The following is a 56,093-nucleotide window of genomic DNA, read 5'->3' on the forward strand; positions in this document are numbered from 1 at the left end:
CCCCTCAGGGCCGCCACCGCAAGCCGTCCGGCCAGTCGGCCACGGCGGTCTGACGGACCTCACGACAGCCGAAACCGGCGTACGGCCCCGCTCGCACCATGGCGAGCGGGGCCGTCTCCGTGTGGGGCTCCCCCCGGCCGGTGGGGCTGCCCCACCCCGGCCGACAGCCGACCACGGCCCGCCGACGGCCGTCCGCTCAGCGAGGCGACCCCTCCGCTCGACGAGGCGAGCCCTCAGCGAGGAGAACCCTCCCGTTTGAGCCCCAGCACCTCCATCGCCGCGAAGGTCTCGCCGCTCGGCCGGTCCGCGTAGTACGGGGTGAGCAGCGCGTCGAGTTCATCGTGGCTGAAGGTGTCCTGCTTGCTGTCGAACTTCGCCGCCACCCGCGGCCGTTCGACGACCGCGACCATTCCGCCGTGCACGACGAGGAGCTGCCCGTTGACGTGCGCGGCGGCGGGTGAGGCCAAGTAGCCGACGAGCGGGGCGACATGCTCGGGGGCGAGCGGGTCGAGGCCCTCGTCCGGCTGTCCGAATCCGGCGAAGACGTCCTCCGTCATACGGGTGCGGGCGCGTGGGCAGATGACGTTGGCCGTGACGCCGTACTTGGCGAGTGCCAGCGCCGTCGAGGTGGTCAGGCCGACGATTCCGCCCTTCGCCGCCGCATAGTTGGGCTGTCCGGCGGAGCCGGCGAGGAACGCCTCGGAGGAGGTGTTCACGATCCGCCCGTAGACGGGCCCGTCGGCCGTCTTGGAGCGGGCCCGCCAGTGCGCGGAGGCGAAGTGGGTGGTGTTGAAATGGCCTTTGAGGTGGACCCTGATGACCGAGTCCCACTCGTCCTCGGACATCGAGAAGACCATCCGGTCGCGCAGGATGCCCGCGTTGTTGACGAGGATGTCCAGTCTCCCGAACGCGGTGACGGCCGACTCGACCAGTTCGCGGGCCTGTTCGTGATCGGCGACGTCCCCGGTGTGGGCGACGGCCCGGCCGCCGGCGTCGCGGATCTCGGCGGCGACCTCTTCGGCCGGGGTGGCCGAGGCCGCGCCCGATCCGTCCCGTCCGGACTGCCCGTAGTCGTTGACGACGACGGCGGCGCCCAGCCGGCCGAGTTCCAGCGCCTCGGCCCGGCCGAGCCCGCGCCCCGCGCCGGTGACGATCGCGGTGAGCCCTTCAAGTGGCAGTGACATCAGGGTCCTTAGCGGTTGGGGTGGAGGTCCGCACCGGCGGCCGCCCGGGTCAGATCTCGATGCACGTCCGCAGGGCGGTGCCCGAACGCATCTGGTCCAGCGCCTCGTTGATCCCGGCCAGCGGCACCCGGTGGGTGATCAGGCCTTCGAGGTCGATGCGGCCCGCCCGCCACAGGGCGATCGTGCGCTCGTAGGAACGCAGGACGTCCCCGCCGCCGTACATGGAGGGCAGGATGCGCTTCTCGTCGAAGAACAGCTCGAACATGTTGAGCTGGAGGACGTCGTCCATGGCGCCGGCGCCGACGACGACGAGGGTGCCGCCGCGACGGGTGTGGTCGTAGGCGGTGCGGGCGGTGGCGGACTTGCCGACGACCTCGAAGACGTAGTCGAAGCCCTCGCCCGCGGTCACCGACTGCTTGGCGTCGGCGAGTTCGTCGGGCGAGACGGCCTTGGTGGCGCCGAAGCCGAGGGCGGCCTCGCGGCGGGAGGCGACCGGGTCGACGGCGACGATCTCCGCGGCTCCCTTGAGCCGGGCGCCCTGGATGGCGGAGATGCCGACGCCTCCGCAGCCGATGACGGCGACCGACGAACCGGCCTCCACGTCGGCGGTGTTGAGGGCCGCGCCGAGTCCGGTGGTGACGCCGCAGCCGATCAGGGCGGCTATGTCGAAGGGCACGTCGTCGGGGATCGGGACCGCGCAGCCGGCGGCGACGACGACCTCCTCGGCGAAGGTGCCGGTACCGGCGAAGCCGAAGACGTCGCCGCCGGGGCGCTTGAAGTTGGGGGTGCCCGCGTTCATGAAGCCGGCCAGGCACAGTTCGGTCTGGCCCCGCTTGCAGGAGGGACAGGCGCCGCAGGCGGGCAGCCAGCAGATGACGACACGGTCGCCGGGCTTCACATGGGTGACGCCCTCGCCCACCTCGGTGATCTCACCGGCGCCCTCGTGCCCGGGCACGAACGGCGCGGGCTGCGGCAGGACGCCGTTCATGGCGGACAGGTCCGAGTGGCACAGTCCCGTGGCCCGCACGCGGATGCGCACCTTGCCGGGCCCGAAGCCCACCGCCTCGACGTCGTCGAGGACCTCGAGCTTGTCCTGGCCTGTCTCGTGCAGTACGGCTGCGCGCATGGTGCGGCTCCCCTCGGGACGGTTCGTACGGGTGTCAGACGTGTTCGACGACGGTGTCGGCGAGGACCGGCGCGTCGTCCCGCTCGACCGCGCTCACCGCCACCCGGACCGTGCCGTCGCCCGGCCACATCCGGATGCGCAGGGTCTCGCCGGGGAAGACGACTCCGGCGAAGCGGGTGGTGTAGGCGCGGACGCGGGTCACATCGCCGCCGAGCAGGGTGTCGACGACGGCCTTGAGCGTCATGCCGTACGTGCACAGCCCGTGCAGGATGGGCCGGTCGAAGCCGGCGAGCTTGGCGAACTCGGGGTCGGCGTGCAGCGGGTTCCAGTCCCCGGAGAGCCGGTAGAGCAGGGCCTGTTCCTCGCGGATCGGGCGTTCGACGGTCCGGTCCGGTGGGCCGGAGGGGGCTTCGAGGCGGGCACTGGGTCCACGGTCGCCGCCCCAGCCGCCTTCGCCGCGTACGAAGATCTGGGCGTCGTTGGTCCACAACGGGCCCTCGGCGTCGGTCACTTCGGTGCGCATGACGAGGACGGCGGCGGTGCCCTTGTCGTAGACGGCGGCGATGCGGCCGGTGGCGGTGGCCTTGCCCTCGGCGGGGATCGGCCGGTGCAGCCGGACGCTCTGGCCGCCGTGCAGGACGCGGGCGAGGTCGACGTCGATGCCGGGCATGGACAGTGAGCTGATCACGCCCGGTGAGCCGGCGCCCGCGACGGTGGCGAAGCTCGGCAGGACGTGCAGCCGGGATTCGAGGGTGTAGCGCAGTTCGTCGGGGTCGGTCGCGGGGACGCCCGCGCCGAGGCCGAGGTGGTAGAGCTGGACGTCCTTGTGACTCCAGGCGATCTCGCCGGTCCGCGGCTGGGCTGCGACGGCCTTGGCGGCGTCAATGGGCATGGGGCTCCTTGCTCGACTGCGCGAAAGACCTCGGTGCGGCCGTCCGCACCGTCGGCCGCACCGAGGTCGACTCCGGGCCGTGGAACCCGCTCGTTCTAGAACGCGTTCCAGTACGGCGAACCCTTGTATAGCCGAGCGCCCAGCACTTGTGAAGACTACTGACGCCATGTCAGATCGAGTCGCCGCCCGCCCGCGGCGGGTCGCGTCGCGGTCGGCGGCCGTGACATTTGTCCCGGCCGATCGCCGACAAGTGCATCTGCCGGGGCACCGCCCCGGACCTCTAGCGTCGTCCTCATGACACGGACAACGGGGACGACGGCGGGAAAGCCGGCGGGAACGTGCGCGCCGCCGGTGACGGGGACGGCGCCCGCGGTGCGCTTCAGGGGTGCGGTCAAGACCTTCGGCGACGTGCGCGCCGTGGACGGTCTCGACCTCGACGTGGCGAGCGGCGAGACGGTGGCGCTGCTGGGACGCAACGGCGCGGGGAAGTCGACGACGATCTCCCTGCTCCTCGGCCTGGACGAGCCGGACGAGGGCTCGGTCGCCCTCTTCGGCGGCCGCCCGCAGGCGTCGGTGCGCGCCGGGCGGGTCGGCGCGATGCTCCAGGACACGCGGCCGGTGCCGCGGGTCACCGTGCGGGAGCTGGTCTCCTTCGTGGCGGGACGCTATCCGGCGCCCCTGCCGGTGGCCGAGGCGCTGCGGCTCGCGGGCATCACGGAACTGGCCGGGCGGCGCGTCGACCGGCTGTCCGGAGGGCAGGCGCAGCGGGTGCGGTTCGCGGTGGCGCTCGCCGGGAACCCCGCGCTGATCGTGCTCGACGAACCCACCGCGGCACTCGACGTGGAGGCACGGCACGCGTTCTGGGAGTCGATGCGGGCCTACGCCCGGCGCGGCCACACCGTGCTGTTCTCCACGCACTACCTGGAGGAGGCCGACGCGCACGCCGACCGGATCGTCGTCGTCGACCGGGGGCGGATCGTCGCGAACGGGACCGGGGCGGAGCTTCGGCGGGCGGCGGGCGGCAATCTGGTCTCCTTCGACCTGGCGGGGCTCGACCCGGACGGTCTGGCGCTGCTGCCGGGTGTGGTCGCCGTGGAGGTGCGCGAGGGGCGGGCCCGGCTGCGCACGGACGACTCGGACGCGACGGTGGTCGCGCTGGCCGAACGGGGTGCGGTCCGCGGCCTGGAGGTCGTCCCCGCGTCCCTGGACGACGCTTTCATGGCCCTCACCTCGCGCGACCGGGAGACGGTGTGATGTTCGACTATCTGCGGCTCGAAGTGCGCCGGACGCTGCGCGACACCGGCTTCGTGATCGGCGGTGTCGCGATGCCGGTGATGATGTATCTGCTGTTCACCAATCTCGGCGGTGGCGACGACGGCGCGTGGAAGACGGCCTCGATGGTCGGCATGGCCGCCTACGGGGCGGTCGGCTCGGCGCTGAACACGGGCGGCGGGGTCGCCGAGGACAAGGTGAGCGGCTGGCTGCGGCAGCTCCGGGTGACCCCGATGACCTCGCGCCAGGTGGTGCTGGGGCGGGCGCTGACCGGTTCGGTGACCGTGCTGCCCGCGATCGTCGCGGTGCTCGCGGCCGGCGGTCTGGTCAACGGCGTACGGCTGGACGTCTGGCAGTGGGCCGCGACGGCCCTGCTGCTGTGGCTCGGCTCGGTCCCGTTCACCCTGCTGGGCCTCGGCAACGGCTACCGGATGACCGCGCAGACGACGGGTGTCGCGAACATGGTGTGCAATCTGGGGCTGGCGCTGGTGGGCGGCCTGTGGTTCCCCATCGCCCTCTTCCCCGGCTGGCTGCGCTCGGTCTCCGCGTACACGCCCACGAACCGGTTCGCGCAGCTCGGTGTATCGGTCACCGAGGGCCGGGCACCCGGCCTCACGGCGGTGGCGGTACTGGTGGCCTGGCTGCTGGCGTTCGGTTCGTACGCCGTGGTCTCGTACCGTCGATCCGCACGAACCGTCTGAACGGGGAGCGGGACATGTCCTGGATGAGAGGGATCGGCTGCCAGGTCCGCGCGTTGCGGGCCGAACGGAGTCGCTGGAAGGCCGACATGGAGCGGTTCAAGGAGGAACAGCGGGCCGCGCGCAGGAGCGGCGGCGCGATGCCGGAGAACCCGGGGCCGCCGCCGACCGGCTTCGCGCTGCTGCCGTGGCTGCTGCTGGGGATGGGCGCGTTCTCCAACCTCTTCCAGGGCAGGACACCGCAGCCCTGGGTCGGCGCGGTGGGCCTGCTGGCCTTCAACTCGCTGTACATCTACGTGACGTTCCGGGCATTCACGAAGCCGACACGGGAGGCCCGATCGACCCGGGTGGCGCTCGTCCTGATGGGCGTGGTCACCTGCGCGCTGGCCATCGGGTACGGCGGAACCTGGCTCTACTTCTTCCCGCTGCTCGGGCTGGCCACCGGGGCGGTGGTGCGCGGCCCCTGGCTCGGGAAGATCGGGTTCGGTCTGACGGTGCTGGCCGCGTCGGTGTCCGTCTTCCGGGCGGGCTGGGACGCGGTGAACGTGGCCTACGGCACCTTCCTGTCCACGATGGTGACGGCCGCGATCCTCTCCCTGTCCGAGGCCGTGCGGGAACTGCGGGCGGCCCGCGAGGAGTTGGCGCGCCGGGCCGTGGAGAAGGAGCGGATGCGCTTCTCCCGCGACCTGCACGACCTGCTCGGGCACACGCTCTCCGTCATCGTGGTGAAGTCGGAGGCGGCCCGCAGGCTGGCTCCCCGGGATCTGGACGCGGCGCTCGTGCAGGTCACGGACATCGAGTCGGTCGGCCGGCAGGCGTTGACGGAGATCCGCGAGGCGGTCACCGGCTATCGCGAGGGCAGCCTCGCCACGGAGTTGGACCGGGCCCGCTCGGCGCTGTCCGCGGCGCGGGTGGAGCCGGTCGTCCGGCAGTCGGGGCCGCCGCTGGTCCCGCAGACCGAGGCCCTGCTCGGCTGGGTGCTCCGCGAGGCCGTCACCAACGTCGTGCGCCACAGCGACGCGACGCGGTGCGAGATCACCGTCGACGGCACCGCGGACCTGGTCCGGCTGACCGTCTCGGACAACGGCACCGACGCCTCCCCGGCGGACCCCGAACCGGGCATCGGCGGAACCGGCCTCAAGGGCCTCACCGAACGCCTCGCGACGGCCGGCGGCTCCCTGCGGGCGGGCCGGACGGCGCGCGGCGGTTTCGAGGTGAGGGCCGAACTCCCGGTGGAGGTGACGGATTTGACGGAGGCGTCGGTCTGAGGGACGGAACACCGCGCGGCGGCGGGCGGGCCCGGTGGGCCGGCCCGCCGCCGGGCGGCCGGGGCTACGGTGCCCAGGGTGACGTGACGGCCCAGCTCACGTCGTCCGTCCACGAGGTGGCGGTGTCGAAGGCGTTCGTGCCGCCGTTGCTCGCTATGTAGACGTTGTAGTTGTAGTGCCGGAGGTATCTCGTCGGGTAGTTGTACGACGCGAACGAGGTCCCCGTACCGCTCTTGCCGGTCTGGGCGCAGAACGTGGCGTCCTGCCTGAACTGCGTGGTGCCGGTCATGGGTTGCCGGGTGAGCCGGTAGTCGAAGTGCCGCAGGAAGTCGCCCGGGTAGTTCCGTGATTCGAAGGAGTAGCAGGAGCTGTCGGCGAGCCCCCGGCGGACGATCCAGGTGGCGTCGCTCTTGTCGAGTGCCGAACTGCTCGACGTGATCGTCGAGACGACCGCCGCGTTGTTCTGGTGGCGGATGTAGCCGGTCGTGCAGCACGAGGTGGTCGCGCGCAGCGAGATCTCGGACCCGGCCGTCAGCGAGCCCGTGCTGCCGGTCGAGCCGCCGTAGCCGACGGAGACGATGTTCGACTGCACCTGGTTGTCCGCGGCGTCCGTCGGGATGCCCGAGGTCATGACGCCCTCGAAGAAGGACCCGATGGAACCGTTGCTGTTGTCGCCGCCGGTGCCGAGGACGATCGCGCCTTCCTGGTGCATGGGCGAGTAGCCTCCGGCGGTGGGTTCACCGCCGGAATAGGTGGTCGTGAGACCGCCCGATTGGGCGTTGCCGTATTTCAGCGCGAAATGGTCCTGACCGTTGTTCTTCAGCAAAGCGGTCACGAACGGCATCGCACCGGTGCCGGTGTTCGACGTGTTCCTGCTGTATCCGGCGTCCGACTGGAAGAGCCCGTTCTCCAGGTCGGCCTGCACCCACGGGCCCTGGCCGTAGCAGGGCGAGAACCAGCACTCGGTGCCGAAGTTGATCGCGTCCATGTGGCCGTTGCCGGTGTCGAGGTTGTTGGTCTCGGCGTTGCCGTAGTCGAAACAGCAGCTCCCGTTGACGTGGGTGCCGGAGGTCACCATGTACATCCCCTCGGCGGCACCGTTCGTGGCGACTCCCGAGGTGGAGTTGTCCCGGTAGCCCATGCCGGCGGAGATCTCCAGACCGTAGACCTGATGGCCGCCGGCGGTCACCGGCAGGGCGTCCGCGGGCGCCCCGACATCGGCGGCTCCCGCCCCGCCGGCACCCTCGATCGTGAGGTCGTTGTGGCGCGACGACTGGTCGTAGATCTTCGTGACGATGCAGGTGGTGCCGCCGCAGAAGGTGTCCTGCGCGGCCGCGTTCGCGTACCCGCCGGCCGCGAGGAGACCGATGTTCGCGGTGCCGCCGTCGGAGGCGCGCTGCACCTGGTAGAGCGAGCCGTTGTACGAGGAGTAGAGCGCCCTGACGAGGCTGTGCGCGGCGACGCAGGGGGTGCCGGCGGCGGCGTAGACGTCGCACGGGAGCGACCCCGCGGCGATGGCCCGCGGCGCCCCGACGGCGAACGCGACGACGGCCGCCATCACCGACAGCACGGCCAGGACTGTGTTCCTCAGGCGCCGTAAGCGCACGAAGGATGACAACACGGTGCACCTCTTCCGTTCCTGGTAGGACAGTGCGGGTGCCCGGTCGAAATACCGGACATCGTTCGATCGATATGCCGAACCAATTCCCGGTCGAAATTCCGAACGTTTGCAGAAAACTGCCCGGCTCGGGAATGGCCAAGGGGAGCGCTGAATTCCGAGGCGATTATTTGCCCGTGGCCGGGGGCCGTCAAGACGCGCGGACGGGGACGGCGACGATTCCCGGGGTCCGCCGTAACGCGCGGGGCGATCCGCGGGACACGCCTCTCGCCTTACGCTTGGCCGCGTGAACGAGATGCCCCGGGACCACCGGCCCGCCAAGTCCGTCCGTGTCCTGCTCGCCGAGGACCAGCAGATGATGCGTGGGGCGCTCGCTCTGCTGCTCGGGATGGAGCCGGACATCGAGGTGGTCGCGCAGGTGTCCGCGGGCGACCAGATCGTGGACGCGGTGCTGGTCGGCCGGCCCGACGTGGCCCTGCTGGACATCGAGTTGCCGGGGATGAGCGGGCTGGACGCCGCCGCCGAACTGCGTGAGCAGGCGCCCGACTGCCGGGTGCTGATCCTCACCACCTTCGGGCGCCCCGGCTATCTGCGCCGGGCCATGGAGGCGGGCGCCGCCGGGTTCCTGGTCAAGGACGGACCCGTGGAGGAACTGGCCGAGGCGATCCGGCGCGTGCTGACCGGGGAGACCGTCATCGATCCGGCGCTCGCCGCCGCCGCGCTGAGCGCCGGCCCCAATCCGCTCACGGCCCGCGAGTGCGACGTGCTGAAGGCCTCGGTGGACGGTGCCACCGTCGCCGACATCGCCGGGAAGCTGCACCTCTCCGAATCGACCGTCCGCAACTACCTCTCGTCCGCGATCGGCAAGACGGGCACCCGCAACCGCATGGAGGCGATGCGGGAGGCCCGCCAACAGGGCTGGCTGTAGGGCCTGTTCACCCGGATCGCGGCGAGGGCCGGTTCGCCCCCGGTCATGGCGGTGGCCGCCGCCGGGTGTCCTGCGGTGGCCACCGCCTCGTCCTTCAGCGGCTGCCCCCGCTACTTGGTCACCTTCGCCGTCCCCGGCCCGCGGCCCTTGCCCTCCGGAGCCACACACACGAACCAGTCGGGCAGGGAACCGGGCACCCGCCAGATCAGGTTCGGAACGCCATAGGGAAGCATGGTGCCCCGGTGGGGGACCCTCCGGGCCTCGACCGTCGTGCCGTCATCCCAGGTGCAGGTGACCTCCTTGGCGGTCTGGGCGACCTTGCCGATCACGAGCCCCTGAGGAGGCTTCTTCATCTCCTTGGCCGCCTCGGCGTCGAGCGGCAGCGAGAAGGCCTCGATGTCCTTGCCCGAGAACGGATCCTTCCTCTGGGCTCCGTCGATCGTGTCCCTCGAGGGCCCTACTCCCACCCGGACAACGCTGACGAAGGCCCACTTCTTGTCCGCGACGTCCGGAGCGTCCCTGGCACCCGTCGGCGTGACGCCGTACTGGGTCATCATCGTGCGCTGCTTCCGGGCCTCCGCCTCGTCCTTCGGCGCCGGCCACATATCCACGAGGACAGTCCATGTCTTGTCGTCGGGGTTGGTCCACTGCGACACGAAGGTGCCCCGTGGCCCGAGGGTCCGCCACTCCTCCGGAAGGCCGCCCGGTCCGGTCCCGGGGCTGATCGACGGGCGAAGGGGGCCGGCCGGCACGACCCCCTTGGCGTCGTCGCCGCTGCCGCCGGTCAGCGCCAGCGTCCCCGTGGACCCGGCCACGACCAGGGCGACCGCCGCCGCCGTCGCCCAGCGGCGCGCCCTGCGGCGCCGGCCGCCGCGCAGCACCGCCTGGTAGGGGGCCGTACCGATCTCGACCTCGTCCGCCGCCTCGGCCAGCAGGAAGGAGATGTCCGCGTCCGTCGCCGCCATGTCGTGATTCGTCTCCCGGTCCGCGCTCATCGGATCCGCCCTCCCTGCGCCATCGTGTCCGCCAGTCCCGGTACGGCACGGAGCTTCGCTATGCCCTTGGCCGCGTTGCTCTTCACCGCGCCCACCGAGCAGCCCATCGCCTCGGCCGCCTGGCTCTCGCTCAGGTCCTCCCAATAGCGCAGGACCACCGCCTCGCGCTGGCGCGGGGGCAGCCCGGCCAGCGCGGTGATCAGGGCGCCGCGGTCGTCGGCGCGGGCGATCGGGTCGTCGCTGTCGGGTACCTCGCCCCCGATCCCCGAGTCGTCCTTCGGCGCGAGGAACTCCTTGAGTTTTCTGCGGTGTCTTCGAGCGTGGGCGTTGATCATCATGCGCCGCACATACGCGTCCGGCTCGTCGGCCGAGCCGACCCGGCGCCATGCCACGTACACCTGCTCCAGTGTCGTCTGGACCAGGTCCTCGGCGGCGTGCTGCTCCCCCGTCAGGAGAAACGCCGTACGCATCAGCCGCGGCCAGCGGCCGACGACGAAGCTCTGGAACTCCTCGTCCCGAGCCTGTTTCCGAACCCCCATGGGAACCTCCTAGTGACTGAAGGAGTCCACGGGCACCTGATTTCGTTGCCTCACCGCCGAGACGTCGTCCGCGGCAGCCACGAGAGCATCAGGACGGCCCCGGCCAGCAGCATCACGCCGCTGACGCGGAACGCCAGCGCGTACCCGGCGGTCAGCGCCTCCCCGGAGACGCTTCCCCCGGTACGGGCCGCCGCGATCGTGGACATGACCGCGAGTCCCAGGGAACCGCCCATCACCCGCGAGGTGTTGACGAGGCCCGAGACGACTCCCGCGTCCTCCGGCACCGCGCCCGAGGTCGCGATCGCGGCCAGCGGTGTCGCGGCCAGACCTGCGCCCGCCATCATCAGGACGCCGGGGAGCATGATGGCCGTGAGGTACGGGCCGTCCGCCGTCATGGTCGACTGCCAGCCGAAGCCCGCCGCGGCCAGGAGCGTGCCGAGGACCGCCACGTTGCGCGCCCCGACGACCGGCATGAGGCGGGGCGCCGACTTCGAGCCGACGACCACGGCGAGCGAGCTCGGCACCAGGGCGAGGCCCGCGCCGAGCGGCGAGTAGCCGAGCACGTTCTGCGCGTACAGCGTCATGAAGAACCACATGCAGAACATCGCCGAGCCGGAGACGAACATGGCCGCGTTCGCCGACGACACCGAGCGCAGCCGCAGCAGCTTCAGCGGCATCAACGGCGCCTTGGTCCGGGCCTCGACGGCCAGGAAGACCCCGATGAGGGCCGCTCCCGCGCACAGCGGTACGAGTGTCGCCGCCGCGGTCCAGCCCTCGGCCTCCGTCTGCACGATCCCGTACGCCAGGGTCGCGAGTCCCGCCGTCACCAGGAGCGCGCCCGGCAGGTCGAGCCGCCGCCCGTCCCCGGCCCGGCTCTCCACCAGCCGGTACGCCGCGCCGGCCAGCACGATGGCGCCGACCGGCACGTTGATGAGGAGCACCCAGCGCCACGACAGCCCGTCGACCAGCAGTCCGCCGACGAGCCCGCCCGCCGCGCCGCCACCGGCGCCCACGGCGGTCCAGGTCGCGATGGCCCGCGCGCGTGCCGCGCCCTCGGGGACGGCCGACGTCAGGATCGTCAGGGTCGAGGGGGCGAGCACCGCGGCTCCCAGTCCCTGCGCGGCGCGCGCCAGGAGCAGTTGGGTGCCCTCCTGGGCGAGGCCGCCGGCGGCCGAGGCGAGCGTGAAGAGCGCGAGACCCACCAGGAACATCCGCTTGCGCCCGTACAGGTCACCGGCCCGCCCGCCGAGGAGCATGAATCCGGCGAAGGCGATGGAGTAGGCGTTCACCACCCACTGCAGTCCAGGGGCGCTCAGCCCCAGGTCGGTGCGCATGGACGGCAGGGCCACGTTGACGACGGACACGTCCAGGACGACCAGGAACTGTCCGGCACACGCGAGCGCGATCACCACCCAGGTGGGCGGGGCGGTACGGGCGGTCGTCCGGATGTCTTCAGCGGCTCGGAGCATGGCTGTCATGCTCTCAACCCACTGACGCTCCTTGCATCGGTATTTCGGCGCAGCGGGACGTAGGACACCGGACCTAGGTCGGTGTCCGCGGCGCCGCGTGCGCCCGGCGACGCCCGGCGGGCCCTACGGTCTGCGCAGCAGCGTGACCACCGCCGCGCCGCCCAGTCCGATGTTGTGGGCCAGCCCGACCCGTGCCCCCCGGACCTGGCGCGCCTCGGCCTGTCCTCGCAGCTGCCAGACCAGTTCGGCCACTTGCGCGATCCCGGTGGCCCCCAGGGGGTGGCCCTTGGAGATCAGCCCGCCGGAGGGGTTCACCACCCAGCGTCCGCCGTACGTCGTCGCCCCGGACTCGACGAGTTCGCCCGACTCCCCCTCCGCGCACATGCCGAGCGCCTCGTAGGTCAGCAGTTCGTTGACGGAGAAGCAGTCGTGGAGCTCCACGACGTCCACGTCCTCGATGCCGAGCCCGGAGCGCTCGTAGACCCGGCGCGCGGCCTCCCGCGACATCGGCCGGCCGACGACGTCGATGCAGGAGCCGGAGGCGAAGGACTCCTCGGTGTCGGTGGCCATCGCCTGCGCGACGATTTCGACCGCCTTGTCCTCCAGCGCGTGCCGCTCGGCGAACCGTTCGGACACGACGACGGCCGCGGCGGCTCCGTCCGAGGTGGGCGAGCACTGGAGTCTGGTCAGCGGCCGGTGCACGGCCTTGGCGGCGAGGATCTCGTCGACGGAGTACACGTCCTGGAACTGGGCGTAGGGGTTGTGCGCCGAGTGGCGGTGGTTCTTGGCGCCGACGGCGGCGAGCTGGGCCTCGGTCGTGCCGTACCGCTCCATGTGCTCGCGGGCCGCGTCGCCGAAGATCTGCGCGGTGGGCGGGGACATCTCGAAGCCGTGCCGGGCGGCCATGATCCCGTAGTGGCGGGCGACGGGCGAGGTGGAGAAGTCGCCGCCGTCGGCGCCCGACCCGAGCGATCCCCGCTTCATCTTCTCGAAGCCCAGCGCCAGGACGCAGTCGCTGACGCCGCCCTCCACGAACTGCCGGGCCAGCATCAACGCGCTCGCCCCGGTGGCACAGTTGTTGTTCACGTTGTAGACGGGCACGCCGGTCAGGCCGAGTTCGTAGGCGGCGCGCTGACCGGCGGTGGACGGCTGGAAGCAGTAGCCGACGGGGACCTGTTCCACGTCCGTGTAGGAGATCCCCGCGTCCGCCAGGGCGTTGGAGCCGGCCTCGCGGACCATGTCCCAGTACTGCCACCCCCTGGTCTCGGGCTTCTCGAACCTGGTCATACCGACACCGACGACGTACGTCCTCATGGCACGCTCCTAGTCCCGTGGCAGGCCGAGCAGGCGCTCGGCGACGACGTTGAGCTGGACCTGGGTGGTGCCGCCCGCGATGGTCAGGCACCGGGAGAGCAGGAACCCGTGCACGGCCCGCTCGCCGGGGCCCTCGCACAACGCGCCTTCGGGGCCGAGGAGTTCGAGCGCGAGCTCGGCGACCTTCTGCTGGTGCGCGGTCTGCACCAGTTTGCGGACGGAGGCGCCCGCGCCCGGCTCCACGCCGGAGACCCGGCGCAGGGTGGTGCGCAGCGTGACGCAGGCCAGGGCGTGCGCCTCGGCCAGCAACGCCCCCAGCCGGGGACCGTCGACGTCGGCCGGTATCAGCGCCTCCAGGCCGGTGTCGAAGGTCAACTGGTCGGCCATGTGGACGCGTTCGTTGCCGAGCGTGTTGCGGGCGACCCGCCAGCCGTCGTCGACCTCGCCGACGACCGCGTCCGCGGGCAGCAGCACGTCGTCGAACCAGACCTCGTTGAAGAGGGAGTCCCCGGTGATCTCCTTCAGGGGACGGATGTCGATGCCCTCCGTGGTCTTCATGTCGACGACGAAGTAGGTGAGCCCCTTGTGCTTGGGCGCGGCCGGGTTCGTCCGGGCGAGGAGGATCCCGTGGTCGGCCCACTGCGCCGCGCTCGTCCACACCTTCTGGCCGTTGATGCGCCATCGCCCGTCGGCGGTGCGCTCGGCGCTGGTGCGCAGCGAGGCGAGGTCGGATCCGGCGCCGGGCTCCGAGAAGAGCTGGCACCACAGGACATCGCCGCGCAGGGTGGGCAGCAGATAGCGCTCCTGCTGTCGCCGGGTGCCGTGCGCGATGAGGGAGGGCACGACCCAGGTCGCGATCCCCAGGTCGCTGATCCGCACTCCGGCCGCGGTCAGCTCCTGCTGCACGGCGAGCTGCTGGACCGGGCCCGCGCCGAGGCCGTACGGCGGGGGCAGATGCGGGGCGGCGTAGCCGGTGGGCGCCAGCGCCCGGCGGACCTCCGCCGGTGCGAGCCCGCGCACCCGGTCGGCCGTCGCACGGGCCTCGGCCCGGTACGCGGAGGCCTCCGGTGGCAGCTCCAGGCGCAGTTCGCGCCGTACGCCGTCTCGCGCGAGCCGTACGGCCCGCCGCAGGTGTCCGCTCCCGGGGCCGAGCAACTGCCGTGCCACCAGGGCCCGGCGCAGATACAGATGGGCGTCGTGCTCCCAGGTGAACCCGATGCCGCCGAGGATCTGGACGCAGTCCTTGGCGCAGGAACCGGCGGCGTCGAGGGCGGTACCGGCGGCGAGCGCGGCCACCAGCTCCCGTACACCGGGCGGCTCCTGCGCGGCGCGTGCCGCGTCCCAGGTGAGGGCTCTCGCCTGCTCCAGCCGCAGCAGCATGTCGGCGCACAGGTGCTTGACGCCCTGGAAGTGTCCGATCGGGCGGCCGAACTGCTCGCGGACCCTGGCGTGCCCGGCGGCCGTCTCCAGCGACCAGGCGGCGGTGCCGCAGGCGTCGGCGGCGAGGACGACGGCGGCGAGGTCCCGGACCAGCGACGGGTCGACCGCAAGGACGCGGTCGGCGGGGACCCGTAACCCCTGGGCCCGGACCTCGGCGGTCGCCCGGGTCGGATCGGCACTCCCGTGCGGCCGGACGGCCAGGCCGGCGGCGTCCACCACCAGCCAGAGCGTGCCGCCCGCGTCGCGGAGGCGGGCGGGCCCGGCGATCGTCGCCGCCAGGACGAGTACGTCCGCGTCGGCGCCGGACAGCACCGGCGGCGCCGTCCCGTCCAGCACGTATCCGCCGTCCACCGCCAGAGCCGTCAGGGAACCGGCGCCGAACGCGACGGCGCCGATGCGCTCCCCGCACCCCAGGGCCCGTACGAGACCGGCGCGCCCCGAAGCCCGTACGAGACCGGCGCGCCCCGGCTCCCGCATGGAATCACCCGCCGGGCCCGGTTCCGCCGCGAGTTCCGCCGCCAGCACCGCCGACGCCAGGGCGTTCGCCACGAAGGGCCCGGGCAGCGCCGCCCGCGCGGCCTCCTCCACGACGACGGCGAGGTCGACCAGATCGCCGCCGCCACCCCCGTACACCTCGGGCAGGTGCACGGCGAGCAGCCCCTGCGCGGCCAGCGCGTCCCAGAACGGAGGTCTGCCGACGCCCGGCACGTCCAGGAGTTTGCGGACCTCCTCGGGCGGCACGGCGCGGGCGATCCAGCCGCGCACGGCCTCGGCCAGCTCCCCTTGCTCCGGCGTGACCGCGATGCCCATGCATGCCTCCCCAAAGGCCCAAGGTGCGTGGATCGGCGCCAGACTAGAACACGTTCCATTCTGACGATAGGTCAGATACCCATGGATCGGTCAAGAATTCGTTAGTACGCCGAAGCATCGGAATAGTTGCCCGGGCACACCGGGTTCCCCTTGCACGTACCTCGCGTGGATCACCCGACCGACGCCCCCGCATCCCCATGGATCACCCCGGCCGACCGTCCCCCAGCATCCGCACGGAACCCCCCTCGCTCCGCTCCCGAGAGCTCCCTTCGCTATGGCCTGGAGGCCCCCCTCAATGACGCACACGACGACCGGCCGGCCCGCGCCGAGGCCCGGCGCCGCGACCGTGCCGGTGCTCGCCTTCGCGGGCATCGTTGTCGCGGTGATGCAGACCCTGCTCGTCCCGGTCATCAAGGATCTGCCGACGCTGCTGGACACCGCTCCCAGCAACGCCACCTGGGTCCTGACCTCGACCCTGCTCGCGGGTGCCGTGGCCACCCCGATCATGGGCCGCCTCGGCGACCTCTTCGGCAAGCGGCGCATGCTGCTGACCAGCCTGTCCATCATGGTGATCGGCGCCCTGATCAGCGCGCTGACCAGCACCCTGCTGCCGATGATCGTGGGCCGCTCGCTCCAGGGCTTCGCGATGGGCGCGATCCCGCTCGGCATCGGCCTGATGCGCGACCTGCTCCCCCGCGAGAAGCTCGGCTCCGCGATGGCCCTGATGAGCTCCTCCATCGGCGTCGGTGGCGGACTCGCGCTGCCCGCCGCGGCCCTCGTCGCCCAGCACGCGAACTGGCACGCCCTCTTCTACGGCGCCGCCGGCCTCGGCGTCCTCTCCATCGCCCTCACCCTCCTCGTCGTGCCGGAGTCCCCGATGCGGGCCAAGGGCACCTTCGACGTGCTCGGCGCGATCGGCCTGTCCATCGGACTCGTGCTCTTCCTGCTGCCGATCACCAAGGGCAGCGACTGGGGCTGGACCGCGCCCACCACCCTCGGCCTGTTCGGCGCGTCCGTCGCCGTGCTGCTCCTGTGGGGCGTGATGGAGCTGCGCCTGAAGGCCCCGCTGGTCGATCTGCGCACCACGGCCCGCCCCGCCGTCCTCTTCACCAACCTCGCCTCGATCATGGTCGGCGTCTCCTTCTACGTCGTCTCCCTCGTCCTGCCGCAACTGCTCCAGCTCCCGAAGTCCACCGGCTACGGACTCGGCCAGTCGATGGTGAGCGCGGGCCTGCTCGTCATGCCGCTCGGCCTGACGATGATGGTCACGGCGCCCGTGTACGCCCGCCTGTCGGCGAAGTACGGCCCGAAGGTCACGCTGATCATCGGCATGGTGATCATCGGCATCGGCTACGGCGCCGGCCTCGGCCTGATGAGCGCCGCCTGGCAGTCACTGGTCATCGCGGTGATCCTCGGCGCGGGCATCGGCCTCGCCTACTCCTCGCTGCCCGCCCTGATCATCGGTTCCGTCCCGGCCTCGGAGACCGGCGCGGCCAACGGTCTGAACACCCTGATGCGTTCCATCGGCACCTCGGTGTCGAGCGCCGTCATCGGCATGGTGCTCGCCAACACGGCGCACCACGTCGGCGGAGTCGCCGTCCCGACCATGCGCGGCTTCCACGTGTCCTTCCTGATCGCCACGGGCGCGGTCGCGGTCGGCCTGCTGATGGCGCTGTTCCTGCCGGGCCGCCACCCGGCCACCAAGCCCTCGCTGGTGGCGAGCAGCGAGGAGGACGCGGCGCTGGAGCGGGCGCACGAGGTGCTCGGCGGTTTCCGCGGCCGGGTGCTGGACGCCGAGGGCGGCCCGGTCGCCCGCGCCAAGGTCACCCTGATCGACCGGCGCGGCCGCCAGGCGGGCGCCACCCTCTCCGCCGAGGACGGCAGCTACGCGCTCGCCGTGCCGGCCCAGGGCTCGTACGTGCTCGCCGCACGGGCCACCGGACACGGCCCGCTCGCCTCGTCGGCCACGCACACGGGCGACGACCGGCCGGTCGCCCTCGACCTGTCGCTCCCGGGCGAGAACGCCGACGTCACGGCCTGACGCGCGGGCTTCCCGCGAGTGATCATCGCCACCCCCGCCGCCCACGCGGCGGGGGTGTGGTGCACGATGCTGCGCGTACCCGTTGTTCGCACCGATGGAGTTCGCACCGATGGAGGAAAACCCCATGTCCTCGGCACCCAAGCCCGAGATCCTCGCCGCCTTCGAGGCCGCGAAGGGGTTCATGCCGCGCGGTGAGGGTCTCGCGCTCCACGCGGCCGCGGTCGAGGCCGGGCGGCTCGGCCTGCCGCTCCTGGAGGTCGGCACCTACTGCGGCCGTTCCACGATCCTGCTCGCGGACGCGGCCCGCGAGGCCGGGGTGACCGCCATCACGGTCGACCACCACCGGGGCAGCGAGGAGCAGCAGCCGGGCTGGGAGTACCACGACCCGTCCACGGTCGACCCGGAGATCGGCCTGATGGACACGCTCCCCACCTTCCGCCGCACCCTGCACCGGGCGGGCCTGGAGGAGCACGTGGTCGCGCTGGTCGGCCGCTCGCCGCAGATCGCCGCGTTCTGGGGCACGCCCCTCGGTCTCGTCTTCGTCGACGGCGGCCACACCGACGAGCACGCGAGCGGCGACTACGAGGGCTGGGCGCCGCATGTCGCCGAGGGCGGCCTCCTCGTCATCCACGACGTGTTCCCGGACCCGGTCGACGAGTTCACCGGCCAGGCGCCGTACCGCGTCTGGCTCCGGGCCCTGGAATCGGGCGCGTTCACCGAGGCCTCGGCGACCGGCTCACTGCGCGTACTGCGGCGAACCGGAGCAGGGATCTGAGCGCACGGTTAGAGTCGCTGACGTGTCGTACGTAGGCCCAGACTTCGAACCGCCCCGACCTCGCCGTTCCCGGCGGGGTCCGCTCACCGTCGCGCTCGCCGCGCTCGTACCCGGCGCACTGGCCGGATACCTGGTGTGGCAGACCGTGGGAGACGACTCGGGGGGCGGGTCCGACCGGGCCGTCTCCCCGGCCTCGTCCTCCGCGCCCGGCTCCGACTCCCCTTCCGCTCCGTCGTCCGCCTCCACGACGGACGACGGCAAGCCGAGTACGTCCTCGGCACCCCCCTCGCCCTCCTCCTCGCCCTCGTCCTCGAAGCCCGCCGCGTCCGGCTCCCTCAAGGGCAAGGTCATCGTCATCGACCCGGGGCACAACCCCGACAACTTCCGGCACGCGTCCGAGATCAACCGCAAGGTGAACATCGGAACGAACTGGAAGGAGTGCGACACCACCGGCACGTCGACCAACGCGGGTTACACGGAAGCCCGGTTCACCCTCGACGTCGCGCACCGCATGCGGGCCATCCTCGAAAAGCAGGGCGCCACGGTGAAGTTGACCCAGGACGGCGACCGCTCCTTCGGCCCCTGCGTCGACGAGCGCGCCCGTATCGGCAACGCGGCGCACGCGGACGCGGTCGTCTCCCTGCACGCCGACGGATCGGCGGCCGGCAACCGCGGCTTCCACGTGATCCTTCCGGCGTCCGTGCACGCGGGGGCCGCCGACACCCGCCCGATCGTCTCCGCCTCCCGCGACCTCGGCGAGCACATCGCCGGCCTGTTCGTCCGCGAGACGGGCAGCGCGCCCTCCAACTACGTCGGTGACGGCACCGGACTGGTGGTCCGTAAGGATCTCGGCGGTCTCAATCTGTCAACGGTTCCGAAGGTGTTCATCGAGTGCGGCAACATGCGCGATACGAAGGACGCTGCGCTGCTCACCAGTGGCGCCTGGCGTGAGAAAGCGGCACGGGGGATCTCTGAAGGAATCGTTGGTTTCCTGCACGGGTAGTGATCTACGGTCCCAACCCGGCGGACACCCTGATCGTCCGGACGATAGTGTCGTCCGTACGATAAAGGGCCACCCCCCGCGCTTCACACCGAGTCCCGACAACGGCACCATGTTCGGCGACACGGCGTACTGCGATGCCTCACCGACGACGAGACGACTGACGAAGGACCTGAAGTGAATATCCGCTCCCTCACTCGAGGCGACGGCGTGGTGATCGGAGCAGCGGTGTTGCTCTTCATCGCGTCGTTCCTGCACCTCTACTCGTATTCCGGGTACAGCGTTAACGTGAACGCCTGGGACAACCTCGGCTACGGCCTCGGCGTCTACATGGGCGGGGTCATCGGCGCCGCCCTGATCGTCGTCAACCGCTGCCTGCCGCAGCCCCGCAAGGTTCTCGGGCTCGACCTGGGCGCGGTCGGCGTGGCGTTCACGATTCTCGTCGCGTGGACCCTGTTCTGGTCGCTCGTGGACGTCGGTGACAGCGCCAGCGCCGCCGCCGGTCTCATCCTCGGCTTCATCGCGGCCCTCGTCCTGGCCGGCGCGGCCGTCGCGACCCCGCTGGTCCCGGCCCTCCAGGCCGCCCTCGTGGGCGCCCCGACGCCGATCGCCCCGGCGCCCTACGGCGGTCAGCCGCAGGGTGGTTACGGCTACCCGGGTGCCTCGCAGCCCGGTGGCCAGCCCGGTCAGCCCGGCCAGCAGCCCTACGGCGCCCAGCCCTCGCAGCCCACACAGCCGTTCGGCGGTCAGCCGAGCCAGCCGTCGGCTCCGCAGACGCAGTCGCCGGCCCAGGACTTCTCGCCGTTCTGGTTCGCCGTCCCGGTCGCCCGGCCGCTCTTCTCGGAGGAAGGCGCCTCGACGCCGATCGCCGAACTGGCTCCGGGCACCTGGTACCTGGCCGTCGAGCAGCGTGGCGCGACCATCGTGGCGCAGACGCAGGACGGTCGTCGTGGTGTGCTTCAGGACACCTCGGGGATCCAGCGCGGCTGATCAGCTTCTCGTTCTCGCGACGGCCCCTCGCCCTTTCCGGCGGGGGGCCGTTGTCGTACAGTCGCAGCACGCCAGGAACTGACGGATCGTCAGGACTCTGCTTCTGGAGGTGCCATGCGGCTCGGTCTCGCACTCGGCTACTGGGGGCGCGGTCCCTCGGCGGACCATGTGCCGCTCGCCCAGGAGGCGGAGCGGCTCGGCTATCACTCGGTGTGGACCGCGGAGTCCTGGGGCTCGGACGCGTTCACCCCGCTCACCTGGATCGCCGCGCGGACCACGCGCATCCGGCTCGGCACGGCCGTCGCGCAGATGGCCGCCCGCTCCCCCACCACGACCGCGATGCACGCGCTCACGCTCGACCATCTCTCCGGCGGGCGCATGATGCTCGGCCTCGGCCTGTCGGGGCCCCAGGTCGTCGAGGGCTGGTACGGACGGCCGTTCCCGAGGTCGCCGCTGACCGCGACCCGGGAGTACGTCGACGTCGTACGCCAGGTCCTGCGGCGCGAGGGGCCGGTCGAGCTGGACGGCCGCTTCCACTCCCACCCGTACCGGGGTGCCGACGGCACGGGGCTCGGCAAGGCGCTGAAGCCGATCACGCATCCGCTGCGGGCCGAACTGCCGCTCCTGCTCGGCGCCGAGGGGCCGAAGAACATCGCGCAGACGACCCGGATCGCCGACGGCTGGCTGCCGCTGTACTGGTCGCCGACACGTCCTCAGGCGTACGAGGCCTCGCTCACCGACCTGCCCGAGGGCTTCCTCGTCGCGCCGATGGCCCGCGCGCACGTCTGTGACGACGTCGCCGAAGGGCTGCTGCCGGTCAAGGCGATGCTCGGCTTCTACATCGGCGGGATGGGGCACGCGGCCCGCAACTTCCACGCCGATCTGATGGCCCGGATGGGCTTCGGGGAGGAGGCCCGCAGGATCCAGCGGCTGTTCCTGGAAGGACGCCGGGAAGAGGCCGTCCTGGCCGTACCCGACGCCTTCGCGGACGAGATCTCCCTCGTCGGACCGCGTGAACGCATCGCCGAACGCCTGGAGTTGTGGCGCAAGGGCCCGGTGACCGACCTGCTGGTGCTGTCCCCGGACCCCCGCACCCTGCGCGTGCTCGCCGAGCTGAACTCCTAGGGAGGGTACGCCCGTTCCCGCCCGCTCCGGCCCGGGTGCGCTAGCCGCCGCTGAGCTGGGACGCCGAGGGCACCTGGTCCTTGACCTCCGCGCCCGCGCTCTTCCCCGCCGCCTTGACCTTGTTGATGATGTCGTCGAAGGAGTTCACGACGGAGTCCGTTGAGTCGCCGCTGCGGAGCTTCGCGGGAAGGTCCTTGAGCGCGGCGATGCCCGCGGCGAGCGGGGCGACGGCCTTGGACAGCAGGGGGTCGCCCTCGGCGTTCTTGGAGGCGGCCTTGAGCCGGTTGTACGCGAAGGCGCCGGCCAGCCCGGCCTTGATCAGCGCGAGCCTGCGGCCCTCTGCGCCCTTCTTGAAGGTGCCCGCCTTCCAGGGCTTGACGATCCACTGGTAGGTGGCGCCGGCCGCGAGCCCCGCGTTCGCCACGAAGCGGGTCTTGGCGAACCGCTGCTTCTGGGCCGACGTGGTGGGCGTCGGGGTGGCGGCCAACCGCGTCGCGGTGGCGGTGTCCTGGCCCGATCCGCCGCCACCGCAGGCCGTGGCGCCGCCGATCAGGACGCAGGAGAGGGTCAGCGCCACGATCAGGCGCCGTATCGGTACGGGCACGGGATCCTCCGGATGAGGGGACGGTTCTCCCCGGTCCGCCGGTGCTCGCCCCGCGTGGGCGGACACGGCTCTCCCCGGCAGCCTCACCCGGGCCCGGCGGACGTGCCACCCGGCGGGAGCCGTTCGGGTTTCATCCGGGAACGACGGGCAATCCGCTCGACATGTCCCCTAGATATCGCAACGGTTCGAATCAAGCGGGGACGGTCATCGCGATCGTCGCGGACGTCATGGCCGTCATCCTCGGTCTCTGGATCCTGATGTATCTGCTCGACGCCAATCGTGGCAACGACCTCGTGCAGTTCATCCACAACACCGCGGCCTGGCTCGCCGGCTGGTCGCGCGACCTGTTCACCTTCGACAAGGAGTGGGCGCGTGTCGTCGCGGGCTACGGTCTCGCCGCCGTCGTCTATCTGTTCATCGGCCACGCGGTGGCCAACCGCATCCACCGTCACTGACCGGCACCGAAACGGCCGGGAACACCCGAAGAGCCCGAAGGGTTCAACGCGTTCAACGAGCCCGAAGAGTTCGAAGAGTTCAAAAGATCCGGAGCGTCCGGACGGTCCGAGAAGCGGGGACCGTCCGGACCTTCAGCGGGTCGGCGTGCAGCAGTCGGGGTCCAGCCCGGACGGCAGACGCTCGCCGCCGAACACCGCGCAGGTGGGCTCGTCGCCGCCCAGCGCGGCGACCGCGAGGAGCAGGGAACCCGCCGTCCAGCTGGTGAGCTCCTCGGGCCAGACGGCCCGGTCCTCGAAGACATAGCCCGTCCAGTACAGACCGGACCGCGGATCACGCAGGTGCTGGATGGACTGGAGGATCTCCAGGGCACGGTCCGACTCACCCATCGCCCAGAGCGCCAGGGCGAGTTCGGCCGATTCACCGCCGGTCACCCACGGGTTGGGAATCACGCAGCGCACCCCGAGACCGGGCACCACGAAGCGGTCCCAGCCCTCCTCTATGCGGGACTTGGCCTCGGCGCCCGTCAACGCGCCCCCGAGCACCGGGTAGTACCAGTCCATGGAGTAGCGGTCCTTGTCGAGGAACCGCTCCGGGTGCAGCCGGATGGCGTGCCGCAGCGCGCCGACGGCCAGCTCCCAGTCGGGCTGCGGCTCCTCACGCTGCTCGGCGATGGCGAGGGCGCAGCGCAGCGCGTGGTGGACCGACGAACTCCCGGTCAGCAGCGCGTCGTCGACCGGTGTCCCGTCGTCCTCGCGCTTCCAGCCGATCTGTCCGCCGGGCTGCTGGAGCCGCAGCACGAACTCCACGGCCGCGTAGACGGCGGGCCACATGCGGTCCAGGAAGACGTCGTCGCCGGTCGCCAGGTAGTGGTGCCAGACGCCCACCGCGATGTACGCGCAGAAGTTGGTCTCGCGGCCGCGGTCGGTGACGTCCTCGAAGTCCCCGTCGGCGTAGGCCGCGTACCAGGAACCGTCCTCGTTCTGGTGCCGCGCCAGCCACTCGTAGGCCCGCTCGGCGGCCTCGTGCTCGCCGGCCGCGTCGAGTGCCATGGCGGCCTCGGTGTGGTCCCACGGGTCGAGGTGGTGGCCGCGGAACCACGGGATGGCTCCGTCGGGGCGCTGCACCGCGAGGATCCCGCGCACCGTGGTGGCGGCCTCCTCCGCGGTGAGGACCCCGGGCAGGACGAGGTGTTCTGTCCGCCGGGGAGTGGTCACGTGGCGTCCGCCTCGGAAACGGCCTGCGCGGAGTCCGGCGTGCCGGCGAGCGCCGGCAGATGCGGCTTGGTCGCGTACGCCACGAAGCTCTTGCCGATCAGCGGGTTCAGCGCCTGCTCGACGACCCGGGTGGCCAGCGGCTTCTTCATGATGTCCCAGACCAGCAGCTTGTGGTACGCCCGCACGGGCAGCGCCTTGTCGTTGTCGACGCCGAACGCGCACTTCAGCCACCAGTACGGCGAGTGCAGCGCGTGCGCGTGGTGCGAGCCGTAGGGCCGCAGACCGGCCTCGCGGATCTTCCCGAGCAGTTCGTCCGCCCTGTAGATGCGGATGTGGCCGCCCTCGACCTCGTGGTAGGCGTCGGACAGGGTCCAGCAGACCTTCTCCGGGCCGTAGCGCGGCACGGTGATGGCGATGCGTCCGCCCGGCTTGAGCACGCGGACCATCTCGGCGAGGACGCCCTTGTCGTCGGGGATGTGCTCCATGACCTCGGAGATGATCACGACGTCGAAGGACTCGTCGGGGAAGGGCAGCGCGAGCGCGTCGCCCTCCATGGCCGTCGCGGTGGCCCCGGCGGGCGCCTCCCCGGCCTCCTTCATCGCCGCGAACCACTTCGCGACCTCGCGGATCTCCTCGCCGTTCTGATCCAGCGCCACGACCTGCGCGCCGCGCCGGTAGCACTCGAACGCGTGCCGGCCGGCACCGCATCCGAGGTCCAGGACGCGGTCGCCGGGGGCGAGCGGGAACCGGGAGAAGTCGACGGTCAGCACGTGGCCCTGCTTTCGCGGTTGGCTGCAACTAGTTCTACGGCGGCGGGAGTGGCTTCCGCGGCCTCGGCGCGGTCGGGTCCCGGGGTCGCCGGGGAGCCGCCGCGCCCGTCGGTGCCCGCGGCGACGGCCGCGCGCGAGCGGAGCCGGGACGCGGGGAGGGCCATCGCCGCACGGTAGTGGGCCACCGTGCCCTCGGCCGCCTTGGCCCAGGTGAAGCGGGCGAGGACGCGCTCGCGCCCGGCGGCGCCGAGCCGTGCCCGCAGCGCGGGGTCGCCGAGGAGCCGGCCGAGGGCCGCCGCCAGCGCTCCCGGGTCGCCCGGCGGGACCGCGAGGCAGGTCTCGCCGTCGGGGCCCGCGACCTCCGGGATCGCTCCGCCGGTGGTGGCCACCAGCGGGGTCCCGGTGGCCATCGCCTCGGCGGCGGGCAGCGAGAAGCCCTCGTACAGGGAGGGCACGCAGGCGACTTCGGCCGAGCGCACGAGGTCGACGAGTTCGGCGTCGGAGATGCCCTTGACGAACTCGACGGCGCCGTCGAGGCCGTACCGCTCGATGGCCTGGGCGACCGGCCCGTCCTCGGCGCGCTTGCCGACGACGACGAGGTGCGCGCCCGGGTGCTCGGTCCGCAGCTTGGCGAGCGCCTCGACGAGGAACACCAGACCCTTGAGGGGTACGTCGGCGCTGGACGTGGTGACGATGCGGCCCGGCACCTGGGGCACGGACGGGTCCGGCGAGAAGAGGTCGGTGTCCGCGCCGATGTGGACGACGTGGATGCGGTCCTGCTCGACCCTCAGGTGGTCGACGATCTCCTGACGGGACGTTCCGGAGACGGTGAGCACGGACGGCAGGCGGCGCGCGACGCGCTTCTGCATGCGGGTGAAGGCGTACCAGCGGCGGACGGAGGCGCGGCGCTGCCAGCCCTCGGCGGCGTCCAGTTCGAGCTGCCGGTCGACGGTGATGGGGTGGTGGATGGTGGTGACCAGCGGGGCGCCGACGTCCCCGAGGAGGCCGTAGCCGAGGGTCTGGTTGTCGTGGACGACGTCGAACTCGCCGCGCCGGGCGCGCAGATGGCGGCGGGCGCGCAGCGAGAAGGTCAGCGGCTCGGGGAAGCCGCCGGTCCACATCGTGCCGACCTCGAGGGCGTCGATCCAGTCGCGGTACTCGTCGCGCCCCGGGGTGCGGAAGGGGTCGGGCTGGCGGTACAGGTCCAGGCTGGGCAGCTCGGTGAGGCTCAGGCCGGGCAGGCCTTCGTCGAGCACGGGGTAGGGCTGGGAGCCGATGACCTCGACGCGGTGGCCGAGGCGGGCGAGTTCGCGGGAGAGATGCCGTACATAGACACCCTGGCCGCCGCAGAACGGGTTTCCCTTGTACGTGAGGAGCGCGATGCTCAGGGGTCGGCCCCCATCGGCTGCCGCGCCCTTCCCGGGGTCCGCCTCCATGGCCTCAGCGGTCACTTCCGGTCCCCTTCTCCCTGCACTTTCCCGCGAGATTACGCCGGGACGCTAATCTAGAACAAGTTTCAGACTTGATCGTTCACGGAGCACTGAATCTACCGGCAGGTAGCGCCGCTGTGAGCGGTGGATCAGGTGATTCACGCCACGACCGGGCGGCTGGATCGCCTGGTTCACCCGGTGGTGTCACGCCCTGCCGGGCCGGCTCGTCGCTCCCCCTCGCTGATGTCACGGAACGGACCCATGCCTGCGGAAGCCAAGGCGGACTCGAACAACGCGCGACCGGCGCCGGGGGCCAGCACGCCCGCCGCGTCCTCCGGCGGCGCGCACAGCAGGCCGCACTCCATCGCGCATCCCGCCTCGCCGCCGCTCACCGAGCGGCAGGAGGCGCGCCGCCGCCGGATCCTGCACGCGAGCGCGCAGCTCGCCAGCCGGGGCGGTTTCGACGCCGTGCAGATGCGCGAGGTCGCGGAGTCGTCGCAGGTCGCTCTCGGCACCCTGTACCGCTACTTCCCCTCGAAGGTGCATCTGCTGGTCGCCACGATGCAGGACCAGCTCGAGCACATGCACGGCACGCTGCGCAAGAAGCCGCCGGCCGGGGACACGGCCGCCGAGCGGGTGGCGGAGACCCTGATGCGGGCGTTCCGCGCCCTCCAGCGGGAGCCCCACCTGGCCGACGCGATGGTCCGCGCGCTCACCTTCGCGGACCGCAGTGTCAGTCCCGAGGTCGACCAGGTCTCGCGGCAGACCACGGTGATCATCCTGGACGCGATGGGGCTGGACGACCCGACGCCGGCCCAGCTCTCCGCCGTCCGGGTCATCGAGCACACCTGGCATTCGGCGCTGATCACCTGGCTCTCGGGCCGTGCCTCGATCGCCCAGGTCAAGATAGACATCGAGACGGTCTGCCGCCTGATCGACCTGACCGGCCCGGACGACCGGTAACTCTCGTACGGGCGGAAGCACCCGTACGAGGGGGAGCGCCGATGCCGACGGGCACGCCGGTACGAACGGGAGCGCCGGTGCCGACGGCCACGCCGGTACGAACGGGAGCCCCGCTCCCGGCCCACCCGCTCCGGACCGCTCCGGCTCCGGCCGGTACCGCCGTGTCGCCGCCCGCCGGTGACGGGCGCGTTCGTCACGCGCCCCCGGGCCGGGCGCAACCGCTCGATCCACACGACCTCCCGCTCCCCGTCGGTGCCCAGCCGTACGCAAGCGGCACCGAAGAGGCCCGCGATCCCACCCTCCCCCGCGGGGAACTCGATCTCCCCCGCGGAATCCCGATGCCGAAGCCGGCGCCCGGCGGCCTACTCCTCCGGCGGGAACACCGGCTCGCCGCCGGCCAGGAGCGAGATCATGACGGCCTCCACCGGGCAGCCCTCGGCCGCTTCGAGGATCTTCTCGTTGGCGTCGGTCTCCGGCTCGACGGGGTGGGACTGCATGGCGGCGTCGAGGCGGAAGGCGTCCGGGGCGAGGTGGACGCACTGGGCCGAGCCGATGCAGACGGAACGGTCGACCTCGACCTGCCAGCGGTCACCCATCCTCAGGCCTCCCAGCCGGCCGGCAGGTGGATCATCTTGTGCTCCAGGAACTCCCCGAACCCCTCGGGCCCGAACTCCCGACCGAGACCCGAGTTCTTGTAGCCGCCGAAGGGGCCCATCATGTCGAGGCTGAAGGTGTTCACGGAGTAGGTGCCGGTACGGACCTGGCGGGCGATGTCGATGCCATGGGCGACGTCCGCCGTCCAGACACTGCCGCTCAGCCCGTAGTCGGAGTCGTTGGCGATCTTCACGGCCTCGGCCTCGTCGCCGTAGGGGAGCAGACAGATCACCGGGCCGAAGATCTCCTCCCGGGCGATGCGCATGGTGTTGTCGACGTCCCCGAACAGGGTGGGCTCGACGTACCAACCGCGGTCGAGGCCCTGCGGACGCCCGCCGCCGGCGAGGATCTTGGCGCCCTCCTCCTGGCCGATGCGGATGTAGTCGAGGTTGCGCCGCTGCTGCCGCTCGGCGACGAGCGGGCCGACCTGGGTGGCCGGGTCGAGCGGGTCGCCGACGACCAGCGCGTTCGCCGCCGTGGCGAAGGCGTCCGCGAACTCGTCGTAGCGCGAGCGGGGCACGAGGATGCGGGTCTGGGCCACGCAGGCCTGGCCGTTGTTCATCCAGGCCGCGGAGACGATCCCGGGGACCGCGGTGGCGAGGTCCGCGTCGGGCAGCACCACGGCCGCCGACTTTCCGCCCAACTCCAGTGTCACGCGGGTGAGATGACGGGAGGCGACCTCCATCACCCGCTTGCCGGCGGCGACCGAGCCGGTGAAGGAGACCTTGTCGACGCCGGGGTGTCCGACCAGGTACTCGCTGACCTCACGGTCGGCCGGGAGGATCGACAGCACCCCTTCGGGCAGCCCGGCCTCCTTCGCGATCTCCCCCAGCAGATAGGCGTCCAGGGGCGATTCGGGCGACGGCTTCAGTACGACGGTGCAGCCGGTCAGCAGCGCGGGGGCGAGCTTGGCCGCCGCGACGAACTGCGGGACGTTCCAGGGCACCACGGCCGCCACCACGCCCACCGGCTCACGGCGGACGAGGAGTTTGCCGAGCACTCCGTCGCGGGACTCCTCGTACGTGTAGCCGCGCGCGACCGTGATCGCCGTGTCCCACACCATCATCGCGCCGAGGGCCTGCGCGAGGACGCTCCAGGAGTACGGGGAGCCGTTCTCCGAGGAGATGACGCGGGCTATCTCCTCGTGGCGTACGGCGATGGCGTCCTTGATCCGGGTCACGACCGCGATCCGCTCGTCGAGGCTCGTCCGCGGCCAGGGCCCCTCGTCGAACGCCCGGCGCGCGGCGGCGACGGCGCGGTCGACGTCCGCCGCCGAGGCGTGCGGCACCCGGCCGATGACCTCCTCGGTGTGCGGCGAGATCACCTCGATGACGTCCTTGCCGAGCGGGTCGGTCAACTCCCCGCCGATGAACAGCTGTCCGTGTTCCACGAGCTCGGTCATGGCCGACTGCCTCCCAAGGACGCTCTCTGCCACTGATTCTGACGCTTCATCAGATACGAGAACTGATACCAGTTCTCGTCGGATGAGTCCACGGCACGGACACCGCGACGGGCCGCCGTCCACGCGGACGGACCGGTCGACTTGGGCTCCCATTGGAACTCGTTCTAGTTATAGTGGCGGGAATCGGCGATGGGTGGGAACGCATGACGCAGGTGACCGATCACGGCGGGGGCGTACGGTCGATCAGGGTCCCCATCCCGGACAACCCGCTCGGCCACACGCTGGTGTATCTGGTCGACACCGACGCGGGCCCCGTGCTCGTCGACACCGGCTGGGACGACCCGGCCTCCTGGGACACCCTCACCGAGGGGATCACCGGCTGCGGAACCTCGGTCACGGAGATCCACGGCGTGGTCATCACCCACCACCACCCCGACCACCACGGTCTGTCGGGCCGGGTCCGGGAGGCGTCCGGCGCCTGGATCGCGATGCACGCCGCCGACGCGGCGATCGTCCGGCGCACCCGCGAGACCCGGCCCGAGGGCTGGTTCGCCTACATGGCCGCCAAGCTGACCGCCTCCGGCGCCCCGGAGGACCATGTCGCCCCGCTCCGCGAGGCACCCGGCGCGCTCCGCCGCCCCAGCACCCTGCCCGGCTTCTCCCCCGCGCTGCCCGACCGCGAGATCGTCCCCGGCGAACTCCTGCCCCTGCCCGGCCGCCGGCTGCGCGCCGTCTGGACCCCCGGCCACACTCCCGGACACGTGTGCCTCCACCTGGAGGAGACCCACCCGGAGCGACTGCCCGGCAACGGACGCCTGTTCTCCGGCGACCACCTGCTGCCGAGGATCACCCCGCACATCGGCCTCTACGAGGACCCGGACACCCACGGGCGCCCTCCCTACGCGGGCGGCGTCGAGGGCCTCGCGGAGATCGCCGATCCGCTCGGCGACTACCTCGACTCCCTGGAGCGCGTCGGCCGCCTCGGCCCCGCCGAGGTGCTCCCGGCCCACCAGCACGTGTTCACCGACGCCCCCTCCCGGGTCGCCGAGCTGCTCGCACACCACGAGGAGCGGCTCACCGGCCTGCTCGCCCTGCTCTGCGTACCGCTCACACCCTGGCAGCTCGCCGAGCGCATGGAGTGGAACCGCCCCTGGGCCGACATCCCCTACGGATCACGGAACATCGCGGTCTCCGAGGCCGAGGCCCACATCCGCCGCCTGGTGAAACTGGGGCGGGCGGAGGCGGTACCCGGCAGCGACCCGGTGACGTACACGGCGGTGTGACACCACCGGACGACACCCGCGTCCGCGTTCGCGTCCGCCGCCCTCAGCCCAACAGCTCCCGTATCAACCCGTCCGCCTCACCGAGGAGTTCGACCTCCCGCGTACTCATCGTCGGGTTGGCCGCACGGCGCCGGCCCGCCTCCACGAGCCCCGCCTCGGTCACCTGCTCCTCGTTCCCGTCGAGCAGCGCCTCCAGCGTCTCGGCGGCCACGCCCCCGATCGCCTCGCCGCCGACGGCGACCTGGGCGAGGATCACGGCGGACATCGCCCAGTCGAGACCGGGCGGCCCCTCCTCGGCGTTGGACCAGTCGATGACCTTCGGCCCGTCCGGGGTGAGCATCACGTTGTCGGGGTGCAGGTCCAGATGAAGGACACGGACACCGGGGTCGTCGGACAGCCGGGCGGGCACCGCGTGCAGCTTGCGCAGCAGCCTGGCCAGGGTCAGGCCCGCTTCCTGGGCGGAGAGCAGACCCAGCCCGAAGGCCTCCAGCATGGTCGGCCCCGACAGCCGCTCCATCACCAGATCCCCGCGGGTCGCGGCCCGTACACCCGGCACCGGATAGCCGTGCGAGCGCACGTGCTGCATCACCGCCGCCTCGGCCGTCGCGTTGCCCCAGCCCGCGCGGTCCCGCCGCAGCACCCACGCCTCGTCGATCTCGTAGACGTCCGCCGAACGCCCCGAGCCGAGCAGTCTCCCCGTTCGCATGGGCCCGAACCTAGCGGATGTCGCCCAGGTCACCCCGGGCCAGTGCCGAACGCGACAACCGGCGGCTTCGGACCGGCCGGTAGAGTGTGCGCGTCGTCATCACACCCGTACGAGGAGAAGCCGGTGCAAATCCGGCGCTGACCCGCAACCGTGAGCCACTTCGGTGGTGAGCCGGATCGCCTCGCCCGGGACGTGACCGGCTCGTGCCCTCGGCAGCCCGCCGACGGCCGGCACCGTCGAGGGATACGGAGCCGGAGCCGCCCGGATACCCCCGTGTGCCCGGTGCTGCCCGGCTCCCCGCAGGGAGAGTCATGTCTGTTCGCCGCACCGCAGCGGTACTGGCCGCCACCGCCGTCCTCGGGGCGGTGATCGCCCCGGCCGCCTCCGCAGCCGACTCGTCCCCGTCTCCGTCACCCTCGGTGGCCCTCCCCTCGGGCCTGTTCGGCTCCGCCGACCCGACCTACGACGGCGTCTGGCGCCAGTCGCTCGCGCTGCTCGCCCAGCACACCGTCGGCGTGCGGCCCGCCGCCAAGGCCGTGGACTGGCTGACCGGTCAGCAGTGCGCGAGCGGCGCGTACGCCGCCTACCGTGCCGACGCGACCGCCGCGTGCGACGCGAAGACCCAGGTCGACACCAACAGCACCGCGGCCGCCGTCCAGGCGCTCGGCGCCCTCGGCGGGCACGACGACGCCACCGGCAAGGCCGTGACCTGGCTGAAGTCCGTGCAGAACAAGGACGGCGGTTGGGGCTACATGGCCGGCGGACCCAGCGACACCAACTCGACGTCCGTCGTGATCGGCGCGCTCAAGGCGGTCGGCAAGAAGCCCGCGAGCGTCACCAAGGACGGCAAGTCCCCCTACGACACCCTCGTGAAGCTGTCGAAGGTCTGCGGCGGGGAGGACGGCGGCGCCTTCGCCTACCAGCCCGACAAGAAGGGCAAGCTGGTGGCGAACGCGGACGCGACCGCTGCGGGCGTGACCGCCGGCATGGGCCAGGGCTTCGTGGCGGAGACCGGCAAGGCGTTCGACCTCACGGGTTGCCACGTCGCCGACACGCCCAACATCGCGGACGCGGCGGCGAACGGCGCCGGCTATCTCGCCAAGGTGACGGCCAAGACCTCGTACCTGAAGTCCGCGCTCCCGGGCGCCGAGGACCAGCCCGACTACGGGAACACGGCGGACGCGGTCGTGGCCCTCGCGGCCATCGGCGCGACGAAGGACGCGCAGAAGCCGCTCGCCTGGCTGGAGAAGAACTCCGCGGACTGGGCGGCCAAGTCCGGCCCGGCCGCGTACGCGCAGCTCGTCTTCGCCGCGCACGCCACCGGCACCGACCCGCGCGACTTCGGCGGCAAGGACCTCGTCGCCCAGCTGAACGCCACGGGCCCCGCCCCGGCGGCGGCCGCCGGCGCCTCGGCGAGCCCGAGCGAGAAGAAGAACGACGAGAAGAAGGACGACGGCAACGGGCTCGGCGTCTGGTGGATCATCGGCGTCGGCCTGGTCGCGGGCATCGGCATCGGCTTCCTGATCAGCGGCCGCAACAAGAAGCGCCAGCTGTGACCGCCCGTCGGACGGCTGCGCTCGCCCTGGCACTCGTGCCCGCTCTCCTGCTCCTCGTCCTCGGCGGCGCGGGGCAGGCCGGAGCCGTCGGCTACCGCTACTGGTCCTTCTGGGACCTGACCGGCGGAAAGTGGACCTACGCCACCCAGGGCCCGTCGACCGCGCGGCCGTCCGACGGCGACGTCCAGGGCTTCCGCTTCGCGGTGAGCGAGGACTCCCGGCACGCCGTGCAGCCGCGCGGGGAGCGGGAGTTCGCCGCGATATGCGCCAAGACGCCCGCCCGGCACGGCAAGAAGCGGGTGGCCCTGGTCATCGACCCGGGCACGGCCGCCGACGCGCCGTCCGGCGAACGTCCGCCGGCCGCGCGCACCGCCTGTGCCCAGGTCGCCCCCGACGCGAGCACGGCCGAAGCCCTGGCCGAGGTCGCCGCCCCCCTGCGCTACGACACCAACGCCCTCCTCTGCGCCATCACCGGCTACCCGCGTACGGGCTGCGGCGAGCCAGTCGCAGCCGGCGGACCGACCGCGTCCGCCCGCCCGGGCGCCTCCGCACCAACCCACCAGGGCCCCTCGGTGGGCCTGTTGGCGGGAGCGGCAGCAGTGGCCGTGGTGGGCGCGGCGGCCGTCTGGCAGGCCCGTCGGCGCAAGGGCTAGGCACCACTCATGACGAAGGCCGACCGCCCCACCACCCCGAAGCGGTGGGGCTCCCGCCCGCCCGAACAACACGCGGAACCCGGCATGCCGGGCCCCCGCCCCCCGGCCCCGGACACGACCGAGTCGACGACACCACAGCCCCCGAACCCGGCAGGATCACCACCGCCCGCCGCCCCGACGGAGCCATCGCCGAGCGACAGCCGTACCGGATCGCCGTCCGGCACCGGCCAGGCGGGACCACCACCGCCCGCCGCCGGTGCTGAGCCGGCGCCGGACTCCCGCACCCACCCCCACCCCCCTCTTCGCCCCCGCGGCGGTACCGGCAGTGAGAGCCGTACCGCCTCGCCTCGCCCCCGTACGCTCGCCCCCGCGGCGACCCGTGCCAATGCCCTGCATCCCGGGGCCTGGTGGGTCTGGGCCCTGGGGCTCGGCACGGCCGCCTCGCGCACCACCAACCCGCTCCTGCTGGCGCTGCTCATGGCGGTGGCGGGCTTTGTGGTGGCCACCCACCGCACCGACGCCCCCTGGGCCCGTTCCTACACCGCGTTCGTGAAGCTGGCGGCGACCGTCCTCGTCATCCGGCTGGCCTTCGCCGTCTTCCTCGGCTCCCCGATCCCCGGCACGCACGTGATCGTCACCCTCCCCGAGATCCCCCTCCCGCACTGGGCACAGGGGGTGCGCATCGGCGGCCGGGTCACCGCCGAAGGCCTGCTCTTCGCGCTCTACGACGGCCTGAAGCTGGCCGCCCTCCTCGTCTGCGTCGGCGCGGCCAACGCCCTGGCGAACCCGGCACGGCTGCTCAAGTCGCTGCCGGGAGCGCTGTACGAGGCGGGCGTCGCGGTGGTCGTCGCACTGACCTTCGCGCCGCATCTGATCGCCGACGTCCAGCGGCTGCGCGCCGCGCGCCGACTCCGCGGCCGACCCGACCGGGGGCTGCGCGGCCTGCTGCACGTCGGACTCCCCGTCCTGGAAGGCGCGTTGGAGCGTTCGGTCGCGCTGGCGGCGGCGATGGACGCACGCGGGTACGGGCGTACGGCACAGGTCCCGGCCGCCGTACGCCGCACCACCGGAGCCCTCACCCTGGGCGGCCTGCTCGGCGTCTGCGCCGGCACGTACGGGCTGCTGACCGCGGCGGGCGACAGCTACGGCCTTCCGGTCCTGCTGGCCGGGCTCGGCGCGGCGCTCGGCGGCCTGTGGCTGGGCGGCCGACGCTCACCGCGGACCCGGTACCGGCCGGACCTCTGGGGCGTCCGGGCCTGGCTGGTCTCCGGGTCGGGCGTGGCGGTCGCGGCCCTGATGATCGTGGCCGCCTCCCAGGACCCCGCCGCGCTGCGCCCCGGCGTCATCCCCCTGGTCGCCCCCGACCTCCCGCTCCTGCCGGCGGCGGCGATCCTGCTCGGCCTGCTCCCCGCCTTCACGGCCCCGGCCCCGGCCGCCCGGCGAGCCCCCGCACCTGCCCCCGAGGAGTCAGCGTGATCCGCTTCGAGGATGTCTCCGTGACGTACGCCGGAGCGGCCGAACCCTCCGTCCGGGCTGTGGACTTCGAGGTACCCGAGGGCGAACTGGTGCTGCTGGTCGGCCCGTCCGGGGTCGGCAAGTCGACGGTGCTGGGCGCGGTGAGCGGACTGGTCCCGCACTTCACGGGCGGAACGCTGCGCGGCCGGGTCACCGTCGCGGGGCGGGACACCCGTACCCACAAGCCGCGCGAACTCGCGGACGTGGTCGGCACGGTGGGCCAGGACCCGCTCTCCCACTTCGTGACGGACACGGTGGAGGACGAACTCGCCTACGGCATGGAGTCGCTGGGCCTCGCACCGGCCGTGATGCGCCGCCGGGTCGAGGAGACCCTCGACCTGCTCTCGCTGGCCGACCTCCGCGACCGCCCGATCGCCACCCTGTCCGGCGGCCAGCAGCAGCGGGTCGCGATCGGTTCGGTGCTCACCCCGCACCCGCGGGTCCTGGTCCTCGACGAGCCCACCTCGGCCCTGGACCCCGGCGCCGCCGAGGAGGTCCTCGCCGTCCTTCAGCGCCTGGTCCACGACCTCGGCACCACGATCCTGATGGCCGAGCACCGCCTGGAACGCGTCGTCCAGTACGCCGACCGGCTCGCCCTCCTGCCCGCGCCGGGAGCGCCGCTGACGCTCGGCACCCCGGCCGAGATCATGGCCGTCTCCCCGGTGTGCCCGCCGGTGGTGGAGCTCGGCCGCCTGGCCGGCTGGTCCCCGCTCCCCCTGACCGTGCGCGACGCGCGACGCCAGGCGGGAGCACTGCGCGAACGCCTCACCGCCACGCCCCCGGCCGAACCCACCGCCGCCCGCCGCCCCCTCCCCCTCCGCCCGGCACCAGCACGCCCAACCACCCCCCTCTCCCCGTTCTCCCTCTCCCGTCTCCTCCGCGGCCGCGGCCATGACCGCGCGGCCGCCCCCCTGCCGCCGCCGTCCGAAGTGGCCGTCATCGAGTCGCTGGCGGTCCGGCGCGGCCGCGTCGAGGCGCTGCGGCGGGTCGATCTGACCGTGGGACCGGGAGAGACCATCGCGCTGATGGGCCGCAACGGCGCCGGGAAGTCGACGCTGCTCGGAGCGCTGGTCGGGCTCGTCGAACCGGCCGCCGGATCCGTCCGCGTCGGCGGGGCGGCACCGCGTCACATGGCGCCGCGTGACCTCGTACGCCGTGTGGGACTCGTACCGCAGGAGCCGCGGGATCTGCTGTACGCGGACACGGTGGCCGCCGAGTGCGCGGCGGCCGACGAGGACGCCGGGGCCGCCGCCGGAACCTGCCGGGCGCTGGTGTCCGAGCTGCTGCCGGACATCGCGGACGACACGCATCCCCGCGATCTGTCGGAGGGGCAGCGGCTGGCGCTGGCGCTGGCCGTCGTCCTCACGGCCCGCCCCCCGCTGCTCCTCCTCGACGAGCCGACCCGCGGCCTCGACTACGCGGCCAAGGCCCGGCTGGTCTCCGTGCTGCGCGGACTGGCCGCCGAGGGGCACGCCATCGTGCTCGCCACCCATGACGTGGAACTCGCCGCCGAGCTCGCCGACCGTGTGGTGATCCTCGCGGACGGTGAGGTCGTCGCCGACGGTCCCACCGCCGAGGTGGTCGTCGCGTCCCCGTCCTTCGCCCCGCAGGTCGCCAAGATCCTGGCCCCCGAGCCATGGCTCACCGTCGCCCAGGTCGGAAGGGCCCTCGCATGACCACCACCGGCGCGCCCGCCCCCCACCCCAAGTCCCAACCCCGACCTCAGCCCCAACCCCAGGCGCGGGCGGTCCGTCTCGGCCCGCGTTCCGTCGCCGCCCTGGTCCTGGTCAGCGCGACCGGAGCGGCCGGATTCGCCTGGCCGCTCTTCGCGGGTCCCGGTTCGCAGGTGAGCGCGCACGCCCAGGACGCGCCCTGGCTGTTCGCGGGGCTCCTCGTCCTGCTGGTCGCGGTGGTCGCGGCGACGATCTCCGAGTCGGGTCTCGGCCCGAAGGCGGTCGCCATGCTCGGTGTGCTGGCCGCGACCGGCGCCGCGCTGCGGCCGATCGGGGCCGGGACCGCCGGCATCGAGCCGATGTTCTTCCTGATGGTGCTGAGCGGCCGGGTGCTCGGGCCGGGTTTCGGCTACGTCCTCGGGTCCGTGACCATGTTCGCGTCGGCGCTGCTGACCGGCGGGGTGGGGCCCTGGATGCCCTTCCAGATGCTGGCCATGGGCTGGTTCACGATGGGGGCCGGGCTCCTGCCGGGCCCGGACCGGCTGCGCGGCCGAGCGGAGCTCCTGATGCTCGCCGGGTACGGCTTCGTCGCCGCCTTCGCGTACGGCACCGTCATGAACCTGGCCGGCTGGCCCTTCATGGACGCGCTGGCCTCGAACATCGCCTTCGACCCGCACGCCGCCGTACCCGCCAACCTCGCCCGCTTCGTCGCGTACTGCCTGGCCACCTCCCTCGGCTGGGACCTGGGGCGGGCGGTCGTCACCGTCGTCCTCACCGTGACGATCGGCCCGACCCTCCTCAAGGCACTGCGCCGGGCCACACGCCGGGCGGCCTTCGAGAGCCCGGTCACGTTCGACGCCCGGTGATCCGGGACCCACGTCACATCGTGGGCCGACGCCGCGTGGCCTCCCCCGCACCGTCCGTCAGGAGCGGCGTGAACCGGCCCACAGGGCGCAGGTCACATACGAGGCACCCTAGTAGGCCAGACCGCATGACATGACCCCGCCAATACGCCCCCTGACCTGCACTTTGAGAGCCAGGTCACACACCACCCGTTCACCCCGAATGCGACCACAACTAGTAAAAAGGGTCATTGCGGACGGGCTCGGATCCTGTTTGTCTTGAGGACGTCGCCAGGCGCCACGAGCCCCCACGGGCCGCGGCGCCGACGTACGCCGCTCCTTCCACACACCACGTGGTCACGGCGTACCAGCGACTCCATGTCCCCGAGGAAACAGGTTCTCCGTGTCCGTCTCCGTCATCCGCCGCATCGTCTCTTCCCCGAAGAAGGCCCTCGCCGGTACCGCCGTGGCCGCCGCCACCGCCGGTATGGTCCTGGCCGCGGCGCCCGCCCAGGCCGCCACGCCGACCACCGCCTCCGCCGCGAAGTCGATCGCTCACACGATGATTCCGGACGCCTCGCAGTTCAACGCCTTCAGCAAGATCGTCGAGCACGAGAGCGGCTGGAACATCAGCGCCACCAACTCGTCCTCCGGTGCGTACGGTCTGGTCCAGGCTCTTCCCGGCTCGAAGATGGCCTCCGCCGGCTCCGACTGGAAGACCAACCCCAAGACCCAGATCAAGTGGGGTCTGGACTACATGAACTCCCGCTACGGCAGCCCGGCCGGCGCCTGGAGCTTCTGGCAGGCCAACGGCTGGTACTGATCAGCCCAGCACACACAAGGCGGCACCCCGTTCCGGGGCTGCCGCCTTCGTCGTACCCCGCCCTTCCCGGCCCCGCCCGGCCACAACCTTCTTTCGCCCCCTCCGCCCCTACCCGACCCGCCCTGGGGCTCCGCCCCAGACCCCGCTCCTCAAACGCCGGAGGGGCTGGATCTTCCCGGCCGGGGCTGTGACCGTCTGGATCTCGCACCCGCAGTCGGCCGCGCGCCGTCGGGGACGTGCCGGTACATCGATGCCCGTCGCCACCGACGGTCACCTCTCCGTCCAACGGCGACGGGCTGATGCACCGGCACGGCCCCGACCCACCCACCAGACCGAACCCGGGCCACAACCCCGGCCCCATGGTGGACTGACCCCCATGGACACGACGCCCGACCCCGAGTCAAAAGGCCTCCGCCTCGTGCCCGCGCTGCTGTCGCTGACCGTCGTCAGCGGCCTCATCGACGCGGTGAGCTACCTGGGCCTGGGCCACGTCTTCACGGCCAACATGACCGGCAACGTGGTCGTGCTCGGCTTCGCCGCCGCCGGCGCCCCCGGCTTCTCCGTAACGCACACCCTCACCTCCCTGTGCTGCTTCGTGGCCGGCGCCACGACCGGCGGACGAACCACCCTGCGCCTGAGCGACGGCCCCCGCCGCACCTGGGCCCGCAAAATCCTCGCCGCCGAAGCAGCCCTGACGGCCGCCTGCGCGGCGGTGGCCTTCGCCGCCCCGCACGCGACCGCCACCACCTACACCGTGATCGCCGTGACGGCCTTCGCGATGGGCCTGCGCAACGCGACGGTACGCAGACTCGGCATCGCCGACCTGACGACCACCGTGCTGACGATGACCCTCACGGGCCTGGCCGCCGACAGCCGCGCCGGCGGCGGCGCCGGCCACCACTCCCCGCGCCGGACCGCCTCCGTCCTGGCGATGGCGGCCGGCGCCCTGCTCGGCGCGTGGCTGGTCCTGCACCACGGCCTGGCGCTCCCTCTCCTGATCGCGGCCCTGATCCCGGCGGCCCTGGCGGCAACCGTCTCCGGCCGGGAGTAGCGCCCGCGAGCCGACGGCAACCCACCGCAAGCCCGCGGCACCCCCTCACACCCGCTGAATGATCGTCCCCGTCGCGAGCCCCCCACCTGCACACATCGTGATCAACGCGAACTCCTTGTCCGCACGCTCCAGTTCATGCAGCGCCGTGGTGATGAGCCGCGCCCCCGTGGCCCCCACCGGATGCCCGAGCGCGATCCCGCCCCCGTTCACGTTCACCTTCTCCAGGTCCTGCCCGAAGACCTGCGCCCAGCTCAGCACCACGGACGCGAACGCCTCGTTGATCTCCACGAGGTCGATGTCCTTCAGCGACATCCCGGCCTTGCCGAGCACGGCCCGGGTGGCGTCGATCGGCCCGTCCAGGTGGAAGTGCGGGTCCGAACCCACCAGCGCCTGGGCCACGATCCGCGCCCGCGGCCGCAGCTTCAACGCCCGCGCCATCCGCTTGGAGGCCCACAGGATGGCTGCCGAACCGTCCGATATCTGGGAGGAGTTGCCGGCCGTGTGAACGGCCGTCGGCATCACCGGCTTCAGCTTCGCCAGCGCCTCCATGGACGTGTCGCGCAGCCCCTCGTCCCGGTCGACGAGCCGCCACATGCCCTGCCCGGCCCGCTGTTCGTCCTCGGTGGTGGGCACCTGCACGGCGAACGTCTCGCGCTTGAAGCGTTCCTCGCCCCAGGCGACGGCGGCCCGTTCCTGCGAGATGAGCCCGAGGGAGTCGACGTTCTCGCGGGTCAGTCCGCGGTGGCGGGCGATGCGTTCGGCCGCCTCGAACTGGTTGGGCAGATCGACGTTCCACTCGTCGGGGAACGGCTTGCCGGGCCCGTGTTTGGACCCCGAGCCCAGCGGCACCCGCGACATCGCCTCGACACCGCAACTGATCCCGACGTCGATGACACCCGCCGCGATCATGTTGGCGACCATGTGTGAGGCCTGCTGCGAGGAGCCGCACTGGCAGTCGACGGTCGTCGCGGCCGTCTCGTAGGGCAGTCCGACGGTCAGCCAGGCGGTGCGCGCGGGGTTCATCGACTGTTCGCCGGCGTGGGTCACCGTGCCGCCGACGATCTGCTCGACGCAGTCGGCGGGGATGCCGGTGCGGCCGAGGAGTTCACGGTAGGTCTCGCCCAGGAGATAGGCGGGGTGCAGATTGGCGAGCGCGCCTCCGCGCTTGCCGATGGGGGTCCGTACGGCTTCGACGATCACGGGTTCCGCGGCCATGGGGGCTCGTCCTCTCCTCAGGCCTGCCCGGCGGCCAGGCCCTGGCTGAACCGCGCAGCGCGGGGCGTCCCGGCCCACCCACCGCACAGAACTAGAACGCGTACCAGTTCTGCGTGCAGTTTGCTGAGCGAACCCCCCGCGCCGCAAGGGTCGTGCAGCTCCGGAAGTCGTGATCTGCACCAATCCCGCACGGAATTGGGAGGCCCGCACCTCTTGCCACTTGTAGAACCCGTTACTACCTTCACGGCGATTCCATGTTCCTGATGACCCGTCAGAATCACGTGCGAGAAAGAGCCTGGAGTTGCCGATGTCCTGTCCAGCGCTGCCCGACGGGTTCGATTTCACCGACCCCGATGTGCTCCACCATCGCGTACCCCTCCCGGAGTTCGCCGAGCTGCGCCGGGCCGAGCCGGTCCACTGGATCCCGCAACAGCCCGGTGTGGCGGGCTTCGAGGACGACGGCTACTGGGCCGTCACCCGGCACTCGGACGTCAAGTACGTCTCGACGCACCCCGAGTTGTTCTCCTCGTTCCTCAACACGGCCGTCATCCGCTTCAACGAGCACATCCAGCGCGAGCAGATCGAGGTCCAGCGGCTCATCATGCTGAACATGGACCCGCCCGAACACACCCGGGTCCGGCAGATCGTGCAGCGCGGCTTCACCCCGCGCGCCATCCGCTCCCTGGAGGACGCGCTGCGCGCCCGGGCCGGTTCGATCGTCGCGAACGCGCTCGCGCAGGCCGCCCCCGACGGCTCCTTCGACTTCGTCACCCAGGTCGCCTGCGAACTGCCGCTGCAGGCGATAGCCGAGCTGATCGGCGTCCCGCAGGAGGACCGCGTCAAGATCTTCGACTGGTCCAACAAGATGGTGGCGTACGACGATCCGGAGTACGCGATCACCGAGGAGATCGGCGCCGAGTCGGCCACCGAACTCATCTCGTACGCGATGAACATGGCCGCGGACCGCAAGCAGTGCCCCGCCAAGGACATCGTCAGCACGCTGGTGGCGGCGGAGGACCAGGGGAACCTCGCCTCCGACGAGTTCGGCTTCTTCGTGCTGCTGCTGGCGGTCGCCGGCAACGAGACGACCCGCAACGCCATCACCCACGGGATGCACGCGCTGCTCACCCACCCCGACCAGTGGGACCTCTACAAGAGGGAGCGGCCGAAGACCACCGCCGAGGAGATCGTCCGCTGGGCGACCCCCGTCGTCGCCTTCCAGCGCACCGCGACCCAGGACACCGAACTGGGCGGGCAGCGGATCAGGAAGGGCGACCGCGTCGGCATCTTCTACTCCTCCGCGAACAACGACCCCGAGGTGTTCGGGAACCCCGAGGTCTTCGACATCACCCGGGACCCCAACCCGCACCTCGGCTTCGGCGGCGGCGGTCCGCACTTCTGCCTCGGCAAGTCCCTGGCCACGCTGGAGATCGACCTGATCTTCAACGCGATCGCCGACGCGATGCCGGATCTGCGGCTGGCCGGCGACCCCCGCCGCCTCCGCTCCGCCTGGCTGAACGGCGTCAAGGAACTCCAGGTCCGGCACGCGTAGCGGGCCGCACACGCTCGGGCCGGCGACCTCCCGGCACCGCCGGCCCGTCCCGAGGGAGGCAGGGGCACCCCCGCGCCCGCCTCTGCCTCCCCCGAGACCGCACCCGCACCCGCACCCGCACCCGCCCGTCACCTCGACACACACCGGATCGCCCGACCCCCGACCTGACCGCCCGACCCCACGACCCGACCGCCCGGACCCACGACCCGACCTCCCCACCCCACCCCATCTCACCCCGACCCGATCACCCCGGCGTACGCCCCACCGCACGAACCGGCGGCCCTACCCCGGCTCCGGCCCCGGCCGGTTCCACGTCCGCGCGGACCCGCGGGCCGCTGATGAGATACGTCAGGCCGAAGCCCACGGCGACGACGGCCGCGCCGCCGACGGCGTCCAGGACCCAGTGGTTTCCGGTCGCCACGATCGAGGAGACCGTGAGCAGCGGGTGCAGCAGGCCCAGCGCCTTCATCCACCACCTGGGTGCCAGCACCACGATGACGATCCCGCACCACAGGGACCACCCGAAGTGGAGCGAGGGCATCGCCGCGTACTGGTTGGTCAGCTCGGTCAGCGTGCCGTAGTCGGGCTTGGAGAAGTCCTGCACCCCGTGCACGGTGTCGATCACGCCGAGACCCGGCATCAGGCGGGGCGGGGCGAGCGGGTAGAGCCAGAACCCGACGAGGGCGAGGAGGGTGGCGAAGCCGAGGGCGGAACGCGCCCAGCGGTGGTCGGCCGGGCGGCGGACGTAGAGCACGGCGAGGATGGTGAGCGGGACGCCGAAGTGGAACGACTGGTAGTAGAAGTCGAAGAAATCCCTCAGGCCGGGAACCCCCACCACCGCGTGGTTGACCCAGCGCTCGACGTCCAGATGCAGAAACCGCTCGACGGCGAGGACCTGCCGGCCGTGTTGCTCGGCGGTGGCCCGCCCGCCCGAGTTGGTGCCGCCCGTCGCGGCGAGCCTGACCTGCTGGTAGGCGGAGTACCCGACACGGATCAGGAGCAGTTCGAGGAGCAGGTTCGTGCGGGTGAGGACCCGGCCGGACGGCAGCAGCGGGATCCGCCTCCACCGGGTGGTGGCGGGCGGCGCGTGGACGGTGGGGACCGGGGCCCGGTAGGACGGGGACGTACGGGACAGGAACGGTACGGCCGCGGCGGCGGCCAGCGCGGCGATCAGCACCACGTTGTCGCGCACCGGTTCGAGCACCGGCATGTCAGGAAGGATCATCCGGGCGGGCAGTGTCATGACGAGGACGACCGCGACGGGCCACACATAGCGGTCGGAGGTCTTCCGGCCGACCCGGCCGACGAGGGCGAGCAGGACCCACAGGACCTGGTGCTGCCAGGTGGTGGGCGAGACGGCGACGGCGACGCAGCCGGTCACCGCGACGGCGAGCAGCAACTGTCCGTCGCGGGCGTAGCGCACCGCGCGGCGCAGCCCCAGGACGGCGACGGCCGCGCCGAGCGCCAGGAAGAGGCCGACCTCCAGCGGCCCGGTGAGGCCGAGCCGCAGCAGTGCGCCGTGCAGGGACTGGTTGGCGAGGTCGTCGGCGGACTTGCCGAGGCCGACGCCCGCCAGGTGGTGCACCCAGTACGTGTTCGAGTCGCGCGGCATCGCGGCCCAGGCGAGCGCGGTGAGGGCGACGAACGTGAGGCCGGTGGAGGCGGCGGCGCGGCGGCGGCCGGTGAACCAGAGCAGCGGGGCGAAGAGCAGCACGGTCGGCTGGAGGGCCGCCGCGAGCCCGATGAGGACCCCGCAGAGGCGCTCGCCGCGGACGACGAAGCAGCCGAGCAGGACGAGCAGCACCGGGATGATGCTGGTCTGGCCGAGATAGAGGGCGTTGCGCACGGGGAGCGACAGCATCAGCAGGCTGACGGCCACGGGCGCGGCGAGCAGCGAGGTCCGTCGGCTCACGGGCGGCGGCAGCGCGCGGGCGGCGACCAGGCCGAGCGCCACGACGAGCAGCAGGGTGCCGAAGGTCCAGCCCCAGCCGAGGGCCTGTTCGGCCGACCGGGTGAGGGGTTTGAGGACGAGGCCGCCGAACGGGGTGCCGGTGAACTGTGTCGAGTCGTACAGCGAGCCCTTCACGTGCAGTACGCCGTTCGGGCCGACCCAGGTCTCCAGGTCCGTCAGCCGGTCCGCCTTGGGCGTGCTGAGGACGGCGGCGAGCTGCCGTACGGCGAGTATCGCGGCGACGGCCCAGAGCACGACGCGAAGCGCGCGCAGTCGTGCCCGCACCGTCTCCGGCGCTCCCACGATGCCTTCGCCCGGCCGTCCGCCGTGCTCCACGTTCGCCACGCCCTGTCGGCCCTCCCGACCCATTGACCGGTCTGTGTCTCACAGATCCCTTATGTCAACCCATATCAGGACCTCGCGTGTCACGGCCACCGTCGCCGGGCGGCACGGCGGGCCCGGAGCGGCCTGAACACCCTCTCCGCTTTGTCCGAATATCGACGGTCGGCGAAGGGGTCGGTTCCCGGCCGGACCCGCGACATGACTCACAGACGACCCCCCGCGAGACCCTCCGCGGATCTCTCGTCACGCCTGCGTACGCCGCCTTTATGTGCGCTGCGCACCCGGTCGCGTACCCCACGCGACGGGGGCAAAGGGCCCTAAGGTCGCTTTTCGGCCCGTCTCCGGACGGGCCGCCGGTCCGCCCCGGGTCACCCGCGGGTCACCTTCACGGGTCACCTGTGCGAGCCCCCGGGCCCGCTCCCGGGCGGACCCGTCCCTGTCCCCGGAGAAAGGAAGGCTCTTGCCGACCGCTACCCCGACCGCGACCCCGACGGCCCCCGCCGTACGTGTCCCGGCTTCCGCCCGCCCCGTCCCCTCCGAGGTCACCGTCACCGACCCCGCGCTGGTCAGGCGTGCCGTGAAAGCGGCGGCGCTCGGCAACGCGATGGAGTGGTTCGACTTCGGCGTCTACAGCTACATCGCGGTGACCCTGGGCAAGGTCTTCTTCCCCTCGGGCAACCCGACCGCCCAGCTCCTCTCGACGTTCGGCGCCTTCGCTGCGGCCTTCCTCGTCCGCCCGCTCGGCGGCATGGTCTTCGGCCCGCTCGGCGACCGGATCGGCCGCCAGAAGGTCCTCGCGCTCACCATGATCCTGATGGCGGCGGGCACCTTCGCGATCGGTCTGATCCCGTCGTACGCCACGATCGGCGTCGGCGCTCCGGTCCTGCTGCTCGTGGCCCGTCTGGTGCAGGGCTTCTCCACCGGCGGCGAGTACGCGGGCGCCACGACCTTCATCGCCGAGTACGCGCCGGACAAGAAGCGCGGCTTCCTCGGAAGCTGGCTGGAGTTCGGCACGCTGGCCGGATACATCGGCGGCGCGGGTCTGGTGACCCTCATGACCGCCCTGCTGTCCACCGACGACCTGCTGTCCTGGGGCTGGCGCGTCCCGTTCCTGATCGCGGGCCCGATGGGCATCGTCGGCCTCTATCTGCGGATGCGTCTGGAGGAGACCCCGGCGTTCGCCGCGGAGCTGGAGAAGTCCGAGGCCGCCCGTCCCAAGGTGCCGCTGCGCGAGATGGTCGCCGGCCAGTGGCGCACCCTGCTGCTGTGCATGGGCCTGGTGCTGGTCTTCAACGTCACCGACTACATGCTGCTGTCCTACATGCCGAGCTATCTGACCAGCGAGCTCAAGTACGACGAGACGCACGGTCTGCTCGTCGTCCTCGGTGTGATGGCGCTGATGATGGTCGTGCAGCCCTTCGCGGGCGCCCTGACCGACCGGATCGGCCGCCGCCCGGTGATCGCCGCGGGCTGTGCCGGTTTCCTCGCCCTGTCCGTCCCGGCGCTGCTGCTGATCCGCCAGGGCAGTCTGCTCGCCGTCGCGCTCGGCATGGGCGCCCTCGGTCTGCTGCTGGTGTGCTTCACGGCCGCGATGCCCTCCGCGCTCCCTGCGCTCTTCCCGACCCGGGTCCGTTACGGCTCTCTCTCGATCGGCTTCAACGTCTCCGTCTCGCTCTTCGGCGGCACGACCCCGCTGGTCGTCACCGCCCTCATCGGGGCGACCGGGAACATGATGATGCCCGCGTACTACATGATGGCCGCGGCCGTGATCGGCGGTGCAGCCGTCTGGTTCATGACGGAGTCGGCGGGCCGGCCGCTGCCGGGCTCGGCGCCCGCCGTGGAACCCGCCCGCCGCTGACGTCCGCGGGCCCCGCGCCCCGCCGACGCGCGGGGCCCGAATCCCGCTGGCACGCGGGGGCGCCGGGAGCTAGGTTCGAGACGGAAGTCCTTAGCGCATCTAACTAGGCTATGAAAGGCCCGGTGCATGAGCGAGTCGCAGGTCTGGAACGACGTCGACGACCACTTCACCCACCTCCTGGCCCCCGCCGACGAAGTCCTCGCCGCCGCGCTGCACGACAGCGACGCGGCCGGACTGCCCCCCATCGGCGTCGCGCCGAACCAGGGCAAGCTGCTCCAGTTGCTCGCCGAGATCCAGGGAGCCCGCCGCATCCTGGAGATCGGCACGCTCGGCGGCTACAGCACGATCTGGCTGGGCCGCGCCCTGCCCGCCGACGGGACGCTGATCACCCTCGAGTACGAGCCCCGGCACGCCGAGGTCGCCCGCGCCAATCTCGCGCGGGCCGGCCTCGACAAGATCGCCGAGGTGCGGGTGGGCCCCGCCCTGGAGAGCCTGCCGAAGCTGGCGGACGAGCATCCGGAGCCGTTCGACCTCGTCTTCATCGACGCGGACAAGGTGAACAACGCCCACTACATCGAGTGGGCGGTCCGGCTCACCCGGCCCGGCAGCGTGATCGTCCTCGACAACGTGGTCCGCGGTGGAGCGGTGACCGACGGGACGAGCACCGACCCGAGCGTGCGGGGCACCCGGGCCGCGCTCGAACTGATCGCCACCCACCCGAAGTTGGACGGCACGGCGGTGCAGACGGTGGGCAGCAAGGGGTACGACGGCTTCGCGCTGGCCCGCGTACGGGCCTGACCGCCCGGCCTCGCGCCGCCGCACCCCCTCACCGGGCTCAGACCTCGTGGTAGAAACCCACGTTCACGGTGTGGGGCCCGGTGCGGTCCTGGATGACGAGTTCACCGGAGCCGCCCGCCGGGAGTCGGGCCGTCCCGCCGTACGGAAGCGGCTGGGGCTGGAGTCCCGTGAGGATCAGCCGGACCTCGGAGGACGGCTCCGCGTGGGAACCCCGGAGCCAGCTGACCTGCCAGGAGCCGTCCGGACCGCACAGGAACTCCAGGTGGACCCGGGAGACGAACAGCCAGTCGTCGGGGGTCGCGAGACGGCACACGGCCCGGTCCCGGCCCACCCGCAGCATGGCTCCGGGGTCGCTCGGCGCGTCGGCCATCTGCATCCCGGCCGTCGCTCCGGCGTCCCCTCCGGTCACCGAGGCCATGGTGAGTTCGAGCAACGCGCGCTCCTTCGTGAGGTGCTGGTCCAATTGTCCTGACGGGGAACGAGGTTGCCCCGTCGCCGCCGCATGATAATTCGACCTTCACCGTCGCCGTGTGACCTCCGGCACAATGGACTCATGACCGAGCGCAAGCCACCGGGTGTCAGCTTCGAGTCGTGGGTCGACCGGCAGATCCGCCAGGCGGAGGCCCGCGGCGAATTCACGGAACTCCCCGGCGCGGGCAAGCCGCTGCCGGAGGTCACCGACACCCCGTACGACGAACTCTGGTGGATCAAGCGGAAGATGGCCCGTGAGGGCCTGTCCGTCCTGCCGCCCACGCTGGCCCTGCGCAAGGAGGCGGAGGACGTGCTCGCGGCGGTTCCCACGCTTCCGTCCGAGCGGGCGGTGCGGCGGGCCGTCGAGGACGTCAACGTCAAGATCCGCGACATGATGTTCAAGCCGCCGCCCGGACCTCCGCTCGGCCTCAAGCCGTACGACGTGGAGAAGATCGTCCAGGAGTGGCACGCGGCCCGCGAGAACCCGGCCCCGGGCGGCCCGCGACCCTAGGTCGTGTCCGCGAGGTTCCCGTGCCCGGCGGCGCCTCGCAGGCACTCTCGCCGGACCGGTGTGAGGCCGCGTCCCGGGGCGTCGTCCGGGGCGCGGCCTCATTCACCGGGGAAGGCTCCGAGCCGGGCTCAGAGCCGCAGGAGCCGCTCGGTCATCTCGCGGTAGTCCCGCAGGGCGAGCCGGAGCCGCTCCGTGTCCTCGCCGGTCGCCTTGTCCTCGCCGCCGGACCGCCACGACGTACGCAGGTCGCGCCGCCGCCGGGTCACGGCTTCCGTGAACCGGCCCGCGAGCTCCTCCAGCACCTGGTCGGCCTCCTCCACGGAGGCCTGCGGCCCGTCGACGAACCCGCCGACCGCGTGCCGCATCCGCAGCGAGAACTTGTCGTGCTCGTCGAGCGGCAGCATCCGCTCGTCCCGCCCGGCGGAATCCGCCGGGCGCCCCTCGGTGTCCGCCGGGCCGCCCCGGGGGTGCGCTCCCGCGGCGCCGCGCGACACGGGACGCGGACCGGGTCCGTCGTCGGAGGCACCGGACGTGTCGGGTACCGGTGACACGGGGCCGGCGCCCGTACGCCCCGCGCGGCCGTCGGCCGGGGCGGCACCCCGCTCGTCGACGCCGGCGCCCGTCGTCGCGCGGGACGACGTACCGGTCCCGGCCGGGCGGACGGCCGAGCCGGCGCCGTCCCCGGCACGGTCGCCGTTCCGGTCCGGGTCGCCGGTCCCGCCCGGGGCGGGCTCGGTGGACACGGGGTCCACCCGGCCCTTCAGAGCCTCGCGGCGCGACACGTCCTCGCCCTCACCGCGGTCGCCGTCCGCCCGGTCGTCCGGGGAACGCTCGGGGGGTACGGGGGTCACGCGGCCCTTCAGTCCGGCCTCGCGGGGCCCGGCGGGGCCGGGGCCCACACGCCCCTTCGTGGCGGCGGCCTCGTGGGACGGGGTGCGCTCGGGATCCTGGTCTGGCTTCATGGTGCTCACCTTCTTCAACTCCCCTTCGCCTGACGCCTGGTGAAGGACCAGGGAAGGTGGGAGCGAGTGTCGGGGGTGGACGTCCTGCTGCTCTCGGCGTTCTCACCGTTCTCGCCGTTCTCGGCGCGCCCTGCGTTCCCGGCGCGCCCGGCGTTCTCCGCCGGCTCGGCGCCCCGGCTGTCCTTGGTCAGGGCGAACCGCCTGCTGCGCTCCGGGCGGGTGGCCTCGGTGGCGCTGACGTCGTCCGTGTCGCGCGCCCTGCCGGGCGCGGTGTCCTCGCGGGTCGGGGTCAGCAGGTCGTCGAAGAGGTCGCGGGCCTCCAGCATGGCCTCGCGCAGCTTCTCGGTGTCGACACCGCCGTTCCCGCCCCCGCCGGTGCGGGCCAGCGCGGCCCGGTGCACACTGCGGTACCCGTGGACGTGGTGTCCGTGGTGGACGGAGAGCGCGGACACCTGCTCCTCGTAACGGTCCCCGTCAGGGAATCCGCGCTCACCGGCCAGCTCGCCGAGCAGACGGTCGGCCTCGGCCACCGCCTCCTGGGGCGAGTCGACGAAGCGTTCCTGGGCGGCCGTCCAGCCGGCCGCGTACCGTTCCCTGGCCGCGGGTTCGAGCGGCCGCTCGCGCAGTGCGCCGTGCCGCTTCACGCGCTCGTTGAGGTCGCGTTCGGCGGCCTGGGTGTCGCCGTCGTGCCGGGCGACGGTCCGGTCGTACTCCGGTCCGAAGCGCCGCCGCAGGGCGCGCCCGCCCGGCGGCCTTCGGGCGCGGAGGATCAGGGCGGCCGCGACAACGGCCAGGGCCGCCACGATGATCAGAGCGATGATCACGCCTGTGGACATGGGTGCCTTCCCGGTTCTCGACCCAACGGGCCGGTTCCTGGACCGGGTTGCCCGGAACCCGGGCCTCAAACGGCCCCGGGGACGGTGCCGAGGTCAACGCCCCTTCCTCGTTGCGCCGTTCGGCCGGAGCTCCTTATCCGGTTGCGTGCCCCGGGTGGCACCCGCCGACAATGGCCGGCATGACCCGATCGCCGTCCGCCGCGCGGGGCTCCTGGAGCGTGGCCCCCGAACCCTTCGACTCCCCCGCCGCCGCGGCCCTTTGGCGGGCGTACTACACCGAGGTCAGCGACCGGTGGTACGAGGTGCACGAAGGACGTACGACGGATCCCGACGAGCTGGAGCGGGAGATCGCCGCGGAGACCGGCGCCGAGTTCGCGCCGCCCGCGGGCGTGCTGCTCGTCGCGCGCCACGACGGTGAGCCCGGCGGCACGGCGGGAATCCGGATGCTCGACGCCACGACGGGCGAGCTGCGCCGGGTCTTCGTCCGCGCGGACCTGCGCGGCGAGGGCGCGGCCCCGCTCCTGCTGGCGGCCGCCGAGGCGGCGGCGCGCGGCCTGGGCGCCCGGCGGCTCGTCCTCGACACCCGCTCCGACCTCGTCGAGGCGCGGGCCCTGTACGCGCGGCACGGCTACGAGGAGACCGCGGCGCACAACGACCAGGCCTACGCGGAGCACTGGTTCCGGAAGGACCTGACCGGCTGACGGTCAGGCCGTCACGCCGGTTCCCCCTGCGGGCGGGCGGCCGGGGCTCTCTCGTGCGGGCGTTCCGCGTCGGACCCGCACATCTCCTCGTTCAGCTCCGCCACCAGCTGCGTGAGGTCGGTCGGACGGTCCGGCGTCCACCAGTCGCCGAGCAGATCGGCGAAGGACTCCTCGCGGGCCCTGGACAGATTCCCGGCGGCGACACGGCCCTCGTCGGTCAGGACCAGGTCCAGGCCCTCGCGGCGGGCGAACCGGCGTTCCTCGATCTGGCGGGCGGCGGCCAGAACGATGTCCAGGGGAACCGCGCTGTGCTCGGCCAGGAGAGCGGGCTCCGCCCACCCGTACTTCTTGATCCGCAGCAGCAGCCAGCTCGCCGCCGGCATGAGGTCGTAGCCGGCGCGCGCGGTGATCTTCTCGTAGATCTCGCGGCGCCCCTCGCGGGTGCCGAGCACGGACAGCGCCCGGCACACCTCGTCGTACGACGACCGCTCGACCGGGTTGCTCGCGAGTGTCTCCGTGACGTCGGGTGCCGTGACGGAGCCGCGCAGTCTGTCCTCGCGCAGGAACCAGGCCAGCACGAACCCGAGGAGGGCGACCGGGGCCGCGTACAGGAAGACGTCGGTGATCGAGGTCGAGAACGCGTGCAGGACGGGCTGCCGCAGGTCGGCCGGCAACTGGCCGATCCCCTTCGGGTCCGCCTTCAGGGAGTCCGTCGTGACGCCGGGTGGAAGCTGCTGTCCGGCCAGCGCCTTCGTCAGGTTGTCGCCGAGGCGGCCCGCGAAGACCGTGCCGAAGATCGCGACGCCGAACGAGGCGCCGATGGACCGGAAGAAGGTGGCCCCGGAGGTGGCGACGCCCAGATCCTCGTACGACACCGCGTTCTGCACGATCAGGACGAGCACCTGCATCACGAGGCCGAGGCCCAGGCCGAACACGAAGAAGTACGTGCTCATGATCCCGGTGCTGCTGTTCTCGTCCAGCTGGTGCAGCAGGAGCAGTCCCAGGGCGGTGATCCCGGTGCCCGCGACCGGGAACACCTTCCAGCGGCCGGTACGGCTGACGATCTGCCCGGAGACCGTGGACGACAGCAACAGCCCGAACACCATCGGCAGCATGTGCACGCCGGACATGGTGGGCGAGACGCCCTGCACGACCTGGAGGAACGTCGGCAGATAGGTCATCGCGCCGAACATCGCGAAGCCCACGATGAAGCTGATGATCGCGGACAGCGTGAAGGTGTGGACCCGGAACAGCTTGAGCGGCAGCACGGGTTCGGCCGCGCGTCGCTCCACCGCGACGAAGGCGACGCCGAGGACCACGCCGACGATCACGAGTCCGATGACCTGCGGCGAGTCCCAGTCCCAGGTGGTGCCGCCCAGCGAGGCCACCAGGACCAGGCAGGTGGCGACCGCGGCGATCAGGAACGTACCGGCGTAGTCGATGACGTGGCGTGCCGACTTCCTCGGGATGTGCAGGACCGCGGCGATCACCACGAGCGCCACGACGCCGACGGGCAGGTTGATGTAGAAGACCCAGCGCCAGCTCAGATGTTCCGTGAACAGCCCGCCGAGCAGCGGTCCCAGCACACTCGTCGCGCCGAACACCGCACCGAACAGCCCCTGGTACTTGCCCCGTTCACGCGGCGGGACGAGATCGCCGACGATCGCCATCGACAGCACCATCAGACCGCCGCCGCCGAGTCCCTGCACCGCCCGGAAGGCGATCAGCTCGCCCATGTTCTGCGACATGCCGCACAGCGCCGACCCGACCAGGAAGATCACGATCGCCGCCTGGAAGAGTCTCTTGCGGCCGTACTGGTCGCCGAGCTTGCCCCACAGCGGGGTCGCCGCCGTGGACGCGAGCAGGTACGCCGTGACCACCCAGGACAGGTGCTCCAGACCGCCTAGGTCGCTCACGATGGTCGGCAGCGCGGTGGACACGATCGTCTGATCCAGGGCGGCCAGCAGCATGCCGAGCAGCAGGGCGCCGATGGACACGAAGACGCTGCCGTGCACCGAGTCCCGGGCGTCGGTCTCCGCGGCGCTGCGGCGGCGCACGGCCGACTCGCTCACCTCGACCGAGTCGTGCAGTCCGGGCGGCTCGCCCATGCCGCCGCCGGTCGGCGCCTCCACCCCTTCCGGTCCCCGGCCGGACGGTGTGTCGGAACCGTGCGCGTCCCCGGTCATGCGGCCTCCCTGAGCACCGAGGGTCCCGGTCACCCTCCATCCTGATCGGTGTGTCCGGTTATGGCCTGTCGAGCCAACCGGAATCTGCTATTCAGGGGGGCTGCTTGAAGGTTGTATGAAGGTCGTCCGGATAATCACTGGAGTTTTCAGGGGGGAGGGACCCACTCGTGACTGAACCGACCGGGCATGTCTGCCCCGAGTGCGCCGCACACCGGGCGCAGGACGGCACCCCGTCCTGCGCCTGTACGCGCAGGGCGTCCGACGCCCTGCGCGACGAGCGCTCGGCCGAGGCCGCGGCGGCGGAGGACTTCAACCCGCTGCGCATACGGCCCTACGTAGAACTGGGCCCGGAGGACTCCGGGCACGCGGGAGGGGGCCTGGGACCGGCCGAGGGCGCCGGCGCCCCGTACCCGGCCGGCACGGGCTCCTGGCAGGCCGCGCCGGCGGCCGGTGAGGCCTGGACCGCCGCGGAAGCGGGTGCCTGGACGCCGGAGGGGGCGTGGGTGCCGGAGGGGGCGTGGGCGCCGGAGGGCTTCCATGGCGTCGCACCCGGCGGGGGTGGCGAACCGACGGGCTCCGTGGCCGGCGTGCCACCGGTCGGCGGAATACCGATGCCGCCCGCGAACGGGGAGGACGCGGCCGCTTCGACCATGCAGCTCTCCGCGATCCCGGCGGACGCGAACCTCGGCCCGGCTCCGGTACCGGCCGACGCGACCATGCGCCTGGCCCCGGTACCGGCGGACCCGGCCCCGTACTCGGCACCGCTGCCGCCGGAGGTGGACACGCCGTCGGCGCCGATGCCGGCCGACGCGACCATGCGGCTGAAGGCGCTCCCCTCGGAGGCGCGCGCCACCGACGTCCGCCTCTTCCACGAGAACGCGCGCCCGCCGGAGGCCGGACAGGGGGCCTCGCCCTCGCGTCGGTCCAAGCGCCGCCGGCGCACCGGGGTCCTCGCCGTCACCGGAGTCGTGGTGACCGTGGTGGCCGCGGCGGGGGTCGCGAGCGGACTGCTCTCCTACGACCCTCCCGCGCGGGACGAGGCCCAGCCGAAGGACGTCAGGGCGAGCGTGCCGGACGTCCTGTCGGACACGGCCTCCGCGGTGCCGTCGTCGAGCGCGTCCTCGGCGGAGTCCGCCTCGCCGTCCCCGTCGGCCTCGCTCAGCGCGAGCCCGTCTCCGTCGGTGTCCGCCTCCGACACGTCGGCCACACCGTCCTCGTCCGCCTCGGCGTCGCCGACGTCCGCCGAGCCGAGCGCGACGGCGACCGCGACGGGGTCCGTGGCCTCCACGGGGGGCGGCGGTTCGAACACGCTGGCAGGACCGACCCTGCGGCGCGGCGACAGCGGGTCCGAGGTGACCGAGCTCCAGCTTCGGCTGAGCCAGCTCAGGATGTACATGCACAGGGCCGACGGCCAGTTCGACCGTCACCTGGAGGACGCCGTGCGCTGGTACCAGTGGGCGCGGGGCATCTCGGGCGACGACCCCGGCGTGTACGGCCCGGCCACACGGGCGAGCCTGGAGGCGGAGACGTCCCAGCCGTAGCTCGCCGTCGGCGCTCACGGGTTCGGCCGGTGGGTGGGTCGGGGCCGTGCCGGTGCATCAGCCCGTCGCCGTTGGACGGAGAGGTGACCGTCGGTGGCGACGGGCATCGATGTACCGGCACGTCCCCGACGGTGCGTGGCCGACTGCGGGTGCGTCGCGGTGGCGGCGCCGACAAGGTTTCAGCCCCTCCGGCGTTTGAGGAGCGGGGTCTGGGGCGGAGCCCCAGGTGCGATGGGGGTCCCCCCTGGTCGAGCGAAGCCGAGACCTTGGGGGAGGGTAGGGGCGGAGGGGCGAGAACTCTCGGCCCAGCCCCCCACTCCCCGCGACCGCGACCGCGACCGCGACCGGGGGGATCCGTCCCCGGGGGGATCCGCCCCCTGAGGGGAACCCTTCCGGGGGGTGGGCCGAAAACCCGGCCCCCGCTCCGGTCAGCCGATGTGAAGCCGGACGGCTCCGCCTCCGAGAACCTCGACCCGCACCTCGGTCAGATCACGAACAAGCACATCCGGCCCATGGAACCCGGCCCGAGGACCGACACCCACGACCCGCATCCCAGCCGCCCGCCCCGCAGCGATCCCCGCCCCGGAGTCCTCGAAGACGACACAGTCCTCAGGAGCGATCCCCAGCTCGGCCGCACCCTTGAGGAACCCCTCGGGATCCGGCTTGCTGGCACCGACGGACTCGGCGGTGACCCGGACATCGGGAAGCCCGAGCCCCGCGGCGGCCATCCGCCCACTGGACAGCGCCACATCCGCCGAGGTGACGAGGGCGTGCGGCACTCCGACGAGGGAGGCGAGGAACTCCGGCGCACCCGGGATCGCGACAACGCCCTCCATGTCGGCGGTCTCCTCGGCCAGCATCCGCGCGTTGTCCGCGTAGTTCTGCTCCATGGGACGGTCCGGCAACAGCACCGCCATCGAGGCGTACCCCTGCCGGCCGTGGACGACCTTCATGACCTCGTCGCCGTCCAGCCCGTGCCGGTCGGCCCAGCCGCGCCAGCAGCGCTCGACGACGACATCCGAGTTGACGAGGGTCCCGTCCATGTCGAGCAGGAGGGCACGGGCGGTCAGAACGGTGGTGGCCGTCGTCATCGATGCTCCAAAACACAGGTAGGGGGACCAGTACACCCCCGGGAAACAAGGCGGCCCCGCCCGCCGGTCAGGGAGATGCGGACGGGAACCACTTTGTTCCTACAACATACAAAACAACCCCGCCCAGCGCCACTCGCCCCGCCCAACCCCAGGACAACCCTGCCCACACCAGGGGGTGGAAACCGGGGGAAGGATTCTCGCCCCCTCCGCCCCTACCCGACCCGTACCCGGGGCTCCGCCCCGGACCCCGCCTCTCAAACGCCGGAGGGGCTGAAACTGGCCCCGGCACCCGAAATGGCGCCCCGGAGTGAGGCGGACCCTGGGGCTCCGCCCCAGACCCCGCTCCTCAAACGCCGGAGGGGCTGAAATTTGCCCCGGTCGGGGCTGGAATGTGTCCCGGTCGGGGCTGTGACCGTCTGGATTCCGCATCCGCAGCCGGGAACGCGCCGTCGGGGACGTGCCGGTACATCGATGCCCGTCGCCACCGACGGTCACGTCTGCGTCCAACGGCGACGGGCTGATGCACCGGCACGGCCCCGACCCACCCACCGCCCGAACCCGCGACCGCGGACACGGCCCCGCACGACAAGGGACCGGCAACGCCCCCGACGCCGGCGCGACCAACGCCCACCGACAACCACGCAGGGGCGAGCGGACTCAGCCCGCCACGGCCTCGTACAGGCTCCAGACCCCGAGCCCCGTCATCAACACAGCCGCCACCTTGGTGATCAACGACAACGGCACCCGCTTCATCAGCGCCTTGCCGCCCACGATCCCCAGCCCCGCCACGGCCCACAGCCCCAGCACCGCACCGAGCCCCACCGACAGCGGATCGTCGTACCGCGCGGCGAGGTTCGCCGTCATGATCTGCGTGAGGTCGCCGAACTCGGCGACGAGGATGAGCATGAAGCCCGCTCCGGACACCTTCCAGAACGTCTGGTTCGCCGGCTTGCGGACCTCTTCCTCGTCCTCGTCCTTCTTCATCAGCAGCACAGCGGC

50 protein-coding genes and 1 riboswitch (2 of these 51 cut by a window edge) are annotated in these 56,093 nt (G+C 72.3%); of the genes, 26 read left to right on the plus strand and 24 right to left on the minus strand.

The window, feature by feature from the left end:
* Positions 1 to 53, plus strand: the 3' end of a protein-coding gene (locus ACIQ7M_RS13760; protein ID WP_403643347.1) for a hypothetical protein. 118 nt of this gene lie to the left of the window's left edge; only the last 53 of its 171 coding nucleotides appear in the window; its start codon lies beyond the left edge, outside the window; the stop codon is at positions 51 to 53.
* Positions 54 to 233: 180 nt separating this feature from the next.
* Here ACIQ7M_RS13760 and ACIQ7M_RS13765 read toward each other — a convergent pair whose 3' ends face one another.
* The 3 genes from ACIQ7M_RS13765 to ACIQ7M_RS13775 are packed head-to-tail and all read right to left on the minus strand — an operon-like array spanning position 234 to position 3,202.
* Positions 234 to 1,184 carry a 3-oxoacyl-ACP reductase gene (locus ACIQ7M_RS13765; RefSeq protein ID WP_386987677.1) on the minus strand — a complete coding sequence of 317 codons (951 nt, stop codon included), beginning with the start codon at positions 1,182 to 1,184 and terminating at the stop codon, positions 234 to 236.
* 49 nt (positions 1,185 to 1,233) lie between these two features.
* On the minus strand, positions 1,234 to 2,310 hold the full coding sequence (locus tag ACIQ7M_RS13770; protein ID WP_355774280.1) for a Zn-dependent alcohol dehydrogenase: 1,077 nt from the start codon (positions 2,308 to 2,310) through the stop codon (positions 1,234 to 1,236).
* 34 nt (positions 2,311 to 2,344) lie between these two features.
* On the minus strand, positions 2,345 to 3,202 hold the full coding sequence (locus ACIQ7M_RS13775; RefSeq protein WP_403643351.1) for a MaoC/PaaZ C-terminal domain-containing protein: 858 nt from the start codon (positions 3,200 to 3,202) through the stop codon (positions 2,345 to 2,347).
* A 372-nt stretch (positions 3,203 to 3,574) separates the two neighbouring features.
* Here ACIQ7M_RS13775 and ACIQ7M_RS13780 point away from each other — a divergent pair, with 372 nt between their 5' ends.
* Genes ACIQ7M_RS13780 through ACIQ7M_RS13790 form a run of 3 tightly spaced genes read left to right on the plus strand, consistent with a single transcriptional unit; the run spans position 3,575 to position 6,440 of the window.
* Positions 3,575 to 4,456, plus strand: coding sequence for an ABC transporter ATP-binding protein (locus tag ACIQ7M_RS13780; protein ID WP_355766392.1), 882 nt, complete (start codon positions 3,575 to 3,577; stop codon positions 4,454 to 4,456).
* Positions 4,456 to 5,175 carry an ABC transporter permease gene (locus ACIQ7M_RS13785; RefSeq protein ID WP_355766329.1) on the plus strand — a complete coding sequence of 240 codons (720 nt, stop codon included), beginning with the start codon at positions 4,456 to 4,458 and terminating at the stop codon, positions 5,173 to 5,175. Before ACIQ7M_RS13780 ends, ACIQ7M_RS13785 begins: the two co-directional genes overlap by 1 nt.
* A gap of 14 nt (positions 5,176 to 5,189) precedes the next feature.
* Positions 5,190 to 6,440: a sensor histidine kinase gene (locus tag ACIQ7M_RS13790; RefSeq protein ID WP_403643355.1), complete on the plus strand. Its 1,251-nt coding sequence runs from the start codon at positions 5,190 to 5,192 to the stop codon at positions 6,438 to 6,440.
* A gap of 64 nt (positions 6,441 to 6,504) precedes the next feature.
* Here ACIQ7M_RS13790 and ACIQ7M_RS13795 read toward each other — a convergent pair whose 3' ends face one another.
* Positions 6,505 to 7,998, minus strand: coding sequence for an alpha-L-arabinofuranosidase B (locus tag ACIQ7M_RS13795; RefSeq protein ID WP_403643549.1), 1,494 nt, complete (start codon positions 7,996 to 7,998; stop codon positions 6,505 to 6,507).
* Positions 7,999 to 8,353: 355 nt separating this feature from the next.
* Here ACIQ7M_RS13795 and ACIQ7M_RS13800 point away from each other — a divergent pair, with 355 nt between their 5' ends.
* On the plus strand, positions 8,354 to 8,986 hold the full coding sequence (locus tag ACIQ7M_RS13800; protein ID WP_403643552.1) for a response regulator: 633 nt from the start codon (positions 8,354 to 8,356) through the stop codon (positions 8,984 to 8,986).
* 110 nt (positions 8,987 to 9,096) lie between these two features.
* Here the strand turns inward: ACIQ7M_RS13800 and ACIQ7M_RS13805 are convergent, their stop codons facing one another.
* The 5 genes from ACIQ7M_RS13805 to ACIQ7M_RS13825 all read right to left on the minus strand — a co-directional run bounded on the left by ACIQ7M_RS13805 (position 9,097) and on the right by ACIQ7M_RS13825 (position 15,553).
* Positions 9,097 to 9,981, minus strand: a complete 885-nt coding sequence (locus ACIQ7M_RS13805) for a hypothetical protein (RefSeq protein WP_403643358.1) — start codon at positions 9,979 to 9,981, stop codon at positions 9,097 to 9,099.
* The gene (locus ACIQ7M_RS13810; protein ID WP_403643361.1) at positions 9,978 to 10,520 is read right to left on the minus strand and encodes a SigE family RNA polymerase sigma factor; all 543 of its coding nucleotides are present in this window, start codon (positions 10,518 to 10,520) and stop codon (positions 9,978 to 9,980) included. Before ACIQ7M_RS13810 ends, ACIQ7M_RS13805 begins: the two co-directional genes overlap by 4 nt.
* Positions 10,521 to 10,570: 50 nt before the next feature.
* Positions 10,571 to 11,998: an MFS transporter gene (locus ACIQ7M_RS13815; protein WP_403643364.1), complete on the minus strand. Its 1,428-nt coding sequence runs from the start codon at positions 11,996 to 11,998 to the stop codon at positions 10,571 to 10,573.
* 114 nt (positions 11,999 to 12,112) lie between these two features.
* Positions 12,113 to 13,303: a lipid-transfer protein gene (locus ACIQ7M_RS13820; RefSeq protein ID WP_403643367.1), complete on the minus strand. Its 1,191-nt coding sequence runs from the start codon at positions 13,301 to 13,303 to the stop codon at positions 12,113 to 12,115.
* 9 nt (positions 13,304 to 13,312) lie between these two features.
* A complete protein-coding gene (locus tag ACIQ7M_RS13825; RefSeq protein WP_403643370.1) occupies positions 13,313 to 15,553 on the minus strand; it encodes an acyl-CoA dehydrogenase in 2,241 nt (746 codons plus the stop codon).
* A 295-nt stretch (positions 15,554 to 15,848) separates the two neighbouring features.
* On the opposite strand from ACIQ7M_RS13825, the gene ACIQ7M_RS13830 reads away from it, so the two are divergent.
* The 5 genes from ACIQ7M_RS13830 to ACIQ7M_RS13850 all read left to right on the plus strand — a co-directional run bounded on the left by ACIQ7M_RS13830 (position 15,849) and on the right by ACIQ7M_RS13850 (position 21,484).
* Entirely contained in the window at positions 15,849 to 17,594 is a 1,746-nt protein-coding gene (locus ACIQ7M_RS13830) for an MFS transporter (protein WP_403643373.1), read from the plus strand.
* Between the two features lie 124 nt (positions 17,595 to 17,718).
* Positions 17,719 to 18,369, plus strand: a complete 651-nt coding sequence (locus tag ACIQ7M_RS13835) for a class I SAM-dependent methyltransferase (protein ID WP_403643376.1) — start codon at positions 17,719 to 17,721, stop codon at positions 18,367 to 18,369.
* A gap of 22 nt (positions 18,370 to 18,391) precedes the next feature.
* Positions 18,392 to 19,372: an N-acetylmuramoyl-L-alanine amidase gene (locus ACIQ7M_RS13840; protein ID WP_403643379.1), complete on the plus strand. Its 981-nt coding sequence runs from the start codon at positions 18,392 to 18,394 to the stop codon at positions 19,370 to 19,372.
* A gap of 207 nt (positions 19,373 to 19,579) precedes the next feature.
* Entirely contained in the window at positions 19,580 to 20,359 is a 780-nt protein-coding gene (locus ACIQ7M_RS13845) for a hypothetical protein (protein WP_403643382.1), read from the plus strand.
* Between the two features lie 114 nt (positions 20,360 to 20,473).
* A complete protein-coding gene (locus ACIQ7M_RS13850) occupies positions 20,474 to 21,484 on the plus strand; it encodes an LLM class F420-dependent oxidoreductase (RefSeq protein WP_386985248.1) in 1,011 nt (336 codons plus the stop codon).
* 40 nt (positions 21,485 to 21,524) lie between these two features.
* Here ACIQ7M_RS13850 and ACIQ7M_RS13855 read toward each other — a convergent pair whose 3' ends face one another.
* Complete coding sequence (locus tag ACIQ7M_RS13855; protein ID WP_403643385.1) at positions 21,525 to 22,088, minus strand: hypothetical protein; 564 nt, start codon at positions 22,086 to 22,088, stop codon at positions 21,525 to 21,527.
* Between the two features lie 161 nt (positions 22,089 to 22,249).
* Between ACIQ7M_RS13855 and ACIQ7M_RS13860 the strand changes: the two genes are divergently transcribed.
* Positions 22,250 to 22,543 carry a hypothetical protein gene (locus ACIQ7M_RS13860; protein WP_355766365.1) on the plus strand — a complete coding sequence of 98 codons (294 nt, stop codon included), beginning with the start codon at positions 22,250 to 22,252 and terminating at the stop codon, positions 22,541 to 22,543.
* Between the two features lie 132 nt (positions 22,544 to 22,675).
* On the opposite strand, the gene ACIQ7M_RS13865 is transcribed toward ACIQ7M_RS13860, so the two are convergent.
* Genes ACIQ7M_RS13865 through ACIQ7M_RS13875 form a run of 3 tightly spaced genes read right to left on the minus strand, consistent with a single transcriptional unit; the run spans position 22,676 to position 25,979 of the window.
* Positions 22,676 to 23,758, minus strand: coding sequence for a prenyltransferase/squalene oxidase repeat-containing protein (locus tag ACIQ7M_RS13865; RefSeq protein ID WP_355766368.1), 1,083 nt, complete (start codon positions 23,756 to 23,758; stop codon positions 22,676 to 22,678).
* Positions 23,755 to 24,528, minus strand: coding sequence for a class I SAM-dependent methyltransferase (locus tag ACIQ7M_RS13870; RefSeq protein ID WP_386985252.1), 774 nt, complete (start codon positions 24,526 to 24,528; stop codon positions 23,755 to 23,757). The genes ACIQ7M_RS13865 and ACIQ7M_RS13870 overlap by 4 nt, the downstream gene beginning before the upstream one ends.
* Complete coding sequence (locus ACIQ7M_RS13875) at positions 24,522 to 25,979, minus strand: glycosyltransferase family 4 protein (protein WP_355766374.1); 1,458 nt, start codon at positions 25,977 to 25,979, stop codon at positions 24,522 to 24,524. Before ACIQ7M_RS13875 ends, ACIQ7M_RS13870 begins: the two co-directional genes overlap by 7 nt.
* Positions 25,980 to 26,219: 240 nt before the next feature.
* Here ACIQ7M_RS13875 and ACIQ7M_RS13880 point away from each other — a divergent pair, with 240 nt between their 5' ends.
* The gene (locus ACIQ7M_RS13880) at positions 26,220 to 26,921 is read left to right on the plus strand and encodes a TetR family transcriptional regulator (RefSeq protein WP_355766377.1); all 702 of its coding nucleotides are present in this window, start codon (positions 26,220 to 26,222) and stop codon (positions 26,919 to 26,921) included.
* 362 nt (positions 26,922 to 27,283) lie between these two features.
* Here the strand turns inward: ACIQ7M_RS13880 and ACIQ7M_RS13885 are convergent, their stop codons facing one another.
* Positions 27,284 to 27,517, minus strand: a complete 234-nt coding sequence (locus ACIQ7M_RS13885) for a ferredoxin (protein WP_403643391.1) — start codon at positions 27,515 to 27,517, stop codon at positions 27,284 to 27,286.
* A gap of 2 nt (positions 27,518 to 27,519) precedes the next feature.
* Positions 27,520 to 28,977, minus strand: coding sequence for an aldehyde dehydrogenase (locus tag ACIQ7M_RS13890; RefSeq protein ID WP_403643394.1), 1,458 nt, complete (start codon positions 28,975 to 28,977; stop codon positions 27,520 to 27,522).
* A gap of 203 nt (positions 28,978 to 29,180) precedes the next feature.
* On the opposite strand from ACIQ7M_RS13890, the gene ACIQ7M_RS13895 reads away from it, so the two are divergent.
* A complete protein-coding gene (locus ACIQ7M_RS13895; protein WP_403643397.1) occupies positions 29,181 to 30,260 on the plus strand; it encodes an MBL fold metallo-hydrolase in 1,080 nt (359 codons plus the stop codon).
* 43 nt (positions 30,261 to 30,303) lie between these two features.
* Here the strand turns inward: ACIQ7M_RS13895 and ACIQ7M_RS13900 are convergent, their stop codons facing one another.
* Entirely contained in the window at positions 30,304 to 30,966 is a 663-nt protein-coding gene (locus ACIQ7M_RS13900) for a phosphotransferase (RefSeq protein WP_403643400.1), read from the minus strand.
* A 114-nt stretch (positions 30,967 to 31,080) separates the two neighbouring features.
* Positions 31,081 to 31,144, plus strand: a riboswitch (cobalamin riboswitch).
* Positions 31,145 to 31,277: 133 nt separating this feature from the next.
* Between ACIQ7M_RS13900 and ACIQ7M_RS13905 the strand changes: the two genes are divergently transcribed.
* From ACIQ7M_RS13905 to ACIQ7M_RS13935, 7 genes are all read left to right on the plus strand, one after another.
* A complete protein-coding gene (locus tag ACIQ7M_RS13905) occupies positions 31,278 to 32,522 on the plus strand; it encodes a prenyltransferase/squalene oxidase repeat-containing protein (RefSeq protein ID WP_403643402.1) in 1,245 nt (414 codons plus the stop codon).
* On the plus strand, positions 32,519 to 33,175 hold the full coding sequence (locus tag ACIQ7M_RS13910; RefSeq protein WP_403643405.1) for an SCO2322 family protein: 657 nt from the start codon (positions 32,519 to 32,521) through the stop codon (positions 33,173 to 33,175). Before ACIQ7M_RS13905 ends, ACIQ7M_RS13910 begins: the two co-directional genes overlap by 4 nt.
* A 390-nt stretch (positions 33,176 to 33,565) precedes the next feature.
* Positions 33,566 to 34,651, plus strand: a complete 1,086-nt coding sequence (locus tag ACIQ7M_RS13915) for a CbiQ family ECF transporter T component (protein ID WP_403643555.1) — start codon at positions 33,566 to 33,568, stop codon at positions 34,649 to 34,651.
* On the plus strand, positions 34,648 to 36,366 hold the full coding sequence (locus tag ACIQ7M_RS13920; protein ID WP_403643408.1) for an ABC transporter ATP-binding protein: 1,719 nt from the start codon (positions 34,648 to 34,650) through the stop codon (positions 36,364 to 36,366). The genes ACIQ7M_RS13915 and ACIQ7M_RS13920 overlap by 4 nt, the downstream gene beginning before the upstream one ends.
* On the plus strand, positions 36,363 to 37,229 hold the full coding sequence (locus ACIQ7M_RS13925; protein ID WP_403643411.1) for an ECF transporter S component: 867 nt from the start codon (positions 36,363 to 36,365) through the stop codon (positions 37,227 to 37,229). The genes ACIQ7M_RS13920 and ACIQ7M_RS13925 overlap by 4 nt, the downstream gene beginning before the upstream one ends.
* A gap of 379 nt (positions 37,230 to 37,608) precedes the next feature.
* The gene (locus ACIQ7M_RS13930) at positions 37,609 to 38,028 is read left to right on the plus strand and encodes a transglycosylase SLT domain-containing protein (RefSeq protein ID WP_355775213.1); all 420 of its coding nucleotides are present in this window, start codon (positions 37,609 to 37,611) and stop codon (positions 38,026 to 38,028) included.
* 376 nt (positions 38,029 to 38,404) lie between these two features.
* Positions 38,405 to 39,079 carry a YoaK family protein gene (locus ACIQ7M_RS13935; protein WP_403643414.1) on the plus strand — a complete coding sequence of 225 codons (675 nt, stop codon included), beginning with the start codon at positions 38,405 to 38,407 and terminating at the stop codon, positions 39,077 to 39,079.
* Between the two features lie 45 nt (positions 39,080 to 39,124).
* Here the strand turns inward: ACIQ7M_RS13935 and ACIQ7M_RS13940 are convergent, their stop codons facing one another.
* Positions 39,125 to 40,294 (minus strand): steroid 3-ketoacyl-CoA thiolase, encoded by a 1,170-nt coding sequence (locus tag ACIQ7M_RS13940; protein ID WP_355771709.1) that lies wholly within the window; start codon positions 40,292 to 40,294, stop codon positions 39,125 to 39,127.
* 307 nt (positions 40,295 to 40,601) lie between these two features.
* Between ACIQ7M_RS13940 and ACIQ7M_RS13945 the strand changes: the two genes are divergently transcribed.
* Complete coding sequence (locus ACIQ7M_RS13945; protein ID WP_355771712.1) at positions 40,602 to 41,846, plus strand: cytochrome P450; 1,245 nt, start codon at positions 40,602 to 40,604, stop codon at positions 41,844 to 41,846.
* Between the two features lie 244 nt (positions 41,847 to 42,090).
* Here ACIQ7M_RS13945 and ACIQ7M_RS13950 read toward each other — a convergent pair whose 3' ends face one another.
* Positions 42,091 to 44,142, minus strand: a complete 2,052-nt coding sequence (locus tag ACIQ7M_RS13950) for a bifunctional glycosyltransferase 87/phosphatase PAP2 family protein (protein WP_403643419.1) — start codon at positions 44,140 to 44,142, stop codon at positions 42,091 to 42,093.
* A gap of 457 nt (positions 44,143 to 44,599) precedes the next feature.
* Between ACIQ7M_RS13950 and proP the strand changes: the two genes are divergently transcribed.
* Together proP and ACIQ7M_RS13960 are read left to right on the plus strand one after the other, a co-directional pair.
* Positions 44,600 to 45,997 carry a glycine betaine/L-proline transporter ProP gene (gene proP / locus ACIQ7M_RS13955; RefSeq protein ID WP_355771717.1) on the plus strand — a complete coding sequence of 466 codons (1,398 nt, stop codon included), beginning with the start codon at positions 44,600 to 44,602 and terminating at the stop codon, positions 45,995 to 45,997.
* A 126-nt stretch (positions 45,998 to 46,123) separates the two neighbouring features.
* Complete coding sequence (locus tag ACIQ7M_RS13960) at positions 46,124 to 46,795, plus strand: O-methyltransferase (RefSeq protein WP_403643422.1); 672 nt, start codon at positions 46,124 to 46,126, stop codon at positions 46,793 to 46,795.
* Positions 46,796 to 46,832: 37 nt separating this feature from the next.
* Here ACIQ7M_RS13960 and ACIQ7M_RS13965 read toward each other — a convergent pair whose 3' ends face one another.
* A complete protein-coding gene (locus ACIQ7M_RS13965) occupies positions 46,833 to 47,228 on the minus strand; it encodes a hypothetical protein (protein WP_355771734.1) in 396 nt (131 codons plus the stop codon).
* Between the two features lie 120 nt (positions 47,229 to 47,348).
* On the opposite strand from ACIQ7M_RS13965, the gene ACIQ7M_RS13970 reads away from it, so the two are divergent.
* Positions 47,349 to 47,777 (plus strand): DUF1992 domain-containing protein, encoded by a 429-nt coding sequence (locus ACIQ7M_RS13970; RefSeq protein WP_355771723.1) that lies wholly within the window; start codon positions 47,349 to 47,351, stop codon positions 47,775 to 47,777.
* Between the two features lie 128 nt (positions 47,778 to 47,905).
* Here the strand turns inward: ACIQ7M_RS13970 and ACIQ7M_RS13975 are convergent, their stop codons facing one another.
* Both ACIQ7M_RS13975 and ACIQ7M_RS13980 read right to left on the minus strand, forming a co-directional pair.
* Positions 47,906 to 48,739: a hypothetical protein gene (locus ACIQ7M_RS13975; protein ID WP_403643425.1), complete on the minus strand. Its 834-nt coding sequence runs from the start codon at positions 48,737 to 48,739 to the stop codon at positions 47,906 to 47,908.
* A 14-nt stretch (positions 48,740 to 48,753) separates the two neighbouring features.
* A complete protein-coding gene (locus ACIQ7M_RS13980; RefSeq protein ID WP_403643428.1) occupies positions 48,754 to 49,575 on the minus strand; it encodes a hypothetical protein in 822 nt (273 codons plus the stop codon).
* Between the two features lie 170 nt (positions 49,576 to 49,745).
* Between ACIQ7M_RS13980 and ACIQ7M_RS13985 the strand changes: the two genes are divergently transcribed.
* The gene (locus ACIQ7M_RS13985; RefSeq protein ID WP_403643431.1) at positions 49,746 to 50,276 is read left to right on the plus strand and encodes a GNAT family N-acetyltransferase; all 531 of its coding nucleotides are present in this window, start codon (positions 49,746 to 49,748) and stop codon (positions 50,274 to 50,276) included.
* Positions 50,277 to 50,287: 11 nt separating this feature from the next.
* On the opposite strand, the gene ACIQ7M_RS13990 is transcribed toward ACIQ7M_RS13985, so the two are convergent.
* Positions 50,288 to 52,462: an MDR family MFS transporter gene (locus ACIQ7M_RS13990; protein ID WP_386989342.1), complete on the minus strand. Its 2,175-nt coding sequence runs from the start codon at positions 52,460 to 52,462 to the stop codon at positions 50,288 to 50,290.
* A gap of 167 nt (positions 52,463 to 52,629) precedes the next feature.
* On the opposite strand from ACIQ7M_RS13990, the gene ACIQ7M_RS13995 reads away from it, so the two are divergent.
* Complete coding sequence (locus tag ACIQ7M_RS13995) at positions 52,630 to 54,003, plus strand: peptidoglycan-binding protein (protein ID WP_403643435.1); 1,374 nt, start codon at positions 52,630 to 52,632, stop codon at positions 54,001 to 54,003.
* A 428-nt stretch (positions 54,004 to 54,431) separates the two neighbouring features.
* Here the strand turns inward: ACIQ7M_RS13995 and ACIQ7M_RS14000 are convergent, their stop codons facing one another.
* A complete protein-coding gene (locus ACIQ7M_RS14000) occupies positions 54,432 to 55,094 on the minus strand; it encodes an HAD-IA family hydrolase (protein WP_403643438.1) in 663 nt (220 codons plus the stop codon).
* A gap of 657 nt (positions 55,095 to 55,751) precedes the next feature.
* On the minus strand, positions 55,752 to 56,093 hold the 3' portion of the coding sequence (locus tag ACIQ7M_RS14005) for a TMEM165/GDT1 family protein (protein ID WP_355768683.1). 240 nt of this gene lie beyond the right edge of the window; only the last 342 of its 582 coding nucleotides appear in the window; its start codon lies off the right edge, out of view; the stop codon is at positions 55,752 to 55,754.

The organism is Streptomyces sp. NPDC096324, assembly GCF_044763015.1.
In the GTDB taxonomy this organism is placed as follows: Bacteria; Actinomycetota; Actinomycetes; order Streptomycetales; family Streptomycetaceae; genus Streptomyces.

Bases quoted from the DNA above. Each gene is read 5' to 3' on its own strand.
- ACIQ7M_RS13895 (WP_403643397.1), top strand. From the start codon at position 29,181: ATGACGCAGGTGACCGATCACGGCGGGGGCGTACGGTCGATCAGGGTC.
- ACIQ7M_RS13980 (WP_403643428.1), bottom strand. From the start codon at position 49,575: ATGTCCACAGGCGTGATCATCGCTCTGATCATCGTGGCGGCCCTGGCC.
- ACIQ7M_RS13925 (WP_403643411.1), top strand. From the start codon at position 36,363: ATGACCACCACCGGCGCGCCCGCCCCCCACCCCAAGTCCCAACCCCGA.
- ACIQ7M_RS13890 (WP_403643394.1), bottom strand. From the start codon at position 28,977: ATGACCGAGCTCGTGGAACACGGACAGCTGTTCATCGGCGGGGAGTTG.
- ACIQ7M_RS13990 (WP_386989342.1), bottom strand. From the start codon at position 52,462: ATGACCGGGGACGCGCACGGTTCCGACACACCGTCCGGCCGGGGACCG.
- ACIQ7M_RS13775 (WP_403643351.1), bottom strand. From the start codon at position 3,202: ATGCCCATTGACGCCGCCAAGGCCGTCGCAGCCCAGCCGCGGACCGGC.
- ACIQ7M_RS13825 (WP_403643370.1), bottom strand. From the start codon at position 15,553: ATGGGCATCGCGGTCACGCCGGAGCAAGGGGAGCTGGCCGAGGCCGTG.
- ACIQ7M_RS13880 (WP_355766377.1), top strand. From the start codon at position 26,220: ATGCCTGCGGAAGCCAAGGCGGACTCGAACAACGCGCGACCGGCGCCG.
- ACIQ7M_RS13935 (WP_403643414.1), top strand. From the start codon at position 38,405: ATGGACACGACGCCCGACCCCGAGTCAAAAGGCCTCCGCCTCGTGCCC.
- ACIQ7M_RS13770 (WP_355774280.1), bottom strand. From the start codon at position 2,310: ATGCGCGCAGCCGTACTGCACGAGACAGGCCAGGACAAGCTCGAGGTC.
- ACIQ7M_RS13850 (WP_386985248.1), top strand. From the start codon at position 20,474: ATGCGGCTCGGTCTCGCACTCGGCTACTGGGGGCGCGGTCCCTCGGCG.
- ACIQ7M_RS13830 (WP_403643373.1), top strand. From the start codon at position 15,849: ATGACGCACACGACGACCGGCCGGCCCGCGCCGAGGCCCGGCGCCGCG.
- ACIQ7M_RS13905 (WP_403643402.1), top strand. From the start codon at position 31,278: ATGTCTGTTCGCCGCACCGCAGCGGTACTGGCCGCCACCGCCGTCCTC.
- ACIQ7M_RS13885 (WP_403643391.1), bottom strand. From the start codon at position 27,517: ATGGGTGACCGCTGGCAGGTCGAGGTCGACCGTTCCGTCTGCATCGGC.
- ACIQ7M_RS13945 (WP_355771712.1), top strand. From the start codon at position 40,602: ATGTCCTGTCCAGCGCTGCCCGACGGGTTCGATTTCACCGACCCCGAT.
- ACIQ7M_RS13860 (WP_355766365.1), top strand. From the start codon at position 22,250: ATGTCCCCTAGATATCGCAACGGTTCGAATCAAGCGGGGACGGTCATC.
- ACIQ7M_RS13810 (WP_403643361.1), bottom strand. From the start codon at position 10,520: ATGGGGGTTCGGAAACAGGCTCGGGACGAGGAGTTCCAGAGCTTCGTC.
- ACIQ7M_RS13765 (WP_386987677.1), bottom strand. From the start codon at position 1,184: ATGTCACTGCCACTTGAAGGGCTCACCGCGATCGTCACCGGCGCGGGG.
- ACIQ7M_RS14000 (WP_403643438.1), bottom strand. From the start codon at position 55,094: ATGACGACGGCCACCACCGTTCTGACCGCCCGTGCCCTCCTGCTCGAC.
- ACIQ7M_RS13985 (WP_403643431.1), top strand. From the start codon at position 49,746: ATGGCCGGCATGACCCGATCGCCGTCCGCCGCGCGGGGCTCCTGGAGC.
- ACIQ7M_RS13795 (WP_403643549.1), bottom strand. From the start codon at position 7,998: ATGGCGGCCGTCGTCGCGTTCGCCGTCGGGGCGCCGCGGGCCATCGCC.
- ACIQ7M_RS13820 (WP_403643367.1), bottom strand. From the start codon at position 13,303: ATGAGGACGTACGTCGTCGGTGTCGGTATGACCAGGTTCGAGAAGCCC.
- ACIQ7M_RS13900 (WP_403643400.1), bottom strand. From the start codon at position 30,966: ATGCGAACGGGGAGACTGCTCGGCTCGGGGCGTTCGGCGGACGTCTAC.
- ACIQ7M_RS13975 (WP_403643425.1), bottom strand. From the start codon at position 48,739: ATGAAGCCAGACCAGGATCCCGAGCGCACCCCGTCCCACGAGGCCGCC.
- ACIQ7M_RS13835 (WP_403643376.1), top strand. From the start codon at position 17,719: ATGTCCTCGGCACCCAAGCCCGAGATCCTCGCCGCCTTCGAGGCCGCG.
- ACIQ7M_RS13790 (WP_403643355.1), top strand. From the start codon at position 5,190: ATGTCCTGGATGAGAGGGATCGGCTGCCAGGTCCGCGCGTTGCGGGCC.
- ACIQ7M_RS13800 (WP_403643552.1), top strand. From the start codon at position 8,354: ATGCCCCGGGACCACCGGCCCGCCAAGTCCGTCCGTGTCCTGCTCGCC.
- ACIQ7M_RS13805 (WP_403643358.1), bottom strand. From the start codon at position 9,981: ATGAGCGCGGACCGGGAGACGAATCACGACATGGCGGCGACGGACGCG.
- ACIQ7M_RS13815 (WP_403643364.1), bottom strand. From the start codon at position 11,998: ATGACAGCCATGCTCCGAGCCGCTGAAGACATCCGGACGACCGCCCGT.
- ACIQ7M_RS13785 (WP_355766329.1), top strand. From the start codon at position 4,456: ATGTTCGACTATCTGCGGCTCGAAGTGCGCCGGACGCTGCGCGACACC.
- ACIQ7M_RS13970 (WP_355771723.1), top strand. From the start codon at position 47,349: ATGACCGAGCGCAAGCCACCGGGTGTCAGCTTCGAGTCGTGGGTCGAC.
- ACIQ7M_RS13960 (WP_403643422.1), top strand. From the start codon at position 46,124: ATGAGCGAGTCGCAGGTCTGGAACGACGTCGACGACCACTTCACCCAC.
- ACIQ7M_RS13940 (WP_355771709.1), bottom strand. From the start codon at position 40,294: ATGGCCGCGGAACCCGTGATCGTCGAAGCCGTACGGACCCCCATCGGC.